The organism is Paenarthrobacter sp. 2TAF44 (assembly GCF_052114885.1).
Classification (GTDB): Bacteria; Actinomycetota; Actinomycetes; order Actinomycetales; family Micrococcaceae; genus Arthrobacter.
On record NZ_JBFRFP010000006.1, the window covers coordinates 115344 to 173014 of the forward strand.

Here is a 57671-nt window from a genome sequence, read left to right on the forward strand (position 1 = left end):
GAGGCAGCCACAGCGAAGGCCCGCCAGGAACGCCTGGCCGGCTAGCCGACAGCTATCGCAACCCATCCCGAGGCGGGGTATATTCCTCGCCTCGGGATGTTCCAACAAACATTTACGGAGATTCACATGGAACCCATTCGAGTCGGCATCATCGGCGTCGGAAATGTACTTAACCAATACCTGGACAAGATCGGCGTCCACCCCGACGTCAACATCGTTGCGCTCGCGGATGTGAACCCCGAGGCAGTCCGGAAGCGTGCTGCCGAGTACGACGTTCCCAAGGCCCTCACCCCGGACGAGTTGCTCGCAGATGAAGACGTGGAGTTGGTCCTCAACCTCACGCCGCCCAAGCTCCATGCACCGGTCACCCTCCAGGCGATCGCGGCCGGCAAGCATGTCCTTTCCGAGAAGCCCTTCGCCACGTCCCTTGAGGAAGCGAAGCAGATCCTGGACGCGGCACGGGAAGCCGGCGTCAAGGTTGGCTCCGCTCCCACCACCTTCCTGGGTTCCGGCATGCAGACCAGCCGCAAGCTCATCGACGACGGCTGGATCGGTGAGCCTGTTGCAGCTTTCGCGTCCTTCGCGTGCCGCGGTTATGAGCACTGGCACCCGAACGTGGACCCGTTCTACAGCCCCGGAGCTGGCCCCATGCTGGACATCGGACCGTACCTGATCACCAACCTGGTGAACTTCTTCGGCCCCGTTTCCCGCGTCTCAGCAACCACGCCGCGTTCGTCCGAGACCCGTCCCCGCCCCGGCAAGGAGGGCGAAGTCATCCAGATCCAGACCCCTACGCACGTCACGGGCACCCTCGACTTCGAGTCCAGCGCCACAGCTACGGTGATCGTCAGCTGGGACATCTGGAACCACAACCTGCCGCACCTGGAAATCTACGGCACGGGCGGTTCGCTGGCCGCCCCGAACCCGGACCACTTCTCCGGCGCTCCCGTGCTGCGCCGCGGCGAGCCTGGCGACCTTGCACTGGACATGACCCCTCCCGGTGGCGGAGATTGGCGCGAAACACCCATCACCCACCGGGACGACGCCTACCGTGGCATCGGCCTGGCCGAATTCGGTTACGCCATCCGCAACGGCGTGGAACCCCGGACCGGCGGCGACTTCGCCTACCACGTCCTGGAAGTCCTCCTCGCCTTCGAGGCGTCCTCGGAGCAGGGCAAGCACATCGCGATCAAAAGTACCTGCGAGCGGCCCCGGCCGCTGCCCTCCGTGGGACCGCAGGAGCCTTACCGCTTCGACTAAGACAACCGAAAACAAACAGCAGCCGACGGCGGTACGCGCGTACCGCCGTCGGCTGCTGTTGTTTTCGTGTCCGGGCACATGGGTTGCTGCGTCCCAAACTGGGACACAACTTTGCTTCCCCATGGTGAAAACCTGATGTTCGGGCGAATCGGTTTGCAAATGCCGACGCACCTACGAATTTAGGAGAACCCATGACTAGCACAGCCGCTGCTGATATCGGCACCGAGGTCAATATCGCAGCCGATAAAAAGGCCGTCCGCCGCCGCACTGTCGCACAAGCGATCGTTGAGTATTTGCAGGTCCAGTACAGCGAACTCGATGGTGAAAAACGGCGTCTGATCGCCGGTATGTACGGCATCTTCGGGCACGGCAACTCCGTTGGCCTGGCCCAGGGCATCGACGAATACGGCGTGGACTTCCCGCATTACCAGGGCAAGAACGAGCAATCCATGGTCCATGCGGCCATTGGTTTCGCGAAGGCTTCCAACCGTGCTGCCACTCTGGCCTGCACCGCTTCAGCAGGCCCAGGATCCACCAATATGGTCTCCGGTGCCGCCACGGCCACCACCAACCGCCTCCCTGTGTTGCTGTTCCCCGCGGACATCATCAACAACCGGTTCGGCGACCCGGTGCTGCAGCAGATCGAGCACCCCGTTGAGCGAGATGTTTCCGCCAACGACTGCTTCCGTCCCGTCAGCCGATACTTCGACCGGATCACCCACCCTGCACAGTTGCTGTCAACGCTCCCGGAGGCCATGCGCGTCCTCACCGACCCGGTGGAAACCGGTGCCGTGGTGGTTTGCCTTCCGCAAGACATCCAAGGTGCCGAGTTCGACTTCCCGGAGTCCTTTTTCACCCCGCGCGTCTGGCACATCCGCCGTCGCCCGGCCGTTGAAGACGAGCTGCGCGACGCCGTCGAAATCATCCGCAACGCCAAGCGTCCGCTGCTGATCTCCGGTGGCGGTGTCCGCTACTCCAAGGCACAAGACGAACTGGCACGCTTCAGCGCGGAATTCGGCATCCCGGTGTCAGAGACCTACGCAGGCAAGGGCAGCGGACCCATCACCGATCTCAACCTCGGTGCGCTGGGTGTGACCGGAACCGTGGGCGCCAACGAGATCGCAGATGGTGCTGATGTGGTGGTGACAGTGGGTTCACGCCTGCAGGACTTCATCACCGCTTCCCACTCGCTCTTCCAAAACCCGGACGTAAAGTTCGTGAACCTCAACGTGGGTTCGTTCGACGCCCACAAGATGGGCTCGTTCCCCGTGATCGGGGATGCCAAGCTGAACCTGGCCGCCGTGCGGGAGCGCCTCGCCACCGTCGGATACTCGACGTCGGACGAGTTCCGCAGCGACATCGCAGATGCCCGCAAGGCCACGCAGGAGGTGCGCAAGCACGACCTTCAGGATTTCGCCGGCGAACTGATGAGCCAGGCCCAGGTGATTGACGTACTCAACAAGCGCACCACCAGCGACGATGCCCTGATTTTGGGCTCCGGCGGCGTGGTTGAAGGCATCCATAAAGCGTGGGATCCCTCCAACGGCACCGAAATTCACTTCGAATACGCCAACTCCTGCATGGGCCATGAGATCCCGGCCGGCCTCGGCTACCGTTTGGCCCGTCCCGAAGCGCCGGGCGAGGTGTACGTCCTGATCGGTGACGGTACCTACTTCATGCAGCCCACGGAATTGGTCACGGCTGTCCAGGAACGCAAGAAGATCATCACGATCGTGATCGACAACCGCGGACACCAGTGCATCTGGCCCCTCCAGGTTGCTAAGGGTGGTCCGGGCCGCGAATTCGGCACCCAGTACCGGGAACGCAGCAAAGAGTCAGGTCGACTGGACGGGGCGATCCTCGACTTCGACATCGCAGCCAACGCAGCCAGCATGGGCTGTGCTGCCTGGTCCACGACGACGATCCAAGAGTTCTCGGCCGCCCTCACCGAAGCACAGGAAGCCGAGGGCCCCGCCGTGATCGTGGCCCGTGTTGAGCCGTGGCGCTACCTTTCCGGCAATGGCGCCTTCTGGGACGTTGGAGCTCCGATGACTTCGGAGCGACCCGCCACCCTGGAGGGTGCTGCCAAGCACCTCAAGGGCCGTGAGCGCCAGCGCTTCTACGCTGCCACCACCGCACCTGAAACGCGCTAAGCGCACCGGGCGGGATCGCTACGCAGCGGTCCCGCCCGTCGTCTTACGGGCTTGCCCGTTCTTTCTGATTTTCGTAACAAAGGAGCATTCATTATGAGCGCATTTGCCGTTACTGATCCGGCCACCGGAACCATCCATGCTGAGTACCCCGCCGCCACTGACGCAGAGGTGGAAGCCGGGCTCAGCGCCGCCCAGCAGACCTACCAGGAGTGGTCCCGCACCACCACGGTGGCCGAGCGCGCGGCCTTGGCCAAGCGTCTTGCGGACCTGTTTGTCGAGCGCAAGGACAAGCTGGCCGCCATCATCAACCGTGAAATGGGCAAGCCGCTGCAGCAGGCCGTGGGCGAGGCCGAGTTCTCCGGGTCCATCGCAGCTGCTTTCGCCGAGCATGCCGAGGAATGGCTGGCCGATGAGCAACTCGAAGTAGCCGACGGGCTCCGGAGCTTCTTCCGGTACCAGGGCCTTGGCGTGATCCTGGGCATCATGCCGTGGAACTACCCCTACTACCAGGTGGCACGGTTCGCGATTCCGAATATCATTCTGGGCAACACTGTTATCGTCCGCCACGCCAGCCAGTGCCCCGAATCGGCGTTGGCGCTGGAGGAACTCTTCCGCGACGCAGGCTTCCCGGAGGGCGCCTACGTCAACCTGTTCGCCACCCATCAGCAGATCTCGGAGATCATTGCCGACGACCGTGTGCAGGGTGTCTCACTTACCGGTTCGGAGCAGGTGGGAGCGATCGTGGCTGAGCAGGCGGGGCGCGCGCTGAAGAAGTGCGTACTGGAGCTTGGCGGCGCCGATGTGTTCCTTGTTCTGGACACGGACGACGTGGACCTTGCGGTGAAGAAGGCCGTAATGGGCCGCATGGGCAACACGGGCCAGTCGTGCAACGGTTCCAAGAGGATCGTGGTGATGGACAAGTACTTCGACGAGTTCTCGGAGAAGTTCAAGGCCGCCATCGCCGGACAGTCCTACGAGAACGGCGATTTCGGGCCGATGTCTTCCGATTCGGCCACCAAATTCCTGGCCTCGCAGGTGCAGGGCGCCTTGGACCAGGGCGCCGAGATCCTGGTGGGCAACAATGAGCCCAAGGGCAACGTCTTCACGCCGACGGTGATCACCAACATCACCCCGTCCATGGATGTCTACAGCGAGGAGCTCTTTGGCCCCGTGGCCCAGTTGTACAGGGTCGGCAGCGACGAGGAAGCGATCAAACTGGCCAACTCCTCGCCGTACGGCCTGGGCTCCGTGGTGATTTGCGACGACGTGGAGCGCGCCGAGCGCGTCGGCAACCAGCTCGACGTCGGTATGGTCTTCGTGGGTGCCTACGACCTCAGCGGTGCGGACGTGCCGTTCGGCGGCGTCAAGAAGTCCGGGTACGGCCGCGAACTCGGCAAGGTGGGCATGCTGGAATTCGCCAACAAGAAGCTGTTCCGCTTCGCCAAGTAGCTTCAGCGCAGCAAAATCAGCGCACCAAAAGGGAGGCCGGATCATCGCGATCCGGCCTCCTTCTGTGTCCAAAGGGCTTAGGCCCCGTACGTCGTCTTCCCGGAGACTTCCGGAATCTCCACCCAGTCGCCGGAACCGGCGCTGCGCAGCGAGGCATCCACCAGCTCCGAAGCCGACCAACCATCGGCGGCGGAGGGTCCCAACTGCTTTCCTTCAGCGACGGAGCGCAGGAACAGCGCGGCCTCGATGGTCTTGAGGTCGTTGAAGCCGATGCCCGGGCCGGGGCCCGGTTGGAAGCGACCGAATTCGCCATAGGACGGTGGTGTCATGATGGTGCGGTACCCGCTGCGGTCGGTGGCGAGCTCAAGCTGGTTCATTCGTTCGAAGTTCCAGCGCAGCGAGCCTTCCGTGCCGTACACCTCGATGATGTATTCGGCGTGCGGCCCAATGGCAACGCGCGTGGATTCGAACATGCCGATCGCGCCGCCTTCGAAGCGGGCCAGCATAGCGGTGTAGTCCTCGTTTTCCACCTCTCGGGTGACATCGGAGGCCTGGCCCATATCGAAGGAGTTGGAAGAATTGCCGGCGGGCAGCGGGCGGTCCTTGATGAATGTCTCCGTGACGGCATTGAGCGAAGTGATGCGCCCAACCAGGAACTGTGCGAGGTCGAAACCGTGGCTGAGGACATCGCCCAGGACACCGGAGCCCGCTCGTGCCTGCTCGTAGCGCCATGTGAAAACCTGGGTGGGGTCCGAAGCGTAACCGGTGAGCAGTCGGATCTGCACGTTGGTCACCTTGCCCAGCGCCCCGGAGCGGATGAGCCGCCTGGCTTCAGCTACGGCCGGTGCATGCCGGTAGTTGAACCCCACGGACGTGATGAGTCCAGCAGCCTCGGCACCTTGGGCAATCTCGCGGGATTCCCGGGCACTGCGGCCCATGGGCTTCTCGATCCAGAAGTGCTTGCCCGCTTCGATGGTTGCCAGGGCGATTTCGTGGTGCAGGAAGTTGGGGGAGCAGATCGAGACGACATCGACGTCTGGGTTCTCGAGCACTTTGCGGTAGTCGGTAGCCGTTTCCTTGTATCCGAGCGCGTCCTCGGCGTGGTGGCGGCCGGCGTCGTCGGGGTCGGCGGCGATCACAAGCTCTGGGTGGCGCGGCAGTTCAGGGAAGAACTGTTTGGTGGCGAGGTAGGCGCGGGAATGCAGGCGCCCCATCCACCCCACCGAGATGAGGCCAACGCCAATACGGTTCTGGTCTTCCAAAGTGGACTCCTTAGTTTGTGCCGTTCTCCGGCGGTGTGCTGTGCCGCACAGAAAGGCAGCATCTGCGGATCAGCCTATTAACGCCAGGAGTGTGCGCTGTGTCTCAATCTGAGACATCCAGCGAAGGCCTCCTGCTGTTTGAGTGGAACGTACTAGTCCAGCAACGCCAAAAAAGAGGAGCCTGTCGACGATGATGGACCGCAACACGTGGAATCGGACGGAACCCTTGCGGGTGCTCGTCACAGGCGCCACGTCCGGCGTCGGGGAAGCGACCGCGAAACTGTTCGCAGCCCGGGGTGCACGCGTAGCCCTGCTTGGCCGACGTGCGGGGGAACTTCAGCGCGTGGCGGACGACATCGACGGCGGTGCTTACCAGGTGATCACCGACGTTGCCGACGCCGAATCAGTCCGGAACGGCGTCCGGGGCGCGATTCACTCCCTCGGTGGGCTGGACGTGGCCGTCAACGCCGCGGGTGTTGCCGGCTTCGCGGCCCTTGAGGACCTGGACGAGCACCGCTGGCGCGAAACGCTGGACACCAACCTCTCCGGTACGTTCTACGTCGCGCGAGAAGCAGGACTCCACCTGCGCAGAACCGGGGGAGGGGCGATCGTCAATGTCGCCTCGGACCTTGCAACCATGGGGGTCGCCGGGTTGGCCCATTACTGCGCAGCCAAGGCGGGCGTGGTGGGGCTTACCAAGGCGCTTGCCGTGGAGCTGGCGCCCAATGTCCGCGTCAATGCCGTCTGCCCCGGTCCGATTGATACGCCCATGCTGCGCTCGGGCCTGGACGCCGAGCCGGATCCCGTCCTGGCTCTGCAACAGAAGCAAAGCACTGTGCCGCTGCGCCGGTTCGCTGATCCCGAGGAGGTGGCAGCAGCCATCTATTTCCTGGCCGTTGACGGCACCTTCGCCACCGGCACCAGCATGGCGTTCGACGGCGGCACATCCGCCGCGTAACTGCCACACCCAAGACCTCATAGAGACAAACAAGCCAAGGAGCCTTGAAAGATATGTCCGAGTCGAACTACAACGACCTCCGCAGCGCACGATGGTTCGCGCCACACGACCTCACCGGATTCGTACACCGCACCGCCATCCAGGCTGAAGGCTTCTCACGCTTCGCCCTCAAAGACAAGCCAGTCATTGGCATAGCAAACTCCTGGTCGGAACTGGTCAACTGCAACATCCACTTCAAACTGTTGGCCGACGCCGTGAAGCGCGGGGTCCTCATGGCTGGCGGGCTGCCGCTGGAGTTCCCGACGATCTCCCTGGGTGAGAGCTTGATGAAGCCCTCTGCCATGCAGTTCCGGAACCTGATGGCCATGGACGTTGAAGAGTCCATCCGCGCCTACCCGCTGGATGCCATCGTGCTTCTGGGCGGCTGTGACAAAACCGTCCCAGCACAGCTCATGGGTGCCGCCAGTGCGGATGTTCCCACCATCATGCTGACGGGAGGCCCCCAGGAGCCCGCCCACTTCCGGGGGAAGCAGCTCGGGGTTGGCACTGACACCTGGAAGTACGCAGATGAGTTGCGTGCAGGAAAGATCACCGAGGCGGACTTCGACGAGCTTGAATCCGCAGCGAAACCATCTGCCGGACACTGCAGTGAGATGGGCACTGCCTCCACCATGACATCCCTCGTCGAAGCCCTGGGCATGTGCCTGCCGGGTACTGCCTCAATCCCTGCAGTGGACGCGCGCCGCGCCCAAGCAGCCGAAGCCACAGGACGCAGGGCAGTGGAAATGGCCCTGACCCAGGGGCCGAAACCCAGCGAAATCTTGACCAAAGAAGCCTTTGATAACGCCATCACGCTCTTGATGGCTGTAGGTGGCTCCACCAATGCCGTCGTGCATCTCCTGGCGCTAGCGAGGCGCGTTGGTTACGAGCTGCCGTTGGATCGCTTCCACGAAATCTCGCAGCGCACGCCTCGCATCGTCAATGTCCGCCCATCGGGTGAATACTTGGTGCAGCAGCTGTTCCAGGTAGGTGGCATCTCCACGGTACTCAAGGAGCTGGCGCCACTCCTGAACAAGGACGCCATCACCGTCACGGGTGAGTCCCTTGAAGATGGCTACAAGACGGCACCGGAGCCGGACGGCGTCGTAGTCAGCACCCTCCAAGAACCCTTCGACGCTTCAGGTGGCATCGCCGTCGTCCGTGGCTCCTTGGCACCCAATGGTGCCGTGATCAAGAGAAGCGCAGCCTCCAAGGACCTGCTGCAGCACAAGGGGTCGGCGGTGGTGTTCGAGGACATTTACGACCTCGGCCGCAGGATTGATGATCCAGATCTGGATATCACGGAAGACTCCGTACTGGTCTTGCGCAACAGCGGCCCCGTAGGAGCTCCCGGTATGCCCGAGTGGGGCATGCTTCCCATTCCGGAGAGGCTGCTGCGCCGGGGCATCCGGGACATTGTCCGGATCTCCGATGCGCGAATGAGTGGCACGGCCTTCGGCACCACGGTCCTGCATGTTTCGCCGGAGGCTGCTGTGGGCGGTCCGCTGGCCATTGTCCGCGACGGCGATCCGATCGTGCTGGACGTCGAAAATCAGCGCCTCGACCTGGACGTCCCTGCCGAAGAGATCGAGGCCCGATTGGCCGAGCTCAAGCTCCCCGCGCCAAAATACCGGCGCGGCTACGGACGTTTGTTCATCGACCACGTGAACCAGGCACATGAGGGCTGCGACTTCGACTTCCTCAAGGGTTTGCCGGATGAAGAGCCGCAACGGCTGCCGTACGGACTGATGAGCGGTTGGCAGGGCGGCTGGTAGGCCGCCGCCGATACTAAGCACGAGTTTTAGGGGCGCTCCTGCGGAAGCGCCCCTTAATAAGGAGAAAATATGTCACGACCTAAAGTGATTGTCATCGTCCAGGAGGGCCGGCCGGTGCCACCCGTGGAACGTCTGAAGGACGAAGCGGAGGTGGTGGTGGTCCGGACGGCGGACGAGTTCCGGGCGGCGCTGCCGGGAACGGAGATCCTGTTCCTCAACGATTTCCGGACAAAGCTCCTGCGCGACGTTGGCCCGGGACAGTTGCGGTGGATCCACACCTCCAGCATCGGCGTCGACAGCCTCATGACCGAGGAGATCATCAACAGCGACATTGTTGTCAGCAACTCACGGGGCGTGTGCGAGAGGCCCATCGCGGAATGGGTCCTTGGCGTGCTGTTGATGTTCACCAAGGATCTGCGGCGAACCATCGAGCTGCAGCAGGCGCGGACATGGCAGCACCGGGAAACCGAGCCGTTGCTGGGCCGCAACGTGCTGGTGGTCGGCCCGGGACCGGTGGGACGCGAAACTGTATTGCTGTTGCGCGCGGCGGGCATGGAGGTGTCGGTGGTGGGCCGGACCGCCCGCGAGGACAAGCAGTTGGGCGCCATTGCCTCCTTCGTAGAGCTGGATGCGCTCCTTGGAAAGGCCCAGGACGTGGTGCTGACTGTTCCCCTCACGGAGGAGACCCGCGGCCTGTTCAACGCCGCCCGGTTCGATAAGATGCGTGCCGGTGCCCGGTTGGTCAACGTAGGCCGCGGGGCCGTGGTGGTGGAGCAGGACCTCCTCGATGCGATCGACGCAGGTCACTTGGGTGCGGCAGCCTTGGACGTTTTCGAGAACGAACCCTTGGCGGCCGAAAATCCGCTGTGGAGCCGCAGCAACATCCTGGTTTCGCCCCATGCCTCCGGTGACCTGATCGGGTGGCGCGGACGTGTGGTGGACTGCTTTGCAAAGAACCTGCAGCAGTGGAAGACAGGGCAGCCGCTGGGCGACGTCGTGGACCTGAAAAAGCTCGGCGGGACTGCTCCAAAAGGGCTGTCTCAAGCTGGTACAGTACTCCCACAATCCGCGTCGATAGTGTGATTCAGCACTCTAAATTTCGTGACGAGGATTACATGTCTAGCTCAATAAAAGGCAAGCCAATAACGCCTACCCAGACCCAGGAAAACAAGCTCAGCGGAAATATGGGGGTGGGCGAGCTCGTGATGAACGTGCTCGCGTTCTCTTCCCCGCTGACCACCGTTGCCGGCACCTTGCCCGTAATGCTACTTTTCAGCGGCCACACTGCTCCGGGGATTTATCTCCTGGTGACGCTGATGCTGCTGATCTTCTCGGTGGGGTTCGTCAAGATGAGCCGGAGCGTCGAGGCGCCAGGTGGCTTCTACTCCTTCGTCACCGCAGGGCTGGGAAAGCCGGCGGGGCTTGGCGGGGCGCTCTTGGCCCTGGTGGGCTACATCTTCATCGGATTCTTCGCGCCGTCCCTGTTCGCCCTCACGCTGCAGAGCTTTGTGGTCAATACCATGGGCGGTCCGGAAATCCCGTGGTATTGGTACGGGCTGGGCATCATCGTCATCACCACTATGTTGGCGTACAACCGGATCGACCTTTCTGCGAAGGTGCTAACAGTTGTCATGCTGCTGGAGTCCACCGTGGTCATCATCTTCGATGTTGCGGCGTTTGCCTCAGGCGATGTGTCCCAAGGCGTCGGATTCTCCATGCCTTGGATTACCGACGCCGGATTGGGCCTTGCACTGCTGTTTGCGGTTGGCAACTTCTTCGGTTTCGAGGCAACGGTCATTTACCGCGATGAGGTTAAGAATCCGGACCGGACGATTCCCCGGGCAACTTACCTGGCGGTGGTTGGCATCGGTCTGTTCTACGCGGCGGCCGCCTGGGCCTATACGGCATTCCTGGGAGCTGACCACGTTCAGGAAGAAGCCAAGGCCAACACGGTAAACCTGTTCAACGACGGCGCAACTGTTTTGGTTGGCAAGATCTTTGCAGACGTCGGGATTGTCCTGCTCATCACGTCCATCCTGGCTTCCATGCTGTCCATCCAGAACATCGCTGCGCGGTACAGCTTCTCGCTTGCCGCTGATGGGGCGCTTCCGAAGGCCCTGGGCCGGGTGCACCCCCGCCACAAGTCACCCTACGTTTCGGCAGTGGGCGTGGGCCTTCTCTGGGCCGTAGCCACAGTGGTTTTCACTGTGGTGGGAGTTGCTCCTGAAGCTCTTTACCCGATCGCGAGCGGTAGTGGCACTTTCTCCGTTCTGCTCTTGATGTTCATCACGAGCTTCGCTGTGCTGGTCTACTTTGTTCGCCGTCGCAGTTTCGCTCCGGAATCCGTATGGAAGACCATTGTGGCGCCAATAGTCAGCGTGATCTTCCTCGGCTTGATCACCTACCTGGCCATTGCGAATTACCCGGAACTGATCGGCGGTTCAGCCCTCATGACTGCGATTTTCATGACCTTCACTTTCGCCTTGTTCGTTGGCGGAATTATCTACGCGTACGTCCTGCGTTCAAAGCGTCCGGATGTTTATGCACGCTTGGGCCGGCAGAAAATCGACCAATGACACTTCAACACCTGGAGACTCAATGACGAAACAGATCAGAGTTGGCCTGTTCGGGACCGGCAGGATCGGTCAAGTACACGCCATGAGTTTGGCAACCTTGGAAGAAGCAACGTTGGCCTGGGTGTGCGATCCCTTTATAGAGGGTGCCAAGCGAACAGCCGCCGAATACGGTGGGCGCGTGAGCGACGATCCGGATGAGGTCTTTGCTTCCGGGGAAGTCGACGCCGTTATTGTCGCCTCTCCGACGGCCACTCACGTGGACCTCATTGAACAGTCGATCGACGCCGGGATCCCGGTTCTGTGCGAGAAGCCAATCGACCTTGAGATTGCGCGGGTCGATGCTCTCCGGGCCAAGGCGGCAGCTGCCGACCTTCCCATCGCACTGGGCTTCAACAAGCGCTTTGACAGGCATTTCGTGGAGCTCAGGCGGCGTGTGGGGGCGGGCGAGATCGGTGTCTTGGAACAACTGATTATCACCAGCAGGGATCCCGGAGAACCTCCTGCGGCGTACCTTCTTCAGTCCGGTGGGATCTTCCGGGACATGACCATCCATGACCTGGACATGGCTCGCTACTTCATCCCTGACATCGTGGAGGTCTCGGCCAAGGGAGCAAACGTCTTCAGCGACGCTATCCGCGCGGCCGATGACTTCGATTCGACCGTCGTCACGCTGCGTGGGTCCAAGGATGAACTCGTGACCATCCTCAATTCGCGGCACTCTGCGTACGGCTATGACCAGCGCATCGAGGCCTTCGGATCCGGGGGCTTGCTTCAGGTGGCGAACAAGAACGATAGCCTGGTCCGGCACTGGGGCGCCCGGTCCGTCGAGGGGATAGGTCCATACCAGAACTTCTTCCTGGAGCGCTACGCGGAGGCGTACCGGCTTGAAGTGGCAGAGTTCCTGCGCGCTGTCCGCGGGCTTCCCTCCCGGAGCCCCGGCTTCGAGGACGGCCGTGCGGCCCTGATTCTGGCTGACGCGGCGGAGAAATCCGCCCGGACCGGGGGAGCGATAGCAGTGGACCTCTCGGCCTGACCCTGGATTGCCCGGTTCGGGCACGGATTCTTTCGCAACAATCCGTGCCCGGGCCGGGCTTTGCCCTTTAAGGAAAGTGAATTGTTTCCCACGGCAACAATTCAAGGCGAGGCGGTGTTTCAAAGTGGCACATCTGCCGCATTCTCCGGTCCGCCAAAGTTCAAGTAAGTGAAACAGTGTGGCAAGGGTCACGCAGCTGCGGGGCTTCCTTGGAAATACCCCAAGTCTGCAAAGTCAAACAACGTCGTTTGATGGGCCATCTGTCAAAGGTGTTTCACCGGTTCATTTGCATGGCCCTATCAAAAGAGGATGAGATGACCGACGCACCACCGGCGACAGCTCCGCTAGTCGCCCTCAAGGACATACACAAGACATTCGGGGCGGTGTCCGCTTTACGCGGAGTCAGCATCGATGTCATGCCCGGCGAAACCTTCGCACTTCTTGGAGACAACGCCGCCGGCAAGTCAACGCTCATGAAAGTGCTGACGGGCGTTTACCAGCCTGACCGCGGTTCGATTGAGTTGGACGGGACGCGGACCGAGTTCCCAACGCCTTCCGCTTCCCGCGACCAAGGCGTCGAGATGGTGTACCAAGACTTTGCCTTGGCAGACAACCTCGATGTCCGGACCAATATTTTCCTGGGGCGGGAGCCGCAGAAGAACATCCTGGGTCCGCTGTTGAGGATCATCGACAGGAAGAAGATGGAATCCGAGACCAAACGGGTACTGGAACGCTTGGACATCCCCATCAACCCGCGCCTGAAGGTCAAGCGACTCTCCGGTGGCCAGCGGCAGGCAGTGGCAATCGGACGCGCCCTTGCCTTCGATGCACGCCTGATCATCATGGACGAGCCCACCGCGAACCTGTCTGTGGCCAAGGTGGACAAGCTCATCGAAGTAACCCAGCGCCTCAAGGACCTGGGCATCGCCGTCATCATCATCACCCACCGCCTCGACGAAGCCTTCGCAGTGGCAGACCGCTTCGCCGTCATGCGCCAAGGGCAAGTGGTGGGGCGGTTCCGCGTCGGCGAGGTTTCCGAAGCCCAAGTGGCCCACCTGATTTCCCACGGCACTCTGGACGACTACGTGGACACCGGCAGCGGCATCCCTGAGGAACGCCGCAGGATCGGAAGCACTTCATCAATGGAAACCGTTGATGCCCTGGCCGCGCGCGGTACGACGAACGGGAGCGACTCATGAGCATCACCATGGACAACATCAAGACCAAACTGGGCCCCGCCGACCTCAAGGAAGGCATGACCGCCACCAAGGTCAAGCGCTTCATTGGCGATTACGGAATCATCATCCTGTTCGTGGTGATCCTGGTCTTCCTCGCAGCAGCGGCGCCGAACTTCCTTACCCTGAACAACATCGTGAACGTCGTCAGGCAGTCCTCCATTATCGGACTGATCGCACTGGGAATGACCTTCATCATGATCACGGCAGGCATCGACCTGTCGGTGGGCTCCGTAGTCGGTCTGGCTGGAATGACCTTCGCCCTGCTCGCTCCTGCCAGCGGCGGCGCCTTTTGGCTCCCGCTGATCGCCGGACTTGGCGTCGGGCTGTTGGTCGGTTTCCTGAGCGCGGCGATGGTTGTCTGGGGAGCCATCCTTCCCTTCCTGGCCACTTTGGCCACCATGGCCATAGCCCGCACAGCAGCATTGGTGATCACAGACGGGCAGGTTGTCTCCGGCCTGAGCGGACCGGCCGAGTGGCTGGGATCCGGCTTCATTGGGCCCGTCCCGGTACCCGTGATCATTTTCCTGGTGGCCGCCATCATCTGCGAGTTCGTGCTGAGCCGAACCAAATTCGGCTCCCATGTCTACGCTGTGGGCGGCAATGAGGAATCGGCCAAGAAAGTCGGCATCTCCACCAGCCGCGTACTGTTCACCGTCTACCTCATTGGAGGCGTCACTGCCGCCCTTGGCGGACTCGTTCTCACAGCGCGTCTGGACGGCGCGGCGCCGGTGGCAGGTACCGGCTACGAACTCCAGGTGATTGCCGCCGTCGTCATTGGCGGAACGAGCCTCTTTGGCGGCGTGGGCACCATCCGAGGAACCGTCATCGGCGTGCTTCTGCTGGGCGTGGTGATGAACGGTATGAACCTGATGGGCGTTTCCTCCTACTTCCAGCAAGGCGTACAGGGCGTGATCCTGGTCCTCGCCGTCCTACTGAACCGCTGGAAGTCCGACTGACCCAGCAACAAACAACGCATCACAACAATCTCCCAACGCACAGACACAAACCACTGAAAGGAACAACCATGGGTATGCGACGTAAGATCGCCGCGGCGGTCGCCATGATGGCTGCAGGAGCACTCACCCTCACCGGGTGTGCCGGCAGCAGCAACGCAAGCAGCAGCGGAGGGGCGGCCAAGACCTACAACATCGGCGTTGTGGTCCTTGACCTGCAAGACCCGGACCTGGCCCACATGACCGAGGCCATGAAGAAGACGGCGGAGGAAAAGGGCGTCAAGCTCAACATCACCGACTCCAAGAAGGATGTCGGCAGTGAACTGAACCAGGTTGAGGACCTCCTCACCCGTCAGGTGGACGCCGTCATCATGCAGCCGCTGGACGGCGATGCGAGCCAGAACGCGGCCAAGCGGGTCATTGCGGCCAACATTCCGCTGTTCATCTTGTCTACCGAGTTCGCCGACGGATCGGACGTCGGCTACAAGAGCTACATCGGCGTGGATGACACCGTGGCCGGCCAGATGCAGGCCGAATACCTCAACAAGATGATGCCCAACGGCGGCAACCTCGTGTTCGCGGCAGGCATCTACGGTGCATCCTGGACCGACCGCCGCAAGTCCGGCTTCGACAAGACCATCAATAAGAACTTCAAGATCGTGGCCGAATTCCAGGCCAAGGGCAGCCGGGATGACGCCAAGCGCAACATGGAGGACACCCTTCAGCGCTTCCCGTCCGGCCAGATTGACGCGGTTGTGGCCAACAACGACGAAATGGCCATCGGTGCGGCTTCCGCCATTGCCGATGCGGGACGCACCGCGGAGTTCAAGGCAGTGGTTGGCGTCGACGGTACCGATCCCGCGTTGCAGGACATCAAGGCGGGCACCATGTCCGCAACGGTCCGCCAGGACTCCGCGGGACAGGGCGTCAAGGCCGTTGAGGTAGTGACTGACTTCCTGAACGGCGCAAACGTGGACAACCGCTACACGCTGCCGTTCACGCTCATCACCAAGGACAACCTGTCTGAGTTCCTGAAGTAACTCTCCTCCGGACACGGACTCAGTAACGGGCACAGTGGATCCCTCCACTGTGCCCGTTCTGTTTTGGCACACTCCGGCAGGGTAACCACCTGCCTAAAATTCCAGCGGACCACTACGAATTGGAGAAGGCGAACATGCCCCATAGTGACGATGGAGACACGAAAGTTGGGCAGGTGCTGGCCGTGTTGCGCGGGCAAGGCATCGAGGTGGATAACTCTCCGCGACGGCTCTCCGAGTACTCCTACGATGCGTCCAACTACCGTGTCCGGCCTGCCGCCGTCGTCTTTCCGGCCAGCGTCGACGACGTCAGGAAAGTGGTGCGCGAATGTTCCGCCCTGGGCGTCCCCATCACCCCGCGCGGCGGTGGAACGTCCATGGCGGGAAACGCCATCGGTGAGTCTTTGGTGATCGACCTCTCGCGCCGCTTGACGAACGTGGACGCGTTCGACGAGAGTAAGGGGGCGATTTGGTCGGACGCCGGCGTGGTCCTTGGTGAGCTGCGCTCCTACGTAGAGAAGGCGAGTGGCGGCGAGCTGACCTTCGCTCCGGACCCTTCTTCCATGACCCGTGCCACCATCGGCGGCTCTATCGGCAACGACGCCTGCGGTAACCACTCGGTGGCCTACGGACGAATGACCCAGCATGTGCAGGAAGTGGAAGTGATTACGGCCGACGGAGCGCACTTGCATGCGGGACGCGGCTTCATCCGGGCCGTGGACACGGGTGACCAGCACTCTGTTGTCCGGGCCGCGGAACTGCTGGCAGGCCTTAAGGAGTTGGCCCAAGCCAACCTGGCCTCGTTGCGGGTTGAGCTGGGAAACACTCCCCGGCAGGTGTCCGGCTACCACTTGGGACACCTCCTGCCCGAGCACGGCCTGGATGTCCCGGCCGCCTTGGCAGGCAGCGAAGGAACGTGCGCCCTGGTGGTTCGGGCCAAAGTGGGAATGGTGCCGAAGCCCCGGACCACGGCACTCCTGTGCCTTGGCTACGCGAACACCATCGATTCGGCACGCGATGTGATGACCATCCTCGCTGCCAAGCCGAGTGCCATCGAGGGGCTGGACGCATCGATCGTGGACATCATGCGCCACCGACGGGGTGCCGCGAGCGTCGACTCCCTCCCGCAGGGTAAAGCGTTCCTGATGGTTGAATTTCCTGGGGACACCATGGAACAGGCGGCCTCCGATTGTGAACAACTGTTGGAGAAACTCAACGCCGATGGCCGCGTTGTAGACCATGCGATCGTCACCCAGCCGGGCGAACGAGCCAAACTCTGGCGGGTCCGGGAAGACGGCGCCGGACTTTCCTCGCGCAGGATCGACGGAGTCCAGACCTGGCCCGGATGGGAGGATTCAGCCGTCGCTCCCGGGCGTTTGGCCGATTACCTCGCGGAACTGCTGCCCCTCGTGGAGAAGTACGGCTACACGGCCTTTATGTACGGGCATTTCGGAGCAGGTTGCGTGCACATGCGCCTGGACTACGACCTCCGAAGCGACACCGGGCGGGAGGCTTTCGAGAACTTCACCCGCGAAGCAGCGGCACTCGTGGTGGCCCACGGCGGCTCGCTTTCGGGGGAACATGGCGACGGCCGGGCACGCAGCGAACTGCTGGACGTGATGTATTCGCCCACGATGCTGGCCACCTTCAAGGCGTTCAAACACCTCTGGGATCCTGCCGGAGTCCTCAACCCTGGAATCATCGTGGACCCCGAGCCCTTCGCTGCTTCGCTGGCTCTTGACGGCGCGCCCGAGCCGGGTCCAGCGCACGGTGAGCCGGCCGCAGTGCTGGGTGCCGACGTCGTACCTTCTTTAGCTGGCCGCAACCTGCTGCCGGTGGTGAGCCCGTTCGTAGGCAATACCCACGCGTGCATCGGGGTTGGGCGCTGCCGTGCGACCACCGGCGGCTTCATGTGTCCCAGCTACCGTGCCACCAAGGACGAGAAGGACTCCACGCGAGGCCGGGCAAGAGTCCTCCAGGAACTTACCCGCACCAAAGGCACCAGCCACGACGGCTGGTCAAACCCGGAGGTCCGGGAAGCCCTGGATTTGTGTCTGTCCTGCAAGGCCTGCTCGGCTGACTGCCCCACCGGGGTAGATATCGCAGAGGCCAAGTCGGAACTGGTGGATGAGCACTATCGCGGGAAGATCCGACCCTTTACGCATTATTCGATCGGTTGGCTGCCGCGGTGGCTACCACTTTTGACGCGCATTGCGCCTATCGCCAACGCGGGGACCGGCTTCCGGCCGTTTCGGTGGGTGGGCGAAAAGTTGGGCATTAGCGCACGACGGCGGCTCCCGGCCTTTGCGGTGTCGGGCCGTATCCGGCGGCGGGTGGACGAGGCCGTATTTACGGACGACGCAGACGTTCTGCTCTTTATCGACAGCTTCACCCGGGCCTTCCGGCCCGAAGTGGTCCCGGCCGCAGCCCGGGTGCTGCGCGCATCGGGCAGTTCTGTGGGCTGCACACCCGACGCCTGCTGCGGACTGACGTGGATCTCCACGGGTCAACGCGGGGGAGCGCGACGCCGGCTGGCCCGGTTGATCAGCAGGCTCGACGACGGCACGGATCGCGATATCGTGGTGCTGGAACCCAGCTGCGCGGCGGCCATCCGGGACGAAGGTCCCAAGATGGTGGGCGGTGCAGCAGCCGCGCGCGTGGCTGCCCGGATCCGCTCGTTCTCCGTGGCTGTCGATGAGGCTATCAAACGTGGCTGGAAGCCGTCCGCCGTTCCCCCCAAAACCGCTGTACTGCAAACCCATTGTCACGAGCATGCGGTCTTCGGTTCGGGCGCACAAAAACGGGTCCTGGAGGCGTGGGGAGTACCCAACATTGTGGAGTCGTCCTCGTGCTGTGGAGTGGCCGGAAACTTTGGCTTTGAGGCCGAGCACTTCGACATGTCCATGAAGGTGGCCGATCACTCCATTGCGCCGGCGCTGGAGAGCAGCGACGGGCTTGTCCTCACCGACGGTTTCAGCTGTGCCATGCAGGTATCGCAAATTGATCCGGAACGCTCCAGCAAGCATCTGGCGATTGCCTTGGATCCCCTGAGTGCCCGATGGACGGAGAACTAGGTGGCGTATCTCGGCATTTTCCTCATTCTGGTGGCGGCGGGGTTGCGTTTGGCAGGCGGGCATTTAGCCGGACCGTCCCGCGGGCCCCGGGTAACGGCCAGCTTCCGTGGCGTCCACGCTGTTCCCTTGGGAGCTGCTGCTTTCCTGGTGGCTGCCAGCGGGGTCTTTATCTTCGCTGTGGGCATCAGCGTAGACGGTTGAGCCGTGTCTCAAACTGACACGGTTGCTTCGGGGTCCCGTGACAGATGCTGGAAGTGACCCAATAGCCCCATTACTTTTGAGAGTTGATCTCGATGATGAACAGGAAGCTCGCGCAGGGACGGCATGTTGAATGGTTGCGGGCATCGGCACACTTCAATGAAACCGATCTCGGTGAACGGACCGACCTTCAGCTGAAGCGCTCCGGGAAACTCGTTCACCGTCTCCTCCAAGACATGGCAGGAGGCCGCGACAGCGACGCCTCGCCGTGGCCAACGCCGGGCACCTAGCCCCTCAAGCCGCGGGTCCGTAGCGTTTGTTCCTGGCACTGTGTCCAAGCGCTACGGCCCGCTTCCTTTACGCCAGGAGGCAGAGTTGGGCATTCGTGGATCCGCGGTCAGGGCAGTTTCGCCGCAAGCGGCGTCCGGGGCCTGGGAGGCCTCGCCAACGTCCTACGTGTTGCCTGTCGACTTCGGCGGTTTCGCGGGGCCAGACCTGGCTACGGCTTGCCTGCTCCTCGATATGCCACCGCGAACTATGATCAGGCGCCTGTGCAGGACCAAGCACACCGTCAGGTCGTTCGCTGCACCCGCGGCCTCCGCCCTGATAGAGATTCCGTGGGGGAGGCATTGGCACCAAATGGCCTACGCCGGCAGACGGATCAAAGCGGTCCCTCAGGGCTCCCTTACCCTTTCTGTCCTCGGCGTCACTCTCACCAGCTGCGACGGGTACACGGACGACCTCGTGGTGGGCCGAGTACGGGAGTGTTTTGCTGACTGTCTCATCGGTAGAGGTGACTCTGTGTGGTTTAGGTCTTCTCAACCTAACGACTGTTAGTTAGACTCATTCCGTTACGACCCTTTTGAGGATGAAATGAGTCCATCTCCGCGTGAGCAGGCGAACGCTCCTGTCCGGGAATTCCTGTCCAAACGCGACTGGTCGGCACAGACGCCCGCCAGGAGGCGGATCCTCGTAGCTTTCCTCCGGCTGGCTGCCGCCAACGGTTACAACTCAGTGAGCATGCGTACGCTGGGCCGCGAGTTGGGCCTGAAGGCGCCAAGCCTCTATTCCAGCTTTCCGCAGGGCAAGGACCAGATCGTGGCCGAATCGCTCCTGTGGTTCACCCACGGATTCGCCCGTGACCTCCTTGATGCAGTGCAGGAAGCTTCGTGTGCGGGAGACTACTGGGCGGCCCTTGTCCGTTTCCATGTCGCCCAGCAAGTGAGCACGCCCGAGGCTGATCTTTGGAATCTACTGGTTGCTTCGGACAAGGTGGCAGGGTTCCTTGGTCAAGGACTGCGTGAAGAGCTGGCCTTTTGGCAGAGCCTGCACGAGGAGATGTATACCGCTGCGGCCGAAGAGATGGGACTCGCGGTCACGCGGCAAACAATCCAAGCCATTTTTACGCTGCTCGACGGGGCCGCTCACTGGTCCGCTTGGGACGGCACGGTGGCTCATCTGGAAAGCCTGGCGGACCACGGGGTGGCCCTCAGCCGTTCCTTGCTTGAGGCGGGGACCCCAAGCCCGTTGGGGGGCATAGCCGGGCTGTCCCAACATGACACAACGCCCTCCCTTGCCCCGTCGATACTGTGATTCAGAACTCAATATTTAGTGACGAGGATTACATGAATAACACCACTCTTGACGCACCAAAGGTGTCGCGTCAGACCCAGGAGAACCGGCTCAGCGGCAACATGGGAGTGGGCGAACTCGTGATGAACGTGCTCGCTTTCTCTTCGCCCCTGGCCACGGTGGCCGGAACGCTGCCGGTCCTGCTCATGTTCAGCGGGCAAACTGCACCGGCCATCTACTTGCTCGTGACGCTCATGCTGCTGATCTTCTCGGTGGGATTTGTCAAGATGAGCCGGACCGTCAAAGGCCAGGGTGGCTTCTACTCCTTTGTCACAGCTGGACTGGGCAAGCCGGCCGGCCTCGGGGGCGCTTTCCTGGCACTGTTTGGCTACATTTTCATCGGATTCTTTGCGCCATCATTCTTCGGGGTGACGCTTCAGGGATTCGTTCTTAATACCCTTGGCGGTCCAGACATCCCTTGGTACTGGTATGCGCTGGCCATTACTGCCGTAACTACTGTGCTGGCCTACAACCGCATCGATCTGTCGGCCAAGCTGCTGACCATTGTGATGCTGCTTGAAGTGGCGATCATTGTCGTGTTCGACGTCGTTTCGTTCTCGGCCAACGGACTAGGGGCAGTGCAGAGTGCAGGGTTCGCTCTGCCGTCCATCACTGACGCAACCCTTGGCCTGGCACTGCTTTTCGCCGTTGGCAATTTCTTCGGGTTCGAAGCCACCGTTATCTACCGGGACGAGGTCAAGAACCCGGACAAGACCATCTCTCGCGCCACGTATCTGGCCGTGGCTGGCATCGGCATCTTCTATGCAGTGGCAGCGTGGGCCTTCATCGCCTTCTTCGGTGCGGACAAGATCCAGGCCGAGGCAGAGAACAACACGGTGAATTTCTTCAATGACGCACTCGTCGGCCTCGTGGGCAGGATCTTCGCCGACGTCGCCGTCGTTCTGCTCATCACGTCCGTCTTGGCTTGCATGCTGTCGATCCAGAACATCGCTGCACGGTACAGCTTCGCGCTGGCCTCGGACCACGCCTTGCCTTCTTTCCTAGGCCGGGTGCATCCCAGGCACAAGTCGCCGTACGCCTCGGCACTGGCCGTAGGTATTGTGTGGGCGGTAGCAATCGTGCTGTTTGCAGTCGTCGGGGTGGCTCCGGAGGTGCTGTATCCGATCGCCAGCGGTAGCGGAACCTTCGCCGTGCTGCTCCTGATGTTCATCACAAGCTTCGCTGTCCTGGTGTACTTTATCCGTCGCCGCGGCTTCGCTCCGGAATCAATCTGGAAGACGGTCATCGCACCTTTCATCAGCGTGCTGTTCCTGGGCGCTATCACCTATCTGGCTATTGCCAACTACCCGGAGCTCATTGGCGGCTCAACGGTTATGACGGCCATCTTCATGACTTTCACCTTCGCGCTTTTCTTCGGCGGCATCGTCTACGCCTTCTTCCTGCGGACAAAGCGGCCCGACATTTACGCGCGCTTGGGTCGCCAAAGGATCGACTGATTCGAACTCCCTATAGGCGCCGGTCCGGGTCACCTTCCATGAGATCGCCTACCCATGGCAGGTATCCGCGGTGGAAGACCATTCCCTTTGGCAGCCCGTCTACGGAAACCGATGAGCCGGATATTTTGATATTGATCCTGCCCTCACCGATCGGCGCGTTGGCGATGTGCAAATCGCCGTAACTTTCTGGAAGGACAGGGTCCATCCAGATGCCGCCCTGGGATACGTCGGGATCGTAGCGCATGAGAGTGGACACCAGCATGATGGGTGCAGTGGCGGCCCACGCCTGTGGCGAGCAGGCAGTGGGGTAGGGCACGGGAGCTGAGAACGCCTCCCGACTGAAGCCACAGAACAATTCCGGCAGCCGGCCATCGGAGAACTCTGCAGCCTCCAGCAACGCCGTCGAGATACGTTGCGCTTCCTCCACGAAGCCATACCGCATAAGGCCTACCTGGATAATGGCGTTGTCGTGCGGCCAGACAGATCCGTTGTGGTAGCTGACGGGGTTATAGGCGTCCATGTCGTCAGCCAGGGTACGCACTCCCCAGCCGCTGAACATTCGATCAGACATGAGGTGCTCTACTACGCGCGGTGCCTTGTCGTCGTCGACAATGCCGGTGGCCAGACAGTGTCCCATGTTGGAGGCGCAGGCATCGACCGGACGCTTGTAGCGGTCCAGGGCGATTGCGAAGTAGCCCTTTTCCGGCAACCAAAACAGTTCATTAAACTGCTGCTTCAGGCGTACAGCGCGGGCGCGGAGTTGGGCCGCTTTGGCCTCGTCGCCGACCTCGTGCGCCATCCAAGCCGATGCTAAACATGCGCTGTAAACATAGCCCTGCACCTCGCTCAGCGCTATTGGGGCTTCGGCTAGCGTTCCGTCGGCGAAGTTAATGCCGTCCCATGAGTCTTTCCATCCTTGGTTGATGAGGCCTCTATCGTTAAGGCGGGCGTATTCGACGAAGCCGTCTCCATCTCTGTCGCCGTAATTCCAGATCCAGTCCATGGCGCGGTCCGCATGGGGCTGCAGGTCAGCGATGGTCTCTTTAGCGAAACCCCATCGGCTGACTTCGCCCAATACCATCAGAAATAGCGGCGTAGCATCGACGCTCCCGTAGTACGCCGACTTTCCGCCAAGGGCAAGGCCACTGGATACGTCCAGACGTACCTCGTGGAGGATCTTTCCGGGTTCTTCCTCGCTCAGGGGATCTACGACACTGCCTTGCAGGTCCGCTAGCGTTTGTAACGTACCCAGTGCCAAGGAGGGATCAACCGGAAGTGCCATTGTCGAGGCCCAGAGAGAGTCCCGGCCGAAGAGTGCCATGAACCACGGCGCCCCTGCAGCAACTACCACGCGCTCGGGATGCTTCGGGTCCTCGATCCGCAATGCCCCCAAGTCTTCATAGCTGCGCCGCAGCGTTCGTTCGATGGACCGATTGCCCATGTGCACCAGGGGGATTTTGGCCACCCACTCCTGCCGCCGACGGTCGCGTGGCGAAAGGGCGTCTTTGCCGGAGTGAACACGGGGCAGAATGTCTTCCACGCCCCACGGCGCCACCCTAAGCCGCGCGTTCCAGTGTCCGTGCGGAGGAACGGTCGTCCGGTACGTCACGGCCTTGGGCGTCACCACTGCGGCGGGGCCGCCGTCGATATTGACGCCCTTGGTAATGTCCTGCCATGTTGCCCGGATGATCAGCGAGTGGGCCTCCACTTGCCGGGTTTCCTGCCAGGTTCGCTGCACGTGCGCCTCCTTGACTTCGAAGAGGTCCGCAAAATCCGACTCAACCGTCAGCGCGATGACACACTCCGCGGGCAGTCCAGAGTAATTCCGGACGGTGATCTGCTCGGTGATGCCAGTGCCCACTTCCCGTAGTCGTTCCACGACCAGCGGGCTGTCTGCCCTCCCGTCCCGGCGTGCCACTCGACCTGCAAAGAGAACCCGGTAAGGCTGTTTGACGTCCGCTGCAAGCGCCTCAACGGGTTGTCCGTTCACCGAAAGCTTCCAACAAGACAGGATGCGTGTGTCTTCGTAGAAAACGCCATGCGGAAGGCCCGGAACTATGTCCCCATTGGTTAACGAGATGCAGAAGTTGGATCCTTCCACCAGCGTGACGGCCGCGCCCAATGCTCCGGCCGCCGTGTCAGCATTCCACCCAGCCATTGCGGCTCCTTTGAGGATCGACATCGGAGTGGTCGTTCACGGATGCTCACCGTCACAGTGCCATCTGATGCCTCGTCGTCAGTATTTCTGACGCTACGCTTGTCGTCGCGTGGGTACTAGCCTTCAGCCGGCTCACAGTACGGGTTTGGTGAGTCAGTCTCCGGGGCCGATGATGTTCGGTCGAACCTCTAGGCGCCCCCAGACAGTACGGGGTTTCGCGTTTGGTAGCTCGTCCAAGAGCGATGTCTGATATCGATGTCCGCTTCCTGCTTTAGCGAGCCAGTGCTTGGGCTGGGCTGATCGTTGTGGCTTTGGCCGCAGGCCAGGCGCCTGCGAGCACACCAGCCGTCGTTCCTGCGGCTACGGACAACAGAAGAGTAACGGGATCTAAGACGGGGACCCATCGATTAATTGCCGAAACAACGATAGTAGTGATCAGTCCAAGGGCCGAGCCTATGAGCCCGCCGAACGTGCCTAGGGCCACTGTTTCCCCTAAAAGCTGCATGAAGATATCACCCCTACGCGCACCGAGGGCTCGCCGCAAACCAATTTCGGGAGTTCGAAGAACCACGCTTGCGGCAGTTGCGTTAGCGATAGATACGGCTCCGATTGCGAGCGTGATCAGGCTGACCATCAGGCTGAGTTGAGTCACACTCCCTTCAATCTCCTGCCGGAGTGTCTTGGGGTCCGGTGGGGCTGCAATTTGCAGAAGTTTAGGGTTGTTCGGAGTTACCGCGTAAGGGACCTGTTCTCCAACTTGGGCAGCAGCCCCAGCGACGGTTTCGATTAGTATTTGACGTTTCGGGACTTGGTCCCCGGAGACGGCGTTTTTTTGGAAGCTGGAAACCGGAATGATTGCTCCGCCGGCAAGAGCTGGAATTCTCTCTGTGTCGCTGTAGATACCAATGACTGTGTATCCGAGGTCGTTGATGAATACAGCGGCTCCTGTTTGCGTGACGCCGATCTTCTGAGCGAGGGACTTAGAGAGCATGATCACCGGATCAGCTCTCGATTCATGCCCGGAATCGAAGAGCCGCCCCATCAGCACGTGGGGAGCGACCGCAGCAAGGGAGCCTTCATCCATACCGTACATTTCCACAGGGACAGGCTGACTCTGTTCTACGAAAAATCGATTGACGTCGATGGCACTCGCTGACATGATCCTGCCCGCGTGTTCCACGCCGCTAAGGTTGCGAATTTCAGTCACGGCCGATGGCGAGAACCAAGTGTCCGCTTGCTGGACGCTTTCGTCCTTGGAACCGGCTGCAGTGTCGGCCACGACTGTAACCTCGGTGGCACGTCTGACGTCAAATGCTGTAGAAACCTGGTTGCTCGCCGTACCTGTGATTCCGAGCGTCGCAACGAAGGCGGCGCAGCCAAGTAGGGTGCCGACTGCCGTGAGGAGCGATCTCGAATAGTTGCGGCTTACAGAACGCCAAGATTCGACTATGAGATCCCGCAAGGTCAGACGTGTCGGTCTCAAGCCCAGGCTTGCTGCCCGAAGCCGCCGTGATTTCCGCATGGCAAGTGGGTTTCGTGAGCGCCGGTTAGACATGTTGAAGAGACTCATTTTCGTTGATGACTCCGTCCTGGACGGTGATGCAACGCTTCATTTGCTGCGCTAGATGCTGGTCGTGCGTCACCATGACGACGGTGAGCCCTGATTCGTTTAACCCGTCTAGGAGGTCCATCACCAGTCTTGTGTTCTTGCTGTCTAGATTGCCTGTGGGCTCGTCGCAGAACAGAACGCGTGGTTCCATGGCGATGGCTCGTGCAATTGCCGCTCGTTGCCGTTCACCGCCGGAAAGGTGCCTCGGGTCGGCATGTGCTCGGTGTCCGAGTCCCAAACGTTCCAAAGCCCTAGTAGCCCGATCTACACGCTCTTTCGGTTTAACGTTCGCGTACACCATCCCTAGCTCGACGTTCTCAGCGAGCGTGCGTCCTGCTAGGAGGTGGAATGCCTGAAATACAAATCCGAACCTCTGTCCCCGAACTGTTCCCCGAATGAGATCGTCTTCAACTGCCACCTCGACGCCCTGCAGCTTGTAGCTCCCCACCGTCGGAGCGTCTAGTAAACCCAGCATGTTGAGTAGCGTCGACTTCCCAGATCCTGACGGCCCGACGATTGCTATCTGGTCTCCCTCGTAGATGCGGAGACGGGTGGGGCTAAGTGCCACTACAGGCACGACGCCAGGGTATGTTTTGGACAGGTCGGTCAGCTCGATGAGTGGGACGTCTGTTTTACCCCTATTCAAAGGATCTTCCAACTATGACTCGGTCTCCTTCACCTAACTGCGAGGGGTCTGTTGGGGTGACCTTGACCCATCCGTCCACGTTTGTACCCACGCTGACCTCTATGGTTTCGTCGGGTCTGGTGGCAGGGATAACGTAACTGGTCCCATTGGCGTTGGAGTAGACGGCAGTGATGGGGATTACCAGAACGGGTTGCAGCTCACCGCCTGTCGTTACAGCTACTTTTTGGGTTGATCCAGCTGCGCCTACTGGCGGTATCGATGAACTGTCGAGAAACCTTAGGTCTATCCGTACACCGGTTCCCAGTCCCGCTATTTCGCCAGGTTCCGTTCCCATCGACTGGACTTCCATGTCGATCACCGTGCCGCCGTCGATGCTGGTGAGTTGTGCCTTGTCGCCAACTTTGAGGGTGGCGGCTCGTTCGGGTGAGGTCGAAGCGGTCACGATATTGCTTCCACCGTCCAGTGTCATTAGGGGCGCGTCTGCTGCAATGATCTTGGATCCGATGCTGACCGTGAGGCTCGTAAGGACATTCTCGGATTTTGGAACAGTGGCAATATTCCGAGCGGGGAGGTAAGCGACCTCTCTAACCGATGAACCACTTCCAGTCGCTGGTCCTTCATCAGAAAGACCGGTGCTGAAGGTGGGCGCTTTTCTTGGAACTTCGTAGCCTAGGTCTGCATAGAGCCTAGTAAGACCTGCTTGCGTCGCAGCGTCAAACACTGAATTTTGGCTAGTTGAATAACCAAGGGCTGCGAGGGAAAGCTGTAGCTGCGCTACGTCTGGCCCAGTATTGCCTGCTTCGATGTCGCGATAGGCCGGAAACGGCCAGTTCATTGCGATGAGTGGCTCACCATTAGTTTCAAGAACTACAGCGCCGACGCCGAATCGGCTTCCGATGCTGAGCGGAGTTGCCGTCACGACAGGAGCCTTAGCGATCAGTGCATCTGAAGGCTTAAATGCGAAACTCGGGCCCGGCGACACAACGCCACGCATGACAACCTGCGAGGTCAAGGATCGCTTTTCCACGACTGCCGTGACAGGTTCCGCAGGTGGTGGCGAGGCATCACCAGCTATCTGAGCCGGCGACTTGAGCAGCGGCAATGCGATCAGTGCCACCACAACCAGCAGAGCTACAAGCAGTCCACTGATACCCATCCAAAGAATAGCCCGACGACGACTATCTTTTGGCGCGTTGGGGCGCGGCGAACCGTTCCTGCTGTCAGTGGTCGAATCAAGTGATTCAAACTCGGGCTCATTGGTGCTCATGTACTACTCCAGACGTACAACCCCGGCACAGCTGCCAGTGCTGCTGATATGGCCAACCTACGCGCTAACTCTGTTGAGTTGCCGCTGCGGCCGATTTTGCTAGCTCTCTAATCAAAGGGTTCAATTCGGACAATTGCCCTTCCTGGGCAGCTATTGCCGAAGCTTTGGCATCCGTCAGAGTTCGCTGCCACTCACGCTGTGCCCCTATATCCACGGAGCACTGGTACATCACCTCAGCGGCCCGTGACTCCTCAGAAGTAGGCATGTACGCTGTGCCGGGACGCCCCGGGTTGATGACTACGCTGCCGCCCTTAGTCAGATCAGGCCAAGGAGGTTCGGACGCGTTACCAGTTGGAATCTGAAAATCGACCTGCCAGACAGGGTTCTTGTTGGGTCCGTCCTTGTCGACAGGTGTTCCTTTTTCGGACATGCAGGCAAAAACGCGATCGTTGAGGGCGGGCCTTATCTTTTCTGCAGCAGCGTTGAGCTCACTCGCGAGTGTGTTGCCGAGAGCAGTGTAGTTGCGGATCAAGGACGCGTCTCCGCCGATCTTCTTCACAGCCCAGCCATGGCAATCCTGTTGGACAGCAGAGAATGCTCCATCCATGACTACTACTGAGCGAACGAGTGGCGTCAGATCGTGTCCAAACCCGCGCATTCTGGCTTCTTCAGCGGAAGTACGCCACGGCACTTCGCCGTACGAGTTGAACGTGGAGGAAAAGTCAGGCGTCTCAGCCAACGTCCGGAAATCATCGGCTTTCTGATCCGGAAGAACCTCAAGGAATTCAGGGTAACCATTTGATGCATAGCACTTGAATTGCAGTTCAGTAAGAGACGAGTTTATGTTCAGCAGTTCCTTGCTTAGATAACCGTTATAGGGATCATTTTTATCGACACTCGTCGAAGGGGGGCTGTAGGGCCTACTTGCCTGGGGTGTGCTGGATGCTGTGACGTTCGGGGGACTGGAGCAGGCTGCCAGTCCAAGTACAGAAATGGTGACTGAAGTCTTAAGAATGTTGCTGAGCTTCATGAGAATTTAGGAGACAACCTTCCGGCATTGTCTGGTGAAACTAGTTGGTTCCGGGCGATGCCATTAGGCATCGCCCGGGAACTTGCCTCTAGCGGATGTGAACGGTGATGACGTTCACTGCTCCACCAAAACTACCGCGCCACCATTTGGGACGCAGCGGTGAGGTGGTCTCGGGTGTAATGCTCGACTTGTACGTCACCATGCCCGAGTTGTTTCCCGTTGAGAGGGTGATCGTGTTCAGCACTGTCACGTACACATCGCCATAGTTGGCAAAGCAGAACGCTTCGCCATTGGTCTTAATGGTTTGGTAGTACGCGTTGCTGTTGCACGGCGTCACCATGTTGGCCGCCTGAGCGCCGGGTGCGGTGAACAATACGGCGGAAGCGGCAACTGCTAGCCCTGCCCCGAGTGTTTTAAAGGTTCTACTGATTTTCATAATCAACCGATCATTTTGGACTAATTAACATTAGGTCCGCTCCCTTGCAGTGTTCTTTATAAAGCTGAAGAACTCTCCCCCCCAAAGGGATTCGTTCGCATCAAGTGCAAACCAGTACTAACATACTACATTTTTCTAGAGGGGAAACTCTAAGTAAGCACGGTCAGCGGGCGCTGTTTGACATGAATGTTTCTAATACTTGTGTTATTGTCCGGCGGCATTTCTCAGGCTGTGAACTGGCACGGGAGATGATCACGTGAATACCGTTCGACTCGAGTCCTACCTTCGCAGCGCTGGCATAGCGAGGAGCCTGCGTAGCTACAGTGCTTATCTCGATTGGAGGGGCCACCTGCGATTGACATCCGATTCGAGAACTTGGCATGTCATTGCACTCTGAGCGTTAGGGTGTGTCTCCTAAAGCGGTCAGCCAGATGCTGGCGGCCCGGAGGACGGCTCCGCCGCGGTAGGTCAGGGCGAGTTTGTCGTAGCGTGTTGCCAGTGCGCGCCACTGCTTGTAGGTGTTGAAGTTCCGTTCGACGACGTTGCGGCCCTTGTAGTCCTCCTTGTTGAAAGCCGGTGGTCGGCCGCCGGTGGATCCACGTCGTTTTCGATGGCCGATCTGGTCGGACGGTTGCGGGATGACCGCCACGATGCCGCGGTCGCGCAGGTGTGTCCGGATCGCCTTGGATGAGTAGGCCTTGTCACCGCGGACACGGTCCGGGCGAGTTCGAGGCCTGCCCGGACCGACACGGTTGATCTTCAACTGCTCCGTCAAGTGAGGAAACATCGGCGCATCTCCGCCCTGCCCGGGAGCGACCAGCAGCACCAACGGCCTGCCCTTACCGTCGACGATGGCGTTTATTTTGGTACTCAAACCACCGCGGGAACGGCCAATCGCATGATCGTCCGGCTTATCAAACAGATTCATGTAATTCGAACAGGCCCCCTGTGGGGCGGGGAAGGTTGGTCCATGCTGGTGGGCACGGTTCACCGTCGAGTCAACGGAGATCGACCAGTCCACCTCACCGCGGGCATCAGCGACCGTCAGCAGCCCGGCCAGGATCCTGTCCCAGGTACCGTCACCGCTGTAGCGCCGGTGACGCTTCCAAATCGTCTGCCACGGACCAAACGCGGCCGGCATGTCCCGCCAAGCAATCCCGCACCGATACCGGTAAATGATGCCCTCCACCACCCGGCGGTCGTCCCGGAACGGACGACCCCGCCGCCCAGCGGACGAGGGCAGCAACGGCTGAATGCGGGCCTACTGCCCATCAGTCAAAACAGAACTAGGAGACACCCATCAAGTTTCCCCGACCAGAACTCCAGAATTTAGGAGACACGCCCAAGGTGCGCTTGCCGGAGTCAGCGTTCCGGATGAGTCCGTTTTCTGCACCTGTACGACAAGTCTTGCCTTGGCCACGGCCGCGCGCGGTATTGAGCGTGGAAGCTTGCCACTGGCGTGGCGCTTTGGTACATCCCGAAGCCCTGGGCGGTCGGGACGGGTCTGTCTGCGCAAAGCGTCTTAGGCCGAAGGAGCGACGGAGGCAGCGGCGGATGCTTGCCACGCCGAGGGCAGATGCCGCAGCAGCCCGCAGGAGTGGAGCGGGTGGCCCGGCGGTGGCCTGGCGCAGGCTTCGGGATCGGACCAGTACGCAGACGGCGAGGACGAGTGTTGCTTCTGCAGCCTGGACTCCCGTGGCGAAGACAAGTACATAAGGGCCGTCGGCTCGGGCCGGAGTAGCTGCGAGTGTGTGGCTCACGGCGAGCGAGGTGAAGCCGGGTGTGCGGATGGCCGTTAGCTCTGCACCGTCCGGGATGGCGAGCGGAGCCCTGCGCCACGGACGAAGGCTACCGAGCATACAAAACGCTTCCGATGTGCGAAAACGTCCGGCAATCCAGGCGAGTCTTCGCAGGTACTTGTACTCTCGTGAGTTCAATGCCGAAATTGAATCTTCCGTCAAGCTGGCTGGCGAGGGCTGCAATCAGGGAATGTCTAGTCGGTTTCTGTATGCGGTGTTCTTGTTGGGTGTTCCAGCCTGCAATGATGCCGGCTCCGAGCATGTGGTCGGTGAGGCGTGCGGAGCGGTAGCCGGGGTCGGTTTCGAGGGCGAGTTGGAGGTATTGGTGTGCTTTGGATCCTCTGCCTTCCCACCAGTTGATGTAGCCGATGGTGGTGAGGATGGGTGCTGCGTGTTCAGGGCTGATGAGCGTGTAGGCGTTGGTGAGGAGTTGTTTGGCCCATTCGACGCGTGACCAGTCCGGCGCTGTTCCGGTTTGGGCGAAGAGGATGCGTTCGGGTAATTCGTCGATGCCGGGGATGACTGCCATGAGCCGGTCCCGGACGTGCGGGAACTGGAAATACGCGACGAGCTTCAGGGCGTCCTTATCGGTGGGGTAGTCCTTGCTGTCGAGCATGCTGATCCAAAGCTGGTGGGCTTCCTGGGTGGCTGCCGTAGTCTCTCCACTGAGGATGGTTTGTTTGTAGTGTTCGACGGCGGTCGCGTACTCGCGCTGGTCGGTCGCCGCGGGGAGGGTCACCTGATTCGTGGGTTCGATGGTGCTGCCGCGGTAGATGAACTCGGCGTTGACCTGACTGTATTCGGTGCTGCTGAGGGGGATGGCGATGTTGTCACCGGGCTGGGTGTCGTAGGGGGAGTAGGTGGTGGCGGTGACGTAGATGCCGTCGCGGATGGTGATGCCTTCGTGGGCGAGGACTCCGGTAAGGGCTGCGATGGTGGCCCGGTGGGGTCTTGCTTCGCCTGGCTCTGGGGTTTGGGTGGTGTCGAGGGCGAAGACGATGCCGGTGACTCGTTCGTCGGATGTGAGGTAGGCGGCGACAGTGCGGGCGAAATGGACCTCGTAGCCTGGTTGTTTGGGCAGGTCGATGCGGAGGGTAGCGCCGACTTTGTCTTTGTCGAGGGTGATGCAGACGAGGCTTTCTTGTGGCCAGAATCCGAGGGTGTGGCCGATGAAGCTGAGAAGGTCAGCTGGGTCCTTGATGGTGAGCGCATTCATTTTCCTGTCTCCTCTTGCCTTTTCTGTTGTCTCACGTGATTCGGAGTGGTGGCCCTTCGAATCCGACGATCGTGGTGTCAGCAGTAGGCCCTCGACAGCGTGGGGATATCCAGAAAGCTGAGCGGCGGATTCGCATCTGGTATTCATGGGGATCGATGGTTGCTGCATCATGATCGTGAACGGTCGAAGTTTCATGGCACGTCGACAGCTCCACGCGAGGGACAGTGGTCCGGCTGTGATGCGTGGCGGCGCGCACGGGCCTCGGACGCAAAGTGGGCAACCGAGGGGTCCGAGTCTCATGGATCCCTTTATTCAGGGATCTGCAGGAAGAAGTGCTGGTCGGGCCGACGTATGCGCCGTTATCGGTTTTACTTCCCTCGGTGGATCTCTTAGCCCAGGGCCGCTCGAGGTACCGTTTTGGTACCATTGGTTCATGGCTATGAATCTGCGTGTCCCTGAGGACCTTGATCGTCGGCTGGAGAAGTTGGCTGCCGAGGAGCACACTTCCAAGTCCGCACTCCTGTTGCAGGGCGCCGAGTTGGTTTTGCAGCGCCGTGCGCGCTGGCGCGAGATCAGTGAGGGTCTGGATTTTGTCATGAGTCACGACGCTGATTTGCTCACTAGCCTTGAGGACGCGTGACCGCTTACCTGGACATTGAAGACGCGCTCCAGGTTGTTGATCGGTATGGCTTCCACATCCGCGACGTCGGCTTGTTGGCTTCGGCGCTTGCGCGTCCCGCGACAACCGTAATGGGGGCGGAAGCTTATCCGGACCTCGCCGTGAAGGCGGCCGCCTTACTTGAGTCGGTCGCGCGGTTCCATCCACTACTTGACGGGAACAAACGGACTGCCTGGACACTTATGGTGCTGCTGTTATGGATCAACGGCTACCGCCATGACTTCACAACTGACGAGGGCTTCAGACTAGTGGTGGGCGTCGCCGCTGGGGACGTTGAACTACGGGATTCGGCGGCCGTGATTTCGAAGCATCTGGTGCCACGCTGAACGTCGAAAAAAGAGCTGTGGACAATGTCCACAGCTTCCGTTTCGGACTGGCTCGTACACCGGCCGAACTGCCCCGGATTCCGCAGGTTTCCCCCACTTTCCAGTGTTTACAAGGCTAGGAATCGCGTTCGAGTCCCACCTCGGGCACGGCATACCCCCTCGTCAGAGGGGGTTTTTGCTTTAACGTGTGTACATTCTGGGTGGTCAGGTCCCTCTGACACGGGCCGCGGGGTGTGCCTGGCGCCGTGGTTCGCCTGTTTGGTTGTGGGGGAGCGCGTTCAGGGTCGTGGCTGGTGGGCCCTCCGCTTGCTTTGAACTGGGGCTATGCGGGTCCTCTCCTGGTTCGTCCGGTAGGCCGTGGTTGGCCTACACCTCTTCATGGGTAGGGATGCTGAGCACGACATGTCATTGGGAACTTGCAATAAATATCCTGACTTCGGTCGTTCCCGGAGTGAGGAGACGTGGCTGGCGGACACTTTGTCATGCCAAAGGGGGTGTGGACATTGTCCACACTTAAATCTTCGTTATCGCGGCTGCTTGCGGCCATTGGCTCTTCCCTCCTTGGGCCTTCATCTACTCATGGGTGTGAGTGCCAGTAGCGACATGACGCGGATCTGGAAGCGCTCTACATGTGCAGGGTGATTCCGAGGTGAGAGTTCGGCGGCCGCGGTCGGCCGAGTGCTATCAATTGGGTCCTGGCCGTGTCGTCGAAGCGCACTGCGAAATCAAGTGGGACGCGGACCCGTCGCAGATGACCGCTCCCCAGCGGTCCCTCCGGAACACTGCAGCTCACGCGAACGTCGGCTGACCACGTCTACGCGGACACCGGTAGGGGCCCATACGTCGCGCTGCTGCTGGGCAAAGGTGGCTTGGTTACAGCGACTTCAGAAGTCAAGGCTCCTGGATGACCCAATGCGAAATGCATAAGACTCGTTCTCAATCAGGTAGTTCGTCACTTTGTCGGTGACGAGTCCCGAAACAAGAACTCCTGATCGAATGCTGCTCTTCAATGGAGTCAGTTCTGTTTCACGCGCTAGTCTTTGCTGCTGAAGGCGGCGTCGAAGCTGGTTTGGGAGGCGGGGAAGTCGAACTTCTTGAGGTCGGCGAGGGCTTCGGGGGCGCCGTGGAGTCGGTCCATGCCGGCGTCTTCCCATTCCACGGAGATGGGTCCGTCGTAGCCGATGGCGGTGAGCGCGCGGAAGGACGATTCCCAGGGCACGTCGCCGCGTCCGGCGGAGACGAAGTCCCAGCCACGGCGCGGGTCGCCCCAGGGCAGGTGCGAGCCCATGACGGTGTTCCGGCCTGTGGGGCGGAGCTTGGTGTCCTTGCAGTCCACGTGGTAGATCCGGTCCTTGAAGTCCCAGATGAAGGAGACGGGGTCGATGCCCTGCCACATGAAGTGGGAGGGGTCCCAGTTCAGGCCGAACGCTTCGCGGTGGCCGATCGCTTCGAGGGTCCGGACGGTGGTCCAGTAGTCGTAGGCGATTTCGGAGGGGTGGACTTCGTGGGCGAAGCGGACCCCGTTTTCGTCGAAGACGTCCAGGATGGGGTTCCAGCGGTCGGCGAAGTCCTGGTATCCGGCGTCGATGACTTTTTCGGGGACGGGCGGGAACATGGCGACGTATTGCCAGATGGAGGAGCCGGTGAAACCGACGACGGTGTCCACGCCGAGGGCGCGGGCGAGGCGGGCGGTGTGTTTCATTTCTTCGGCGGCGCGTTGGCGGACGCCTTCGGGTTCCCCGTCGCCCCATACCTTGGAGCCGACGATGGCTTCGTGGCGGAAGTCGATGGGGTCATCGCAGACTGCTTGGCCTTTGAGGTGGTTGGAGATGGCCCAGACCTTCAGGTTGTACTTTTCCAGGATGGCGAGTTTGGAGTCGACGTAGCCGGGTTCGTCCCAGCGACAGGCGTCCAGGTGGTCTCCGGAGACGGCGATTTCCAGGCCGTCGTAGCCCCAGCCCGAGGCTAGGCGCGCGACTTCCTCGAAGGGGAGGTCGGCCCACTGGCCGGTGAACAGGGTGTACGGGCGGGGCATGTCAGACTCCTTCAGTAATGAGTGACTTATTCTCGACGGCGGTAATGGTGCTCTTGTTCTTGGCTGAAGCTTCCACAGCGGCCAGGACGCGCTGGACCTGCAGTCCGTCTTCGAACGACGGCGACGGTTGGCTGCCGTCCCGAATCGCCAGGAGGAAGTCGCGGATCTGGTGCGTGAAGGTGTGTTCCCACCCGATGATGTGGCCTTGCGGCCACCACGCTCCTATATACGGGTGCTCGGGTTCGTTGACCAGGATCCGCCGGAAGCCCTGCTCCCGGACGGGCACGGTGGCGTCCAGGAAATTCAGTTCGTTCAGGTCCTCCAGATCGAATGTCAGAGAACCTGCGGTGCCGTAGACCTCGATCGTCAGGCTGTTTTTCTGCCCGGTCGCGACGCGGGATGCCTCGACGGATGCGCCCATGTCACCGGTGAGCCAGAACGTAGCCCATACCGCGTCATCAACCGTGACGTCTTCCAGGCCGCCTCCTGAACCACGCGAACCGGGGCGCTGGGAAACGAAAGTCTTCAGCGTCCCTGATGCCTCAAGAGCGGTTTGCCCCGTTAGAAACTGGATTTGGTCGATGGCGTGGGAGGCGATGTCGCCGAGCGCGCCGGAGCCGGCGGTTTCCTTGCGGAGGCGCCAGGTCATGGGGGACTCGGCGTCGGAGAGCCAGTCCTGCAGGTATGCGGCGCGGACGTGGCGGATGGTGCCGAGCCGTCCTTCGGCAATGAGTTCGCGGGCCAGTGCCAGGGCCGGGACGCGGCGGTAGTTGAAACCGATCATGGACTGCACGCCGTTGGCCCGCGCGGAGGCGGCTGCGGCCACCATCAGTTCGGCCTCGCCCAGGGTGTTGGCCAGAGGCTTTTCAACGAGCACGTGTTTCCCGGCGGCCAGTGCGGCGATGGCGATTTCGGCGTGCATCCAGCCCGGAGCGCAGATATCGATGATGTGGATGTCGTCCCGTTCAATCACGGAACGCCAGTCGGTGGCGGACTCGGCCCAGCCGTACTTGGCTGCGGCCTCGGCCACTTGGGTGGTGTCCCGGCCAACGAGCACTTTCTGCTCGAAGGCCGGGACGTCGAAGAAACTGGCCACGTTCCGCCACGCATTCGAGTGGGCCTTCCCCATGAAGGCGTAGCCAATGGCAGCAACCCCCAATGGGCTTTCGTGTTGATTTCCTGATGGTTCTGTCTTCATGAATTTCCTTCCTTTGCAGCTTTCGGCTGGCAACGTCGATCCGTCCCGTGCGACCAGCACCGCAGATGGCAGCCATGTTCGGCTGCCGACGAACTGTGGCTCGATTCAGACGACAGGGAGGGCCGGACACATCGACTTGAGAAGGGCCCTGCCGGGATGGTTCCAAGGCATTCTGAGGGTTCTTTACTGAGAGCTGGTTGTTGTCAGCTTGTGGTTGTGAGGATGCGGACCCTCACGGCTGTGATGTGCTTGTCAGAAAGGATCTCAAGTCGTTCGTCTCCGTTGAGGAATCGTCCTTCCCGTAACCCGGCATCGGTCACCACCAGCTCCCTCACTGAATCCAGCTCAACTTCACATCCGGGCTTGTGGAAGTCCACTTGCGCTCCTTGGCCCACCACGATGAACTCATTGGGATTGATGGCCAGGACCATTCCAAAGGGGCGGGCATCGCCTGGGGTGGGACCATGGGTAGCGGCAACCGTTTCTTCCAGGAGTTCGGGCGCGGGGGGAACACGAACGCCTGCGTCCAGAAGCATTCCTTCGAGGAGCTTCCTGGAATTTCGAACCGTAATTGCTGTACCCGCCAGTTCCGTGCTGATGGATTCCTCCTCCGGGTCAAGGGCGAAGCCGAAAATACGGCCGTCGCGCTGGGCGTCCACAATCTCCGGAGTCAGGGAAGTAATGATGGAGCAGGCTGTGCTGAACTGGTTGTCTTCCCTGCCTTCTTCAACACCGAAGACGTTGTAGCCCAGGCCTCCGAAGCCGCCAATTGCCAGGAATGCATCTCCGGCGCGGAAACGAGCTTCCGGGATGAACAATGGATTGGAATCGGAGGCGTATTGACGCATGACTTCCTCTGCGTTGGGCACGTAGATATCCGGGGCCAGGAAGTCGATGGCCGGCGTCGCGGCACGCCACACCGGGACCATGCCGGCCGTCGGTCCCCCACTGGGGTACTGGCCGGGCAGGTCCTGGCCACGTTGCGGGCCGATCCAGGCGTTTGCGTAGGCGGGGAGGGGCAGCACTTCCTTTCCAGCGGCCGCCAAACCTCCTACGAAGGAAGCGAATCCCCACGCCATGAAGGTTTCCTCAGCAACTGGGTTGTCGTCGCCGAAGCAGTCCGCCCAGCTCCTACCGCCGTCCGGATTTGCGCCGAGGGACTGCACCAGGTCAGGGTCAAAGGAACCCGGAGCCTGGGAAACAGCGGTGATCAGCTGCTCCGGGAGCGGTGCATTCCAGGCGGCCTCGGCCAGCGGACTGTGATCCCTTCCCGCACCCAGCAGGCCAACTTCGTTCTCAACCTGGACCATGATGACTGTATGGTCCGGATCGATCGTGGCCACATGCTTCAGCAGGGCAACGTAGGCAGCCCGGTCCGCTTCGAAAAGGTCCCGGGAGAAGACGGACAAGCTGGGCCGCGGCATGGAACCGGGATAGGAAAACGGGGTCGTGAAGGGTTTGGCGCCCCTGTCCGTGCGCGGGAAACGTTCACGGTCAGCCCGAACCCAGCCGGGGGCATAGGTGGAGAATGCGTTCTTGAAAGCCCCGAACCAGATCATGACCAGACGGATGCCCGTGGACCGGGCATCTTCCACCAACCCGTCCACAATCGAGAAGTCGAACTCTCCCTCCACCGGCTCTACTTGTTCCCAGGACACAGGAGCGATCACCGTGTTGACCCCGGACTTTGCCAGCTTGTCCCAAATAGGCGACATGTAATCCCGGTTGGATGCGCTGGAGTTGTGCAGTTCGCCTCCGATGCAGAGGAACGGCTTCCCGTCCACGATGAGGCGTGTGTGGCTGCCTGTGCGCTCGAGGCGCGGGAGGTTCTGGCGTGGCATGGTGATCAGTCCTTAATGCTTGAGGGCCGGGTAACGGTGTCTGTCAGGGAAGGCGAAGTGACCATGAGGCTGAACTGCTGGGTGGCAACGCCGTCGCCAATTCCTATCCGGAAGGAACCTGGCTCCACGATGTATCCGGTCCCGGGATCGTTGGTCCAGAACCCCAGGTCGTCGAAGCCCACGGACAGTGACACCCGCCGTTCTTCTCCAGCCGGTACAAATACCCGTTTGAAGCCGCGCAAACGCCTGACCGGCTGCGTCACACTTGCCAGGAGGTCGGAGACATACAGCTGGACCACTTCTTCGCCGTCCCTTGTTCCGGTGTTGCGAAGGATGGTTGTGAAGGAGAGCTGTGCTCCGGCTTTGAGCTCGTCCAGGGTCAGTGATAGTTCCTGGTCCGGGGATGACTCCAGCTCAAAAGTGGTGTAGCCAAGCCCGTATCCGAAGCCGAATTGCGGGCCCAACTCCAGGTCCAGGTACTTGGACTTAAAGTAGTCATCGGTGTTGTTGGGACCGGTCAGCCCCACGTCCGGCCGTTGGTGGGCAAAGGAGCCTCCTGTGCGGGCGGGCCTGCCGGTTGATTCGTGGTTGTAATAGACGGGCACTTGACCCACTGATCGCGGGAAGGACATGGGAAGTTTGCCGCCGGGATTGACCGTGCCGGTGAGGACATCCGAGATCGCTTTTCCGGCCTCTGTTCCCAGGTGCCATGCCAGGAGAAGGGCAGGACATTGGTCAATCCATCCGCTGACCACCAACGGACGGCCCGTCATCAGGACCACGGCAAAGGGGGTGCCCGAGCCGGCAACGGCATGGATCAATTTCTCCTGGTCTCCCGGCAGGTCCAATGAACTCCGCGAGCTCGCCTCCCCGGAAAGGTCACTGGGTTCCCCGACGGCGACGATCACCAAATCCGCCTCAGCGGCGGCAGCAGCTGCTTCAGCCTGAAGGCCGGGATCGGAATCAAAGAAGGTGGCGCCGGGCAAGGTGGTCACCACGGACTCCGGCAGGGCCGCGGCGAGCGATTCGGCAATTGAGGTGGTGGTGGGCGAGGCGAAGTACTGCACCCAGGCGCCCAGATGGTCCTTGCTTTCAGCGTAAGGACCCACCACCAGGACGCGTTGTCCCCGGGGCTTCAACGGCAGGACGTCGGAGTCGTTCTTCAGTAGGACGGTGCAACGTGCGGCAGTGGCCCTGGCGGCCTCCAGAGAGACTTCATCAGGACCGGTTGCGGCTGCGGACTCGTCCACATAAGGGTTCTCGAACAGACCCAGCGCTTCCTTCAGCCGCAGCACACGGAGTACGGCGTCGTCCAGCCGCGCGGGATCCACCACGCCCTCATGGATCAGGGGCTCACCCCCGCTCAGCAACGAGCCGCCCATCTCCACATCGAGCCCGGCGGAAAGAGCCAGCCGCCCGGCGTCGGACGCGTTGGCGGCGACGCCATGCTCAACCAGTTCGCCGACGCCACCGGCGTCAGCAACGACGATCCCGGCGTGTCCCCACTCGTCCTTCAAGACAGCGGTGAGCATCTCCCGGTTGGCGTGCATCGGCACCCCTGAAACTGCATTGAAGCTCGCCATGACACTGGCAACCCCCGCCTTGACCGCGATCCTGAATGGCTCAAGATACACGTTGCGGAGCCGTTGAACAGAGATGTCCGTGGTGTTGTAGTCGCGGCCTCCTTCTGCCGCGCTGTAGCCAACAAAGTGCTTGGCACAGGCGGCTATGGAGGTATTCGACGAAAGGTCCTCACCTTGGTACCCCCGGATCTTGGCCTCCCCGAAGACGGCATTGAGGAAGGGGTCTTCGCCAAACCCTTCCACCACGCGTCCCCACCGCGGGTCCCGGGACACATCGATCATGGGTGAAAAAGTCCAGTTGACCCCGCTGGACCGGGCTTCCTTGGCAGAGAGCCTGGCATCTGCTGCGGCAACCTCGGGATCGAAGCTGGCCGCCTGCGCCAAAGGGGTGGGGAAGATGGTGAACTGTCCGTGGACAACGTCCAGGCCGATCAAGAGCGGGATGCCGTGCCGGCTCTCCTCAACGGCGATCCGCTGGAGGTCATTGGTGGCCTTCGCCGACGGGGGCCAAAAAAGCGCACCGGCACCGCTTCGTGCAAGGTCCCCCGCTTCTGCGGAGTCAGGCCTCCAGACGATCTGGAGCTGCGCAAGCTTCTCGGCGTAGGTCATTGATGCCAGGATCTGTTCCGGCTGTACTCTAACTTTCACGGTGAGGATCCTCCTGGGACGGTTGGTGGATCTGGTGCCTGATGAGGTCCAGTGTGCGCATGATGGCCAGTGAGTCGCTCAGGGGCATCACGGAGCTCTCGGGTTTGCCGGCTTCGATAAGCCCATGGAACTCGAGAATTTCGTACCTGAGTCCGCCGCCAACAATGGGCGCGTGAATGGTGTGGGACTGCTGGAGTCCCGGCCCTGAGGGGTTGTAGCGTGAAACGGTCAGCTCGTTGGGACAATGGTGCGGGGCCGGCAGTTCAATGATGCCTTCAGTTCCCAGTATCCGTGCGTTATTGGGCAGCACCGTGGACATTGATGAGCTAAAGTATCCGGTTGCACCGTCCCTGAAGGACAAAAGCGCCGTCGCGTCCAGGTCCACCCCGCTGGTGCTGCTGCGGCCGAACGCGGCGACGGCCGGTTCATCGCCCAGGAGCCAGTGCGAGAGCTGAACAGGATAAACGCCCATCTCCAGCAGGCTTCCGCCGCCAAGGGCGGGATCGTACAACTGTGGCCGCGCCCGCGGCCCAGCCTCCGGAATCGGGAAACCGAAAGACGCTTCAACCTTCCGGACCTTTCCGATGGCACCGCTGCCCACCAGCCGCTTCAGCTCAAGGAACGCAGGCAGGAATCGGGACCACATGGCCTCCATCAGCACTGTCCCGGATCGCTTAGCGGTTTGGGACAGATCGAGGGCTTCGGCGTGCGTGGACGTAAAGGGTTTCTCCACCAGGACATGTTTGCCCGCCTCCAGGAATTGCCTGGCATGCTCGTGATGCAATCCTGCAGGGGTGGAAACGTACACCGCGTCAATGGTGGGGTCCTGGGCAAGGTCCTGGAAGGACAGGTGCTGTTTCGGGATGCCGAATTCGGAACAGAACTTCCCTGAGGCCGCGGCGGTCCGGGACGCTGCAGCAGCCAGGAAGGCAGAGGGAACATCAGCAAGGGCCTGCGCGAATTCACGGGCAATGGTTCCCGTGCCGGCGAGCCCCCATCTCACGGTTGGTGCAGTCATTTCGTCCCCAAAGCCGGAGACGGCGCCTTGAGTATCCCGGCCAGGAACTCGATTGCCGTGCCAACGTGCACTTCAGGATCGCCCGCGTAGAAAACATGGTGAAGTCCAGGAACAGTAATCAGGTGCACGTCTGCGTTTACTTGTTTTAGGGCCTGGGCCAGCTGCTGACTTTGGCTCACCGGTACCAGCCGGTCCGCCTCCCCGTGGATGAGGAGCATCGGGGGTGCGTCGGAGCGCACGTAGGACAGCGGGGACATCCGCCTGAGCCCTTCCTCATACGGCCAAAGTGATCCTTCGAGCATGATTTCGGTCGGAGTAGGGGGCTGGGTGGCATTGACTGGCAGATCAGACGTGGGCGGCAATGTTGCTGCGTTGGTTATGGGGTAAAAGCACACTGCGGCTCTGACGTCGCTCGACACGCCGGTCGCCCCGATATCACCTTCAAGGTCAGGGTCGTTGACGAGAGCCACGAGCGCCGCGAGGTGCCCCCCGGCCGATTCGCCCCATACTGCGATGTGGTCAGCATCGATGCCGAGCTGGGGTGCGAACGTCCGCAGGTAACGGACGGCGGCTTTCGAGTCGTGCAGTTGCGCTGGGAAGGGTGCTTCGCGCGAATGCCGGTAGTCGATGGTTGCTACGGCTAACCCTGCGTCGATTGCTGATTGGAAGACGAGGTTGGGGTCCCAGTCGCCGGGAGGTTGGCTGCGTGCGCCGAAAATCCATGCGCCGCCGTGGATCCAGACGACCAGTGGCACCGGGGAGGAGGCGTCCGCCGGTACGTAGAGGTCGAGTTCGAGGGCCCGGTAGCCGTCGATTGAGGCATAGATCAGTCCTCTGTGGGCTACCGCGTTGCTAGGTGGATCAGCCAGTGCCGCCGGTGGAAGGAATGCCGGCAGGAACGCCCCGGTAATGTCGTTGGTCATGTTAGTCCTTTGCTTGCAGTGCCAGATCGGCGGAGTGGGTTACAGCCGCTGTTGGTTCATCCGAAAGGCGTCCATCGGGCAGCAGCAACGCTGCAACGAAACCCAGGATGTAGACGCCGGCCAGGGCAAGGAAAACGGGAGAAAAGACGTCGTGGTAAATCGCTGCGATCTCAGCCTGCAAGGCGGGGTCTGCGGCGTGGACCAAGGCAGGTGTCAGGGTTTGGGAATCGAGCCCGGTTGGCAAGAGCGTTGCGACGCCGAACCCCACCACTCCGCCCACTACGGCTGATCCCACTGTGGATCCGATCTGCCCGCTCAGTCCGGCGGTTGCGGTTGCGGCGCCGAGTTCACTGTGAGGTGCAGCACTTTGCACGATTGCAATGGCCAGGCTCATGAACGCTCCCGTGCCGAGGCCCACGAACGCCATGATCAACGCCGGTACCCACAGCGGCGCGCCCCCCGGGAGTAGGGACATGGCTCCGAGTCCGAGTGCTCCCATCACCGTTCCGACTATGGGAAAAACGCGGTAGCGGCCCGTCCGCGAAGCAAGCCAGCCCGTCAGGAGATTGCCCACCAACATTCCCAGCACTGTGGCGATGGGTACCAACCCCGAGATGGTGGCGCTCACGCCATAGGCCATCTGGAAATACGTTGGCAGGTACGCCGTGGCTGAGATAAGCCCGGCACCCATGACGGCTGACAGTCCCACGCCTGCACTGAAGGTGCGGTTGCGGAACAAGGCAACCGGAATGATGGGGTTGCGCTGACCACGCTCGACGGCGACCAGCCCGCCCAGCGCTGCTACGCCTGCTCCAAGGGCGATCCATGCTGCGGAGTTTGCTGAACTGAACCACGCTACTGCCAGTACCACCGATACAAGGACAGCGGTGAGCAGCACTGCGCCAACGACGTCGAACCGTTTTTTGCCTGCCGGTTCGATGTGCGGAACGGCAATGACCGCCAGGAGAAGGGCGGCAAGCCCCACCGGGACGTTGATCCAAAACACCCAGGGCCACCCCCCGTGGTCCGTGATCAGGCCCCCAAGGAGTGGCCCGATCAGAATCGCCACCGGAAAGGCAGCGCCGATCAGTGAGAGGTACGCAGGACGTTGCCTTGGCGTGGTGACCTCGGCAACGATCGTCTGCGACATCAGCTGGAGACCCGCGGCGCTCATGCCCTGGAGGACCCGGGCGACGACGAGCTGGGTCATGTCATGCGCGAGGCCGCACACGAAGGAAGCTGCAACAAAGCCGACGAGCGCAATGAGGAAGACCATCCGCGGTCCCACCCGATCGCCCAACCCTCCGAGCACCGGGAGGAGGACAGTACTGGCGAGCGTGTAGCCCACTACCACCCAGCTCATGTGTTGGAGGGCTCCGAGTTCGCCCGCGACAGTGGCCAAGGACGTCGAAACGATGGTGTGATCGAGGGCTCCAAGGAATGACACCGCCAGGAGCGCTGCCATGAGGAGCCGGAGCCGGGTGGGAGAGATCCGGACTGTGTTGTGGTTGCTGTTGCGGACTTCGGTCACAGCGTTCCGGCGATCTCGGCCTCCAGGCTGTGCAGAAGAGCATGCTGCCGGCGGACCTGTTCGATGGATCGGTAAGGCAGCCGATCGCCTTCGTATTCGCTGGACAGGTACCCCGACCATTCGTTCTCCTTCAGGGTTTGAAGGATCTCGCGCCAAGGTATCTGGCCATCAACAAGGTCATCGTCGATGTCGAAGAACTTGGCCTGAATGAACGATACGTAGGGGAGAACATCCGCCAGGTCCGACATGGGAACGGCAAGGGGTTTACGCCAGCCTTCTTCCTGGGCTTCTTCGCTGAGGCCGTCATGCTTGGCGGTGGTGATTGCCCTTTGGAAGATGCCGGTGTCGATGAGCAGGCGGAAGTTCTTCGATCCGGTTCGCTCGATGAACTCGATGTACTCGTCCACCACCGGGTGCTTGATGGGAGTGGGGGCATGGATTTCCGGGCAAATGATGAGGTTCAGCTCGGCCGCGAGATCGAGGTTGCGCTCAATCACTTCCTCCCAGATCGGGTGGGGGCGCAGGTCCATGGACACTACACCGATCTTGGGTCGGATTGAGGTGAATCCGAGGCGGTGGGCCAGCCGAAGATCACGAGCCAGCATTACAGTGCCCTCATCAGCGGTGAGGTCGCGGTCGCGCCACATGCTTGAGTCGATCCAGGACCCGTAATTGGTGGGCTCCAGCTGGTATTTTTCGAGCAGCCCGTACCATTGGTCAATCCACGCGGTGGACGGTTCCGGATAGTTGGGCACGTGACCTTCGCCCAGGATCTCAATCCCGGTGGCGCCAATGTCAGCTATTTGTGCCATGGCGTCTTCGAGGGTGAGGACGGTGTTCATATCACCGGTGTAGCTGTAGAGGGAGACGCCGTACTTGAGGTTGCTCATGCGAGGACCGTGACCTTTCGCTGGGACGTGAAAATTGACGGTTGGAATTCAGCCGGAATGTAGGGTGCGTGCAGCGCGATATCCACGCGCACATCGTGGACACCTACGGCCAGACCGCCCGCGAGCGGCACCATGACGGTGGCCACTTCATCGAGCTGCCAGCGGACATCGGTGGACCGGCGCAGTTCCTGGATGCTGAAAGTGCGTCCCTGGAGTGTCCAGCGCGGCACCTCCCGGCTCCATTCCTGACCATCTACGGTGACAGCCACGCCGTCGATGAGGCTTCCCCAGACGCCCCGGTAATTGGGCATGCGCAGGGCTATCTCGAAGCCGACAGTATCGGTTCCCTCCTGGACGTTGCGGAAGCCCCTGCTTTGGATCAGTTCTCGTTCGAGGACCATGTTTCCCTCACTTCTCTGTTGACGTGGAGTTGATTGATTCGGCGATCTGGCGTGCCCCGGCGACGGCCAGGGCCACCCCAGTCAACGTGGGGTTGCAGGCCGTGGCGGTAGGGATGACACCATTGCCGGCAACGAACAACCCCCTGACGTCCCACACCTGTCCGGTGGGATCGCAAACAGCGGTTCCGTCGTTGGATGTCCCCATCCGCAGGGTGCCTTGATAGTGCAGTGAGGCCCCGGCAGGGAAAGCAAGCGGTTCATCGCCCAGCGGGTCGCCCAAGGACCGGGCAGCTGCAACTACCGATCGGCGTGCTGCGGAGAGTGTCTGCTCGTCACGTTCGGTGAAAGTGTAGTGGATATTCATTGCCGGCAACCCGTATGCGTCCGTGGTGTCTTCGGAGAACACAACGCGGTCGGACGCTTGAAGGTCCTTGGCGCAGAACCATCCCAAGCCCACGATCGAACCAGGGATGACGTCCCCTGAGATGGGCACCGGCGACGCGTCAAGTTGCATGACCTGCCCATGAAAAGGCTGCTCATCGGTGAAGGGCACCCAGCTGACCCCGCTTTGGGCGGTGATGGTGGTGTCGCTTGATGAAGCAGCCGGAACATCATCCACGACGCCGGTCAACCGGACAGCGTGGACAATCTGAGGCTGGTCGTTCAGGTACCGGCCGAGTGCTTCGGGACGGATACCGGATGCGAACAGCAGCTGCGGACCGCGGAGGGCGTCGGCGGCAACTACGACGTAGCGGGCGGCAATTTCATGCTCGTCTCCCGTCTTGTCGTCGCGAACCCGCACGCCGCTGACCTGATCTCCGTCGGTCAGTACCCGCACCACCACGCTTTCGTCGAACAGGCGGGCGCGGGGGTTGTTTCGCGTTTCCTCGCCGAACACCACGTCAGCTCCGGACCAGATGAAACGGCCGTCCTCTGTGCGGCGGACCGCCAGCGGCATGGGCTGAATACGGCGGTCAGGTGTGCGGCCGCCGTCGAGCGCCGTTGCCAGACGTGAGCGGACCAGATCGGCAAGGGGAGCGCCGGCCAGGGCCTCCGAGCTGACCGAGAGGAGGCGTTCGGCCTCGGTCAAGAGCTCGTCCATGTTCGGCAGGAACGCAATACGTTCGCTTCCGCCAGGACGCGGGCAGGCCCCGGTCCAGTGCGCCGCCATTCCGCCAACATTGCTGGAGAATGCAAGGCCCGGCAGTCCTGCCTCGCCGGGCTGCTGCCAGCCGTCGTCGAGGAGGTAAGTACCGGGCCGCACCGGACGGGCGACGTCGCGTGCGTACTCTGCGAGGTTCCCGCCAGTTGGCACGGCGCTCACCTTCCCCTCGGAACGGCGCTGGGCAGCCTCCCGGTCCTGTGGGCTTGCGATGTTCTTCACGTGGGATCCGGGGGGATCACTGATGGTGGGTCCGGCTTCGAAGATGGCAATGCTTGCTTGGGGGCTGAGCTCGGAAAGGATGCGTGCATAAGTGGCTCCGGCGGGGCCGCTGCCGATGATTGCGACGTCGACGACGGCCGGATAAGGGCGCGCTGAAGGTACTGCTGTGGTGGTCATGCTGTTCTCCAGGAGTCTGTAGAAGGGAGGGCGTCACGCCCTGGTGGTTTGCTCAGCGGGCAGCTGTGGACAGTGCGGGTTGAGCGTCAAGGAAAAGTCGTCGTTCCCGGCGCCGCTCGGCTTGCCGGGCCGGGTTGGCGATAGGTGAGGCCAGGAGGAGTGCCTTCGTGTAGGCGTGCTGCGGCTCGGCAATAACCCGCTCCGTCATGCCTGTCTCCACGATTTCTCCCCGGCGCATCACTGCGACGCGCTCGCTGATGTGCCGCACCACATCCAGATCGTGAGTGACAAACAGGAGCGAAACTCCGGTCTGCTCTTGAATGTCGGAGAAAAGTTGAAGAACCCGTGCCTGGGTGGACAAGTCCAAGGCACTGACCGGCTCATCACACACAATGAGCTTGGGATTCCTGCATAGGGACCGGGCAATGGCAATGCGTTGCCTTTGCCCGCCGGAGAACTCGCGAGGGTAGCGGGCGCTGGCGTTGGAGGGCAGATTCACCACGTCCAGGAGTTCCCGGACCCGCCGTTGAGCATCAACCTTGGATGTCCCGGAAACCTGCATCGGCTCGGACAAAATGTCGCTGATGGTCATTGAAGGATTCAGGGAGGTGTAAGGATCTTGGAAAACCACCTGAATGTCGCTGCTCAATGCCCGGCGTTCCTTCTTGCTGAGCTTGGTGATTGACCTGCCGTCGAAACGGATGTCGCCGCCGGTCACAGGCGCGAGCCCGAGCACGGCACGGCCGATGGTTGACTTACCGGAACCGGACTCGCCTACGAGTCCCAGGGTTTCTCCGGCGTTGATGTCCAGGCTCACGCCTTGCAATGCCCGGAATGTCCGTTTTCTGCCGAACCCGCCGATCCTGTAGTCGACCGTCAGGTCAGTGATCCGCAGGAGGGGTTCTGCTTCCGGCAAGGAGGTCTGGTTGACGGAAGTCATCGTGCACCTTCTGTCTCGGTGGTCATGTCGTTGGTCGTGTCGGTCTCGACAGGGTGGTCGGCCGGCGTTTTCGAGGTGGAATCGAGCGCGGAGTCCAGGAGGAGCTGCGTGTACTCTTCCCGGGGGTTCGTGAACAGGTCAGTCACTGCAGCCACCTCCACGATCTGTCCGTCGCGCATCACGGCCACTTGGTCGCAAAGATCCGCTACCACTCCGAAGTTGTGGGTAACCAGGACGACGCCCATGCCCCGTTCGGCCTGCAGGCCGCGAATGAGGTCCAGCACGTCGGCCTGCACCGTGACGTCCAGTGCGGTGGTGGGTTCGTCGGCAATGAGCAGCTCTGGATTGCAGGAAACGGCTCCGGCGATGAGCACGCGCTGCGCCATTCCGCCCGAGACTTGATGCGGGTAGGACTTGAAGACCCTCTCAGGATCAGGAATGCCTACGCGGGCGAGGAGTCTGAGGGCTTCATTTTTTGCTGCCTTCGCCGAGATTCCCAGATGGTGTCGCATGGGCTCGGTGAGCTGGGATCCTATGCGGAAGGCGGGATCCAGGTTGCTCATGGGCTCTTGGGGGATGTAACCGATCCGCGCGCCGCGCAGGCGATTGCGTTCCTTCGGAGTCATTCCGAGCAAATCCTCTCCGGCGAAACTCAGGGTTCCCGCAGTCATGTGGGCTTGCCCGGGCAAGAGACCCAGGACCGAGAAGGCGGTTTGCGATTTGCCCGAACCGGATTCTCCTACCAAGCCGAGGATCTGGCCGCGCTCCACCCTGAGGGAAACACCTTTGACGACGTCGGATTTCTCACCGTTGGGGCGGGGGTAGGAAACCCGGAGGTCGTTGATGGCCAGGAGCGTGTCTCCCGGATCCACAGGCGCCTTTTCCAGTGGCAGGGCGGGTTCAGGAGTTGAGCCGGTGTGCTTGGCAGTCTTTACTGCCTTGACGCTGCCGGCTGAGGATCCGTAGTTGGCCAAGGCGTCGCGGAAGCCATTACCTACCAACGTGCAGGCCATGACAGTCAGCACCAGTGCAACACTTGGCCAGAGAAGCAGCCACGGAGCGTTGAAGATGTTCTGCGAAGCATCGTTGAGCATCAGGCCCCAACTGGCTTTGTCGGACGAGCCAAGGCCGAGGAAGGCGATACCGGCTTCGATTCCAATACCGGCGCCTGCCAACAGTGCCGCCTGGATGATGGTGGGCGTGATGACCACCGGAAGGATATGGCGAACCATGATGCGGATATCGCTCAAACCGGAGACCCGGGCTGCGTCCACGTACTGTTCTTCCCGCACCGCCCGGACCGAGCCGCGGATGAGCAGAAACACCGAGGGGGCGATCAGTATGCCGAACACCACGAGCGCCAATGAGGTACTGCGTCCTACGCGGGCCAGCACTACAAGGAGCACAACGATCGCCGGCAGCGACAGGAGGGCACCACTGATCCACATGCTGACACCGTCGATCCACCCCTGGCGGTAACCTGCCAGGAGTCCGGTTGGCACGCCAATCAGCAAGCTCACGGCGATCACGATCGCAGCACTGGAAAGGCTGGTCTGGGCGCCGTAGACGAGGTTGGCCAGCACATCGCGCCCCACGCCGTCAGCGCCCAAGGGATGCTCGGGGGTGAAAGGCGGTGCCAGGACATCGGCGAGGCGGGTGGCGGTGGGATCGTAGGAAGAGATCAACGGCGCTAGGATGGCCACGACCACCAGCAAAGCGAGGAACACCAGCGAAATCACTGCTGAGGGTTCCCGAAGAAACTTCTTGATCAGTTTGTCGCCTTGGGGTGCGGAGCTAACCACTTCAAGCGACTTGCGGGTGCCGGTGACAAGGTTATCGGTCATGAGACACGAACTTTCGGATTGATCCAGCCTTGCGCCAGATCGACGAGGAGGTTGACGACGACCACCAGTACCACGGTGACCAGGACGATCCCGAGCACAACGGGAAGGTCGCCGCGGCCGGCAGAGTTGCTGGCCTGGGTGCCGATTCCGGGGATATTGAAAACTTTCTCAACGATCACCGAACTGGAGATGGCCACGATGAACATCAGGGAAACAGTTGTCAGGCTCGGACCTGCGGCGCTGCGCAGGGCATGCTTGACCACGACGCTGCGCTCGGGGAGGCCACGGCTGCGCAGTGTCCGGACAAAGTCCTGCTGCATGACATCGATCATCGATCCGCGGACCTGCAAGGCAAGGGATGCCACAGAACCCAACGCCAGGGCAATCACCGGGAGCGTGATGGAGGCCAGCCACTTGCCGGGAGAATCGCTGAAAGCGGTGAACCCGGTAGCCGGGAGCATGCGAAGTTGGACAGCGAAAACCAAAGCCAGGACCAGGGCCACCAGGAAGCCCGGAATCGCCTGAACCAAGGTGGACGCCACTTGGAGACCATGGTCTAGTCGTCCCCGGCGCAAGGACGCTGTCACACCGATCAAGGTTCCGAAACAGGCAGCGAGGATCAGTGACCCGATCACCATGGAAAGGGTGGGCGGGAGGGTTTGGGAGAGCAGTTCTCCCACGGACTGGTTGGTAAACCAGGACCGACCCAAATCTCCACGGACGGCTGATCCGAGCCACTGGAAGTATTGGGTGATCAACGGTTCATCAAGGCCCAGCTGCTGGCGCTTGGCCTCCACCTGTTCGGCCGAAGCCACTGGCCCCAGAACCTGACGGACAGGGTCTTGCCCTGTCAGGTTCAGGAGGAAGAACGTCGCAGTGGAAATAACGAACATGAGCACCAGTCCTGAGGCCAGGCGGCGAAGGATAAACATCAGCACGGCAGCTCCTTGGGCTTCGGGAAGATGAGGGATGGGTAGGGGCGGCCGGCCTGGATGGGCCGGCCGCCCACTTGCTACTTCTTCGAGGCGGTGAAGCCCCAAAGCGGTGGCATAGTGGAATAGCGCTGCGGTGTGACAGTGATTTCAGCGTTGCTTGCGAAGACGTTGTCAGACTGGATGTAGGGCGCAAACCAGGCCTGCTCCACCAAATAGGTGTTCAGTTGACGGAACGATTCGGTTTGGGCCTCACCGGTTTCGCCTTGAGCCTTGTTGATCAGGTCAACCACGGTGGGATCGGAGACGTGGAACGGGTTCCAGAGTGATTCGGGAGTGAGTGCAATCTGGGCGAAATCCCACGGGCGCGGGCTGTTGAGTCCGAAAATCGCTGCGGGGTACTTTCCTGCCAACAGATCCGAGATGAACGTCTGCCCGTTCACAGGCTGGTACTGCGGGGTAATGCCGATGGCGGTCAGTGCTTCAGTTACGGCTGCCTGTTGGTCGGGGTAGATGGGTGACACATCCGGCATCGGCAGGGTGAAGCCGTTTGCGTAACCAGCCTCGGCCAGGAGCTTCTTCGCGGCGTCCACATCAAAGGGGTACCTCTTATCCAGCTCAGGAATGAAGGCGTCGCTGGTGGAACTGAAGACCTGGCTGGTGGCCTTTCCCTTGCCAGCAAAGACTTTCGCGTGGATGGCGTCGCGATCCAAGGCCATGTTGATCGCTTGGCGGACCTTGGGCTCGGCGAGAGCAGGAACCAGGGAACCCTTGCGGTCGAACAAGTAGAGACCGCTGGTGGTGTATGCGGGGCTGGTCTGGATATTCAGGCCGGCTGACTTGAGGCTGTTCGAATCCTTGTCGGTCACTACTGCGAAGTCTGTTTCACCGGCCCGCAGCGCGTTGAGGATTGCATTGTTGTCGTTGAAGACGGTGACTTCCACAGTGTCGAACGGGAAGTCTTTGGCGTTCCAGTAGTCAGCGTTTCGGGTGTAGACGTACTTGCTGCCGGTCTGGGACTTTGCGGCGTCCAGGATATAAGGGCCGGAACCTACGGGAGTGGTGTCCAGCGCCGGGGTTCCCAAAGCCTTCGGGCTGGCAAGGACGCCGGCGGTTCCGCCCAGGTTCGGCACGAGCGAGGGATCCGGAGCGGAGAGCGTGACCATGAGGTTGGTGGCGTCCGTGACGGTGACATCCTGGATGAAGCGCAGTTGCCCACCTGCTTCACCGGTACCCTTGCGGGCGGAATCAAGATTGGCCTTCACCGCTGCGGCATCCAGGGCCGTCCCATCGGTGAATTTGACTCCCTCCCTGATAGTGAGGGAGAGCTTGGTCCGGGCGTCATCGTAGGACCATTTGGTCACGATATTCTCGGCCGGTTCTCCCTCATTGGTGTTCCGGAAGAGGGAGTCGTACACGGGCTGCAAAAATAACGTTGTGGGGCCGGTGCCGAAGTTACCCGGCGAGAAAGACTCAGGTGTTCCGATAGCTGCGATGTCCAGCTCAGTGGGGGCGGCGGAACCGCCAGGGGAGGATCCGGTGCAGGCGGTAAGCGCCAGGACGGCTGTGACGGCGGCGATGCCGACTAATTTGCGCATGTTTCTCCTAGACAAGGTGTCGAAAGCTCAGCTTCGAGTGATCCGACTGTTCTCCGGCGACAACGCTACGGAGATGGATAAGTACTGCGATGAATGGTGGCTTACATGCCTTTGAAAGGCGCCTGGCTTCACAGGAAATCCTTCGGATTCCTTGAATGCTGTACTGGCGCAGGGCCGCGGGATGCAGGTGGTGTGCTCCATCTCGGTCTCCCTCGCCGTTGAGGTTTATGTTGCTGGTTGAGCGCTTTGTGGCGCCTGTTACAACGATAATCCGGTGACCGGAAGAAGTCAACAACTTCTTCCGGTCTTCGGAATATTTTATGCGGAAAGCCCTTCATCGCTTAGACCCGCGGGTTGCGTCAACCGCTCCAGGAGCCTGGGCAGGTTGTCCTTGGAGAAGAGCTCGCCAAGAACAAGCTGGGCGGCACCTACGACGCCGCCTACCTGCTCGTCAAGGACAGATAACTCCACGAGCAGGTCCGGTGCACCCGTGGAGGGCAGCCGTTCAAGGACGGCTTGCTGTATGGGCTTGAGCACGATGTCTTTGGCCCGGGCAATGCCACCGCCAACCACCAACATGTGAGGAGCGAAGAAGCTAACCAGAGTTGCCAGGCTGCTTCCAAGGAGTGCCGCTGTTCGGTTGAGCAGCTCCTTCGCGGCGGCATCTTCGTGCTCAGCGGCCAGCGTCACGTCATAGGCGCGAACACGTCCGGTCTCCTTAAGGACTTGCGCGAGGTAGGGGCTGCGTCCCGTTTCCGCTAGCATCAAGCCGTCCCGCTCTATCGCCCATCCGCTGGTGACGGCCTCGAGACAGCCTGTGCGCCCGCACCTGCAGGCAACCACTCCAGCCTCCGGAACGGCCACATGGCCAATGGAACCCGCCAAGCCATGGGAGCCCCGGTAAAGCCTGCCATCGGTGATGAGGGCAGCTCCAACCCCGGCGCCGGCCCCGAAATACAGCAGGTGCTTTGCCTTGGCAGCCCGCGGGTTGCTCTCTATTTCAGCCAATGCCAGAAGATTAACGCGATTGTCCACCCAAACAGGAACCGGCCAGAGCGCCGCGAATTCCTCCCGCACGGGGTAGTCCTCCCAACCTGGCATGACCGGTACGCCAACGGGAGTGCCGGTGTCGAAATTGACCGGACCGGAGAGGCCCACGCCGATCCCCAGCAAGTTGTTGCCGCCTCGCTCCCTGACTACTTCTTCGATAATCGAGTTGGCCTGGGCCAGGATCCGCTCGGGCCCTTCGCTGATCTCGCATAGCTCCCGGTGGCGGGTGCCCAGCAGGGCGCCGGCCAGATCGGAAGCACTGACCACCATTTCATTGGACGCAATGTCCACGCCTATGACGTAGCCGGCCTGAGCGTTGAGCGACAACAGCTTGGCGGTCCGCCCGCCCGTAGAGGGAGCGCGGCCAGGGGAATGGATAAGCCCGATCTGTTCGAGTTCTGCAACCCGCTCCGCAACAACACTGCGCCCCAGCCCCACCTGATCAGTGAGGCTGGCCTGCGTAATGCCGTCCTGCCAACGGATTGTCTCCAGTACGGACGCGAGTCCGGTATATCTCTCAATTGCCATTGAATCTCTTCCTGGGTGCTCGCGCCCACTGCGTCAGCGCTGTGGTGATGGATCCTGTCCGTTTTGTGGAACCATCCGGGCACTCACAGGTGCCATCATGCTCCAATTCCACGTCACCAAACAAGAAAAGTCTAGCAACTTTTGCCGGTCATCGGATAAACTCTTTCAAATTCCCATCTAGCAAGGAGATTTTATGCGACGGCCCACGAGCACGAATGACGACGGTGTCCAGTACCGCGACCTGAATGGCAACGGAGTGATGGACCCCTACGAAGATTCGCGCCTTGACTCAGCGAGCCGCGCGAAGGATCTGCTCGAACGCTTGTCGATAGAAGAAAAAGTAGGGCTACTGTTCAACACGGTGATGGTTGTTGGTAAGCCGGGTGACCACGACACCGCGAGTCCCTTCGGGCCGGAGACTCCTCGCGACTTTGTAGTAGGCCAGTCCATTAACCACTTTAATATCGGCCGCTTCCCTTCGGCAGAACACATGGCGCGTTGGCAGAACGCCATGCAGGAACTCGCAGAGCTCACTCCCCACGGGATTCCCATCACCTTTGCCACCGATCCCCGCCATGGTTTCGCGCAGAACGATGGCATGGTCTTCGCAACCGGCTCGTTCTCACAGTGGCCCGAGCCCATGGGCCTCGCAGCCATCGGCGATCCTGCGTTAGTCAGTGAATTCGCCGAGACAGCCAGGAGCGAATATGTGGCCGTCGGACTTCGTGCAGCTATTCACCCGCAGATCGACTTGGCCTCTGATCCGCGCTGGGCGCGTCAATTGCAGAGCTTCAGTTCAAACTCAGCGGTGACGTCAGAGTACGGGTCGCTGTTGATCGCAGGTCTACAGGGCCAGAAGCTGTCATCCACGAGCGTCGCCTGCACGGCAAAGCATTTCCCGGGAGGCGGGGCGCAAGAAGACGGGGAGGATCCCCACTTTCCACAAGGCAAAGCTCAGGTCTATCCAGGGGGCAACTTCGAAGAGCACCTGGCACCGTTCCGAGCAGCCATCGCCGCCGGTACCAGCGCGATCATGCCTTACTACTCACTGGCGAAAGACCTGGTCATTGACGGCGTAGCCGTGGAGGAAGTGGGCTTCGCCTATAACAAATACCTGATCTCGACACTCCTACGCGAAGATCTTGGGTTCAATGGGGTTGTACTTACTGACTGGCAGCTCGTCACAGACCTTGAAGTCTTTGGCTTGCCGTTCCCTGCCAAGGCGTGGGGTGTGGAGCACCTCAGCCGCATTGAGCGTGTTGAGAAGCTCTTTGACGCCGGCGCAGATCAACTCGGGGGCGAGTCCTGCACGGATTTGGTCCTTGAGTTGCTGGCCAGCGGACGGCTCTCGCAGGAGCGCGTGGACGCGTCAGCGCTGAAAGTCTTGCAGGTCAAGTTCGAACTCGGCCTGTTCGACAATCCGTACGTCGACGAGAACGACGTTGCAACCATTGTGGGTTCCGAGTCTTTCCGGGCTGCTGGGCACCGCGCCCAGGCGGAGGCCGTCACCGTCCTGAAAAACACTGGTGTATTGCCGCTGCGAGCGGACACCCGGGTATACGTCGAAGGCGTCAACCCGGAAGTCGTCGGTGATCGGGTCATCCTTGTGGATGACAAGAAGGACGCCGACGTAGCTCTCGTGCGCCTCACTGTCCCCTACGAGCCGCGCAACGAGTATTTCCTGGACGCTATGACGCACCAGGGTAGCCTCGACTTCCCGGACGAGGAGATCGCACGGGTGCGAGCACTTGCAGCAGAACTCCCCGTGATCCTCGACGTCTATCTCGAACGAGCAGGGATCCTGACCCCGTTCGATGAGCTCGCAGAGGCCGTCACCGTGAACTTCGGCGCTTCTGACGCTGCCTTGCTCGACGCGTTAACAGGCGCTATTCCTCCCCGAGGTCGGCTGCCGATCGAGCTGCCCCGCTCCATGGCCGCCGTCGAAGCATCACATCCTGACGTCCCCAACGACACCAAAGATCCGCTCTACCCGTACGGTGCCGGCCTCAGCCTGCCGTCAACTTCCCGGAGGGAATCCGGGATGCTGACGTGACCGGGATGGATAGGAAATCGAGCGAAGTTCTCTGGAGTGCGTTCGTTGATCCCCCCGATTCGGCACGGCCGCGTGCTTGGTGGCACTGGATGGACGGCAACGTGGACCTCGACGGCATTCGCGCTGACCTTCGCTGGCTCCATTCGGTGGGCGTCCGAGGGGTACAGGCCTTCGACGGGGCGCTTGGCAATCCCTTGGTGGTGGAAAAGGCCGTGATTCCCGGCAGCGAGCAGTGGCGCGAAGCCGTTGCAGTTGCCGTGGCGACGGCCCACGACCTCGGCTTGGACTTCACTGTTGCCACGTCTGCAGGGTGGAGCGCCTCCGGGGCTCCCTGGGTTGATAAGGCTGACGCCATGCGCAAGCTGGTGTGGTCCCAGACTGTGGTCCAAGGCGGCGAACTGCCCCAGCTCAACAACCTCCCGGACATCGCAGGACCCTATCAGAACACTCCAAGGTGGGGAGTTGAGCCGCATAAAGGCTCGGGAGATGCCAAAGACCTCTTCGCCTTGGCCATCCCGTTCCACAGCACCCACGATGCTTTGGAACCCGCGTTCGTACGCACGTCCAACTCACCTACTGAAGCGGGCACCGCAAACCCTGCTGCCGCCGTCGACGGTTTCCGCTTGGCCCGTGACCCGGACAACCCCTCCGCGGCCTGGATTGAACAGTCCTTTGCCACTCCCGTAACGGTGCGTTCCTGCGTCATCGAGCTCCCAGGCCCCCACGGCTTCGGCGCGGCTCCGCCCGCAACGGCCACCCTGCAGGTCCGAGGGGACGACGGCGAATACGTCACCATCTGCACCCTGCCGGCGACACAATGCCCTTCGCGGAGCATGTCTTTCCCACCGGTCAGTGGGACGCACTTCCGGTTGCGGCTCGAAGCCGACGGGATATCGACCGTTCTGGCAGGGTTCGAGAAAGGAGTGGTGCCCCCGCCTGTATTCCGGCCGCTCAGCGAGTACGCCGTCAAAGGATTCGCACTCTACGAATCCGGCATGCCCGCCCACCGGGAGGCGAAGAGTGGTTTCGCCACCGCACTGGACTACGACCACCTTGATACCGACCCGCGTGCAGCATTCGCTGCAGTGCCGCTGGCAAGCATCGTTGACGTCAGCAGTCAGCTTTCACAGGGCAGGCTTACCAGCCCGCTTCCCGAGGGCAAGTGGAGAGTCGTTCGCTTCGGTTCCTCCCTCACGGGCCAGACCAACGGTCCGGCGCTCCCGGAAGCCACAGGACTCGAAGTGGACAAACTCGATCGTGAGAGAGTTCGGCGTTACATCTCAACCCACTTGGCCCAGTTCGAGGACATACCGATTGACGGGCTGCTCAGCGACAGCATTGAGGCCGGACTTCAGAACATCACAGATCACCTCAATGCCGGCTTCCTCCGACTTCGCGGCTACGACATGACCCCTTGGATGCTCACCACAGCCGGATTCCTGGTGGAGGACGCCTACTCAAGCGACCTCTTCCTCGCCGATTTTCGTTGCACACTCGCAGAAGTCTTCGCAGCGTCCTATTACGGCACGTTGTCCGAAGAAGCACATCAGCGTGGCGCGATCTACTACGCCGAGGCGCTGGAAGACCGCAGGCCGCAGCTCGGCGATGATCTGGCCATGCGCTCTCACGCAGATATCCCCATGGGGGCCATGTGGACCTTCAACGCTGAAGCGGATCCCGCGCCAACTTACGTCGCAGACCTCAAAGGTGCGTCATCGGTGGCACATGTCTACGGACGAAGCCACACCGGTTCCGAAGCCTTCACCTCAGGACGGAACCCCTGGAGTGATTCACCGAAGTCCCTGAAGCATGTGGCTGACCTTCAACTGGCACTCGG

The 57671-nt window shown here is 61.2% G+C and carries 46 protein-coding genes (2 of these 46 cut by a window edge); 21 read left to right on the plus strand and 25 right to left on the minus strand.

Annotated elements, in window-relative coordinates; all coding sequences use genetic code 11:
* The 4 genes from AB4Z15_RS08295 to AB4Z15_RS08310 form a co-directional block, all read left to right on the plus strand.
* On the plus strand, positions 1–45 hold the end of the coding sequence (locus tag AB4Z15_RS08295) for a hydantoinase B/oxoprolinase family protein (RefSeq protein WP_442016895.1). Its footprint begins 1716 nt before the window's first position; only the last 45 of its 1761 coding nucleotides appear in the window; the start codon falls outside the window, past its left edge; its stop codon occupies positions 43–45.
* Between the two features lie 81 nt (positions 46–126).
* A complete protein-coding gene (locus AB4Z15_RS08300) occupies positions 127–1260 on the plus strand; it encodes a Gfo/Idh/MocA family protein (RefSeq protein WP_242633463.1) in 1134 nt (377 codons plus the stop codon).
* Between the two features lie 191 nt (positions 1261–1451).
* The gene (gene iolD / locus AB4Z15_RS08305; RefSeq protein WP_442016896.1) at positions 1452–3413 is read left to right on the plus strand and encodes a 3D-(3,5/4)-trihydroxycyclohexane-1,2-dione acylhydrolase (decyclizing); all 1962 of its coding nucleotides are present in this window, start codon (positions 1452–1454) and stop codon (positions 3411–3413) included.
* 93 nt (positions 3414–3506) lie between these two features.
* Positions 3507–4862 (plus strand): aldehyde dehydrogenase family protein, encoded by a 1356-nt coding sequence (locus AB4Z15_RS08310; protein ID WP_442016897.1) that lies wholly within the window; start codon positions 3507–3509, stop codon positions 4860–4862.
* A gap of 77 nt (positions 4863–4939) precedes the next feature.
* On the opposite strand, the gene AB4Z15_RS08315 is transcribed toward AB4Z15_RS08310, so the two are convergent.
* Positions 4940–6124: a Gfo/Idh/MocA family protein gene (locus tag AB4Z15_RS08315; protein WP_442016898.1), complete on the minus strand. Its 1185-nt coding sequence runs from the start codon at positions 6122–6124 to the stop codon at positions 4940–4942.
* A gap of 190 nt (positions 6125–6314) precedes the next feature.
* Here AB4Z15_RS08315 and AB4Z15_RS08320 point away from each other — a divergent pair, with 190 nt between their 5' ends.
* The 13 genes from AB4Z15_RS08320 to AB4Z15_RS08380 all read left to right on the plus strand — a co-directional run bounded on the left by AB4Z15_RS08320 (position 6315) and on the right by AB4Z15_RS08380 (position 22094).
* Positions 6315–7082, plus strand: coding sequence for an SDR family NAD(P)-dependent oxidoreductase (locus AB4Z15_RS08320; RefSeq protein WP_442016899.1), 768 nt, complete (start codon positions 6315–6317; stop codon positions 7080–7082).
* Between the two features lie 53 nt (positions 7083–7135).
* Positions 7136–8896, plus strand: a complete 1761-nt coding sequence (locus AB4Z15_RS08325; RefSeq protein WP_165478340.1) for an IlvD/Edd family dehydratase — start codon at positions 7136–7138, stop codon at positions 8894–8896.
* Positions 8897–8965: 69 nt separating this feature from the next.
* Positions 8966–9979, plus strand: a complete 1014-nt coding sequence (locus AB4Z15_RS08330; protein ID WP_442016900.1) for a D-2-hydroxyacid dehydrogenase — start codon at positions 8966–8968, stop codon at positions 9977–9979.
* Between the two features lie 32 nt (positions 9980–10011).
* Complete coding sequence (locus tag AB4Z15_RS08335; RefSeq protein ID WP_442016901.1) at positions 10012–11472, plus strand: APC family permease; 1461 nt, start codon at positions 10012–10014, stop codon at positions 11470–11472.
* Positions 11473–11494: 22 nt separating this feature from the next.
* Positions 11495–12505 (plus strand): Gfo/Idh/MocA family oxidoreductase, encoded by a 1011-nt coding sequence (locus tag AB4Z15_RS08340; protein ID WP_442016902.1) that lies wholly within the window; start codon positions 11495–11497, stop codon positions 12503–12505.
* A gap of 314 nt (positions 12506–12819) precedes the next feature.
* On the plus strand, positions 12820–13704 hold the full coding sequence (locus AB4Z15_RS08345) for an ATP-binding cassette domain-containing protein (RefSeq protein ID WP_442016903.1): 885 nt from the start codon (positions 12820–12822) through the stop codon (positions 13702–13704).
* The gene (locus AB4Z15_RS08350; protein WP_442016904.1) at positions 13701–14699 is read left to right on the plus strand and encodes an ABC transporter permease; all 999 of its coding nucleotides are present in this window, start codon (positions 13701–13703) and stop codon (positions 14697–14699) included. The genes AB4Z15_RS08345 and AB4Z15_RS08350 overlap by 4 nt, the downstream gene beginning before the upstream one ends.
* A 68-nt stretch (positions 14700–14767) precedes the next feature.
* The gene (locus AB4Z15_RS08355; protein WP_131134401.1) at positions 14768–15736 is read left to right on the plus strand and encodes a sugar ABC transporter substrate-binding protein; all 969 of its coding nucleotides are present in this window, start codon (positions 14768–14770) and stop codon (positions 15734–15736) included.
* Between the two features lie 134 nt (positions 15737–15870).
* Positions 15871–18807: an FAD-binding and (Fe-S)-binding domain-containing protein gene (locus AB4Z15_RS08360; protein WP_442016905.1), complete on the plus strand. Its 2937-nt coding sequence runs from the start codon at positions 15871–15873 to the stop codon at positions 18805–18807.
* The gene (locus AB4Z15_RS08365) at positions 18808–19008 is read left to right on the plus strand and encodes a hypothetical protein (RefSeq protein ID WP_131134403.1); all 201 of its coding nucleotides are present in this window, start codon (positions 18808–18810) and stop codon (positions 19006–19008) included.
* 92 nt (positions 19009–19100) lie between these two features.
* Complete coding sequence (locus AB4Z15_RS08370; protein WP_131134404.1) at positions 19101–19295, plus strand: hypothetical protein; 195 nt, start codon at positions 19101–19103, stop codon at positions 19293–19295.
* Between the two features lie 583 nt (positions 19296–19878).
* A complete protein-coding gene (locus AB4Z15_RS08375) occupies positions 19879–20598 on the plus strand; it encodes a TetR/AcrR family transcriptional regulator (RefSeq protein ID WP_442016906.1) in 720 nt (239 codons plus the stop codon).
* Positions 20599–20630: 32 nt separating this feature from the next.
* A complete protein-coding gene (locus AB4Z15_RS08380; protein ID WP_442016907.1) occupies positions 20631–22094 on the plus strand; it encodes an APC family permease in 1464 nt (487 codons plus the stop codon).
* 10 nt (positions 22095–22104) lie between these two features.
* Here the strand turns inward: AB4Z15_RS08380 and AB4Z15_RS08385 are convergent, their stop codons facing one another.
* From AB4Z15_RS08385 to AB4Z15_RS08425, 9 genes are all read right to left on the minus strand, one after another.
* Positions 22105–24252 (minus strand): amylo-alpha-1,6-glucosidase, encoded by a 2148-nt coding sequence (locus AB4Z15_RS08385; protein WP_442016908.1) that lies wholly within the window; start codon positions 24250–24252, stop codon positions 22105–22107.
* Between the two features lie 271 nt (positions 24253–24523).
* Positions 24524–25822 (minus strand): ABC transporter permease, encoded by a 1299-nt coding sequence (locus tag AB4Z15_RS08390; RefSeq protein WP_442016909.1) that lies wholly within the window; start codon positions 25820–25822, stop codon positions 24524–24526.
* The gene (locus AB4Z15_RS08395) at positions 25800–26519 is read right to left on the minus strand and encodes an ABC transporter ATP-binding protein (RefSeq protein ID WP_442016910.1); all 720 of its coding nucleotides are present in this window, start codon (positions 26517–26519) and stop codon (positions 25800–25802) included. The genes AB4Z15_RS08390 and AB4Z15_RS08395 overlap by 23 nt, the downstream gene beginning before the upstream one ends.
* Positions 26500–27426: a hypothetical protein gene (locus tag AB4Z15_RS08400; protein WP_442016911.1), complete on the minus strand. Its 927-nt coding sequence runs from the start codon at positions 27424–27426 to the stop codon at positions 26500–26502. The genes AB4Z15_RS08395 and AB4Z15_RS08400 overlap by 20 nt, the downstream gene beginning before the upstream one ends.
* A gap of 412 nt (positions 27427–27838) precedes the next feature.
* A complete protein-coding gene (locus tag AB4Z15_RS08405; protein ID WP_442016912.1) occupies positions 27839–28804 on the minus strand; it encodes a hypothetical protein in 966 nt (321 codons plus the stop codon).
* An 88-nt stretch (positions 28805–28892) separates the two neighbouring features.
* Complete coding sequence (locus AB4Z15_RS08410) at positions 28893–29240, minus strand: beta/gamma crystallin domain-containing protein (protein WP_442016913.1); 348 nt, start codon at positions 29238–29240, stop codon at positions 28893–28895.
* A 400-nt stretch (positions 29241–29640) separates the two neighbouring features.
* Positions 29641–30495, minus strand: a complete 855-nt coding sequence (locus tag AB4Z15_RS08415) for an IS5 family transposase (RefSeq protein ID WP_442016951.1) — start codon at positions 30493–30495, stop codon at positions 29641–29643.
* Positions 30496–30526: 31 nt separating this feature from the next.
* Positions 30527–31099 carry a hypothetical protein gene (locus tag AB4Z15_RS08420; RefSeq protein ID WP_442016914.1) on the minus strand — a complete coding sequence of 191 codons (573 nt, stop codon included), beginning with the start codon at positions 31097–31099 and terminating at the stop codon, positions 30527–30529.
* Complete coding sequence (locus tag AB4Z15_RS08425; RefSeq protein ID WP_442016915.1) at positions 31089–32255, minus strand: DUF4192 domain-containing protein; 1167 nt, start codon at positions 32253–32255, stop codon at positions 31089–31091. The genes AB4Z15_RS08420 and AB4Z15_RS08425 overlap by 11 nt, the downstream gene beginning before the upstream one ends.
* Before the next feature lie 433 nt (positions 32256–32688).
* Here AB4Z15_RS08425 and AB4Z15_RS08430 point away from each other — a divergent pair, with 433 nt between their 5' ends.
* Both AB4Z15_RS08430 and AB4Z15_RS08435 read left to right on the plus strand, forming a co-directional pair.
* Positions 32689–32895, plus strand: coding sequence for a ribbon-helix-helix protein, CopG family (locus tag AB4Z15_RS08430; RefSeq protein ID WP_442016916.1), 207 nt, complete (start codon positions 32689–32691; stop codon positions 32893–32895).
* On the plus strand, positions 32892–33260 hold the full coding sequence (locus AB4Z15_RS08435; protein ID WP_442016917.1) for a type II toxin-antitoxin system death-on-curing family toxin: 369 nt from the start codon (positions 32892–32894) through the stop codon (positions 33258–33260). The genes AB4Z15_RS08430 and AB4Z15_RS08435 overlap by 4 nt, the downstream gene beginning before the upstream one ends.
* A gap of 1033 nt (positions 33261–34293) precedes the next feature.
* Here the strand turns inward: AB4Z15_RS08435 and AB4Z15_RS08440 are convergent.
* The 15 genes from AB4Z15_RS08440 to AB4Z15_RS08510 all read right to left on the minus strand — a co-directional run bounded on the left by AB4Z15_RS08440 (position 34294) and on the right by AB4Z15_RS08510 (position 53781).
* Positions 34294–35295, minus strand: a complete 1002-nt coding sequence (locus tag AB4Z15_RS08440; RefSeq protein WP_442016918.1) for a sugar phosphate isomerase/epimerase family protein — start codon at positions 35293–35295, stop codon at positions 34294–34296.
* Position 35296: 1 nt separating this feature from the next.
* Positions 35297–36493: a Gfo/Idh/MocA family protein gene (locus AB4Z15_RS08445; RefSeq protein WP_442016919.1), complete on the minus strand. Its 1197-nt coding sequence runs from the start codon at positions 36491–36493 to the stop codon at positions 35297–35299.
* A gap of 203 nt (positions 36494–36696) precedes the next feature.
* A complete protein-coding gene (locus AB4Z15_RS08450) occupies positions 36697–38334 on the minus strand; it encodes a GH35 family beta-galactosidase (RefSeq protein ID WP_442016920.1) in 1638 nt (545 codons plus the stop codon).
* A 5-nt stretch (positions 38335–38339) separates the two neighbouring features.
* A complete protein-coding gene (locus tag AB4Z15_RS08455; RefSeq protein ID WP_442016921.1) occupies positions 38340–40565 on the minus strand; it encodes a glycoside hydrolase family 3 N-terminal domain-containing protein in 2226 nt (741 codons plus the stop codon).
* Positions 40555–41583 carry a Gfo/Idh/MocA family protein gene (locus tag AB4Z15_RS08460; protein WP_442016922.1) on the minus strand — a complete coding sequence of 343 codons (1029 nt, stop codon included), beginning with the start codon at positions 41581–41583 and terminating at the stop codon, positions 40555–40557. Before AB4Z15_RS08460 ends, AB4Z15_RS08455 begins: the two co-directional genes overlap by 11 nt.
* Positions 41580–42506, minus strand: coding sequence for an alpha/beta hydrolase fold domain-containing protein (locus AB4Z15_RS08465; RefSeq protein ID WP_442016923.1), 927 nt, complete (start codon positions 42504–42506; stop codon positions 41580–41582). The genes AB4Z15_RS08460 and AB4Z15_RS08465 overlap by 4 nt, the downstream gene beginning before the upstream one ends.
* Position 42507: 1 nt before the next feature.
* Entirely contained in the window at positions 42508–44037 is a 1530-nt protein-coding gene (locus AB4Z15_RS08470) for an MFS transporter (protein ID WP_442016924.1), read from the minus strand.
* Positions 44034–44927: a sugar phosphate isomerase/epimerase family protein gene (locus AB4Z15_RS08475; RefSeq protein WP_442016925.1), complete on the minus strand. Its 894-nt coding sequence runs from the start codon at positions 44925–44927 to the stop codon at positions 44034–44036. The genes AB4Z15_RS08470 and AB4Z15_RS08475 overlap by 4 nt, the downstream gene beginning before the upstream one ends.
* Positions 44924–45328 (minus strand): C-glycoside deglycosidase beta subunit domain-containing protein, encoded by a 405-nt coding sequence (locus AB4Z15_RS08480; protein WP_442016926.1) that lies wholly within the window; start codon positions 45326–45328, stop codon positions 44924–44926. The genes AB4Z15_RS08475 and AB4Z15_RS08480 overlap by 4 nt, the downstream gene beginning before the upstream one ends.
* 7 nt (positions 45329–45335) lie before the next feature.
* Complete coding sequence (locus AB4Z15_RS08485) at positions 45336–46889, minus strand: GMC oxidoreductase (protein ID WP_442016927.1); 1554 nt, start codon at positions 46887–46889, stop codon at positions 45336–45338.
* Positions 46890–46941: 52 nt separating this feature from the next.
* Entirely contained in the window at positions 46942–47829 is an 888-nt protein-coding gene (locus AB4Z15_RS08490; protein WP_442016928.1) for an ATP-binding cassette domain-containing protein, read from the minus strand.
* Positions 47826–49673 (minus strand): dipeptide/oligopeptide/nickel ABC transporter permease/ATP-binding protein, encoded by a 1848-nt coding sequence (locus AB4Z15_RS08495; protein ID WP_442016929.1) that lies wholly within the window; start codon positions 49671–49673, stop codon positions 47826–47828. Before AB4Z15_RS08495 ends, AB4Z15_RS08490 begins: the two co-directional genes overlap by 4 nt.
* Positions 49670–50605, minus strand: a complete 936-nt coding sequence (locus tag AB4Z15_RS08500; protein ID WP_442016952.1) for an ABC transporter permease — start codon at positions 50603–50605, stop codon at positions 49670–49672. Before AB4Z15_RS08500 ends, AB4Z15_RS08495 begins: the two co-directional genes overlap by 4 nt.
* A gap of 80 nt (positions 50606–50685) precedes the next feature.
* On the minus strand, positions 50686–52203 hold the full coding sequence (locus AB4Z15_RS08505; protein ID WP_442016930.1) for an ABC transporter substrate-binding protein: 1518 nt from the start codon (positions 52201–52203) through the stop codon (positions 50686–50688).
* Between the two features lie 318 nt (positions 52204–52521).
* Positions 52522–53781: an ROK family transcriptional regulator gene (locus AB4Z15_RS08510; RefSeq protein WP_442016931.1), complete on the minus strand. Its 1260-nt coding sequence runs from the start codon at positions 53779–53781 to the stop codon at positions 52522–52524.
* Positions 53782–53974: 193 nt separating this feature from the next.
* On the opposite strand from AB4Z15_RS08510, the gene AB4Z15_RS08515 reads away from it, so the two are divergent.
* Together AB4Z15_RS08515 and AB4Z15_RS08520 are read left to right on the plus strand one after the other, a co-directional pair.
* Positions 53975–55834, plus strand: a complete 1860-nt coding sequence (locus tag AB4Z15_RS08515) for a glycoside hydrolase family 3 protein (RefSeq protein ID WP_442016932.1) — start codon at positions 53975–53977, stop codon at positions 55832–55834.
* A 5-nt stretch (positions 55835–55839) separates the two neighbouring features.
* Positions 55840–57671, plus strand: the 5' portion of a protein-coding gene (locus AB4Z15_RS08520) for a glycosyl hydrolase (RefSeq protein ID WP_442016953.1). The gene runs 1342 nt beyond the window's last position; the window shows 1832 of its 3174 coding nt (coding positions 1–1832); its start codon is at positions 55840–55842; the stop codon falls past the right edge of the window.

What these genes read in the sequence shown, in the direction of transcription:
- AB4Z15_RS08300 (WP_242633463.1), top strand. Translation starts at nt 127, where the DNA reads ATGGAACCCATTCGAGTCGGCATCATCGGCGTCGGAAATGTACTTAAC.
- iolD (WP_442016896.1), top strand. Translation starts at nt 1,452, where the DNA reads ATGACTAGCACAGCCGCTGCTGATATCGGCACCGAGGTCAATATCGCA.
- AB4Z15_RS08310 (WP_442016897.1), top strand. Translation starts at nt 3,507, where the DNA reads ATGAGCGCATTTGCCGTTACTGATCCGGCCACCGGAACCATCCATGCT.
- AB4Z15_RS08320 (WP_442016899.1), top strand. Translation starts at nt 6,315, where the DNA reads ATGATGGACCGCAACACGTGGAATCGGACGGAACCCTTGCGGGTGCTC.
- AB4Z15_RS08325 (WP_165478340.1), top strand. Translation starts at nt 7,136, where the DNA reads ATGTCCGAGTCGAACTACAACGACCTCCGCAGCGCACGATGGTTCGCG.
- AB4Z15_RS08330 (WP_442016900.1), top strand. Translation starts at nt 8,966, where the DNA reads ATGTCACGACCTAAAGTGATTGTCATCGTCCAGGAGGGCCGGCCGGTG.
- AB4Z15_RS08335 (WP_442016901.1), top strand. Translation starts at nt 10,012, where the DNA reads ATGTCTAGCTCAATAAAAGGCAAGCCAATAACGCCTACCCAGACCCAG.
- AB4Z15_RS08340 (WP_442016902.1), top strand. Translation starts at nt 11,495, where the DNA reads ATGACGAAACAGATCAGAGTTGGCCTGTTCGGGACCGGCAGGATCGGT.
- AB4Z15_RS08345 (WP_442016903.1), top strand. Translation starts at nt 12,820, where the DNA reads ATGACCGACGCACCACCGGCGACAGCTCCGCTAGTCGCCCTCAAGGAC.
- AB4Z15_RS08350 (WP_442016904.1), top strand. Translation starts at nt 13,701, where the DNA reads ATGAGCATCACCATGGACAACATCAAGACCAAACTGGGCCCCGCCGAC.
- AB4Z15_RS08355 (WP_131134401.1), top strand. Translation starts at nt 14,768, where the DNA reads ATGGGTATGCGACGTAAGATCGCCGCGGCGGTCGCCATGATGGCTGCA.
- AB4Z15_RS08360 (WP_442016905.1), top strand. Translation starts at nt 15,871, where the DNA reads ATGCCCCATAGTGACGATGGAGACACGAAAGTTGGGCAGGTGCTGGCC.
- AB4Z15_RS08370 (WP_131134404.1), top strand. Translation starts at nt 19,101, where the DNA reads ATGATGAACAGGAAGCTCGCGCAGGGACGGCATGTTGAATGGTTGCGG.
- AB4Z15_RS08375 (WP_442016906.1), top strand. Translation starts at nt 19,879, where the DNA reads ATGAGTCCATCTCCGCGTGAGCAGGCGAACGCTCCTGTCCGGGAATTC.
- AB4Z15_RS08380 (WP_442016907.1), top strand. Translation starts at nt 20,631, where the DNA reads ATGAATAACACCACTCTTGACGCACCAAAGGTGTCGCGTCAGACCCAG.
- AB4Z15_RS08385 (WP_442016908.1), bottom strand. Translation starts at nt 24,252, where the DNA reads ATGGCTGGGTGGAATGCTGACACGGCGGCCGGAGCATTGGGCGCGGCC.
- AB4Z15_RS08390 (WP_442016909.1), bottom strand. Translation starts at nt 25,822, where the DNA reads ATGAGTCTCTTCAACATGTCTAACCGGCGCTCACGAAACCCACTTGCC.
- AB4Z15_RS08405 (WP_442016912.1), bottom strand. Translation starts at nt 28,804, where the DNA reads ATGAAGCTCAGCAACATTCTTAAGACTTCAGTCACCATTTCTGTACTT.
- AB4Z15_RS08410 (WP_442016913.1), bottom strand. Translation starts at nt 29,240, where the DNA reads ATGAAAATCAGTAGAACCTTTAAAACACTCGGGGCAGGGCTAGCAGTT.
- AB4Z15_RS08420 (WP_442016914.1), bottom strand. Translation starts at nt 31,099, where the DNA reads ATGCTCGGTAGCCTTCGTCCGTGGCGCAGGGCTCCGCTCGCCATCCCG.
- AB4Z15_RS08425 (WP_442016915.1), bottom strand. Translation starts at nt 32,255, where the DNA reads ATGAATGCGCTCACCATCAAGGACCCAGCTGACCTTCTCAGCTTCATC.
- AB4Z15_RS08430 (WP_442016916.1), top strand. Translation starts at nt 32,689, where the DNA reads ATGGCTATGAATCTGCGTGTCCCTGAGGACCTTGATCGTCGGCTGGAG.
- AB4Z15_RS08440 (WP_442016918.1), bottom strand. Translation starts at nt 35,295, where the DNA reads ATGCCCCGCCCGTACACCCTGTTCACCGGCCAGTGGGCCGACCTCCCC.
- AB4Z15_RS08445 (WP_442016919.1), bottom strand. Translation starts at nt 36,493, where the DNA reads ATGAAGACAGAACCATCAGGAAATCAACACGAAAGCCCATTGGGGGTT.
- AB4Z15_RS08450 (WP_442016920.1), bottom strand. Translation starts at nt 38,334, where the DNA reads ATGCCACGCCAGAACCTCCCGCGCCTCGAGCGCACAGGCAGCCACACA.
- AB4Z15_RS08460 (WP_442016922.1), bottom strand. Translation starts at nt 41,583, where the DNA reads ATGACTGCACCAACCGTGAGATGGGGGCTCGCCGGCACGGGAACCATT.
- AB4Z15_RS08465 (WP_442016923.1), bottom strand. Translation starts at nt 42,506, where the DNA reads ATGACCAACGACATTACCGGGGCGTTCCTGCCGGCATTCCTTCCACCG.
- AB4Z15_RS08475 (WP_442016925.1), bottom strand. Translation starts at nt 44,927, where the DNA reads ATGAGCAACCTCAAGTACGGCGTCTCCCTCTACAGCTACACCGGTGAT.
- AB4Z15_RS08480 (WP_442016926.1), bottom strand. Translation starts at nt 45,328, where the DNA reads ATGGTCCTCGAACGAGAACTGATCCAAAGCAGGGGCTTCCGCAACGTC.
- AB4Z15_RS08485 (WP_442016927.1), bottom strand. Translation starts at nt 46,889, where the DNA reads ATGACCACCACAGCAGTACCTTCAGCGCGCCCTTATCCGGCCGTCGTC.
- AB4Z15_RS08490 (WP_442016928.1), bottom strand. Translation starts at nt 47,829, where the DNA reads ATGACTTCCGTCAACCAGACCTCCTTGCCGGAAGCAGAACCCCTCCTG.
- AB4Z15_RS08495 (WP_442016929.1), bottom strand. Translation starts at nt 49,673, where the DNA reads ATGACCGATAACCTTGTCACCGGCACCCGCAAGTCGCTTGAAGTGGTT.
- AB4Z15_RS08500 (WP_442016952.1), bottom strand. Translation starts at nt 50,605, where the DNA reads ATGTTTATCCTTCGCCGCCTGGCCTCAGGACTGGTGCTCATGTTCGTT.
- AB4Z15_RS08505 (WP_442016930.1), bottom strand. Translation starts at nt 52,203, where the DNA reads ATGCGCAAATTAGTCGGCATCGCCGCCGTCACAGCCGTCCTGGCGCTT.
- AB4Z15_RS08510 (WP_442016931.1), bottom strand. Translation starts at nt 53,781, where the DNA reads ATGGCAATTGAGAGATATACCGGACTCGCGTCCGTACTGGAGACAATC.
- AB4Z15_RS08515 (WP_442016932.1), top strand. Translation starts at nt 53,975, where the DNA reads ATGCGACGGCCCACGAGCACGAATGACGACGGTGTCCAGTACCGCGAC.